This window comes from Burkholderia sp. MR1-5-21 (genome assembly GCF_053427715.1).
The window spans coordinates 1-56,164 of sequence record NZ_JBSAXD010000027.1 but is presented as its reverse complement, the minus strand read 5'-3'; the positions used below and the strand labels follow the sequence as shown (position 1 = coordinate 56,164).

Here is a 56,164-nt window from a genome sequence, read left to right as displayed (position 1 = left end):
GCGGCCGGCCAGCACCGTTCCCCATCCGCCCGACAGTCCCACGTACGCCTGGCGCCCGAACATCAGGCCCTGCGTGCTGCCGCGATTCTTCTGGCCGAGCGAGCCGGTATTCGGATCGAAGCCGTTCTCCAGCGTGAAGACCGCGCGCATCCCGCCGCCGAGATCCTCGCTGCCGCGCAATCCCCAGCGGCCCGCCTGTATGACGCTGCTCGACATGCCGTACAGGCTGTGTCCGCCGGCATTCGACGTCCAGCCGACGCCGTCGTCGACGATGCCGTACAGCGTCACCGCGCTCTGCGCATGAACAGCCCCTGCGAACACGGCGAGCATGCCTGCCGTCAACGGATGCATCTTCATAGGTTTGTACTCCTTGTCAATCGGTCGGTGAGAAAGCGGGGAGGGCACATCGAGGACATGCGGGCAGCGGCCGATACGACGGTCCGGCCTGCCCGCACGCGGTCGCCGGGACGCATCGTCCTCGCAGCGCGCACGGTCGATGGCCGGACCGGCGGATGCGCGCGAACGCGGCGGACATCGTGTCGCGCCGAGCAATTTACGACGTCGAATTTACGGGGGCAAATCAATCAAATACGGGTGCCCCGATCGACCGGACTGATTGGCGGCCGCGTCGCGCCGGTCAGCGGCGGAGAAGCGGGTCCGATCCGATTCATGCGATATGGCCGTGACCATGCACGCGATTCATGGGCGGCATTTTTGGCGGGAATTTGACCGTGCATCGCACCGCTCTTATCGTTGATCCGGCGTAGAGAACCGACTCGATCGCGGACCTGCCAGCCGGATGCCATATGAGCAGGATTACTGATTTTATTCCCCGGAACCCCATGAACTCACCAGCGCCCACCTCAGCGGTCACGCTCTCCGCCTCGCCCCGTTCGAGCGCGGTTCGGCGTGCGGTCACGACGGCCGTGCTCGGCCAGGTCCTCGAATGGTATGACTTCTTCCTGTACGGAACGGCTGCCGCACTGATCTTCGGCAAGCTGTTCTTTCCGGTCGGCAGCGATCCGCTGACCGGAACGATCGCCGCGTTCGGCGGATTCACGGTCGGGTTCATCGCGCGGCCGATCGGCGGGCTGATCTGCGGCCACATTGGCGACCGCTACGGCCGCAAGACGGTGATGATGCTGACGATGTTGACGATGGGCATCGCGACGGTCGGCATGGGGCTGCTGCCGACCTACCGGGAGATCGGGATCGCCGCGCCGGTCGCGCTCGTGCTGTTGCGGGTGCTGCAAGGTCTTGCCGCAGGCGGGGAATGGAGCGGCAGCATCCTGCTGATCCACGAGAACGCGCCCGCGTCGCGCCGTGGCGCACTGGCTGCGTGGAGCCCGTGCGGCGCCGCGTTCGGGTTCGTGCTGTCCACCGCGGCATTCTTGCTGGTTCAGCAGCTTGCGCCTGCCGATCTCGAAAGCTGGGGATGGCGCCTGCCGTTCCTCGCGAGCGTCGTGCTCGTCGCGCTCGGGCTGTGGATGCGTCGCTCCGTCGGCGAAAGCGCGGAATTCGCCGACGCGAAATCCGCGCACCGCGCGAGCGCCACGCCGATCGTCGACGTGCTGCGCGAGTGCCCGCGCCAGGTGCTGACCGTGTTCGGCCTGCGATTCGGCGAAGGCGCGGTGTCGTATCTGTTCTTTGCGTTCTCGCTCGCCTACGGCAAGTTCATCGGGCTCGATTCGACGTGGCTGCTGAGCGGACTCGTGATCTCGATGCTGCTGATGATCCCGGTGACGCTCTTCACGGGCCGCCTGACGGACCGGATCGGCCGCAAGCCGATGTACCTGATCGGCGCGCTCGCGGTCGTGCTGGTCGCTTACCCGTACTTCGCGATGCTGAACTCCCACCAGTTCCCGCAGGTCGTCGCCGCGCTGATCCTCGCCAACAGCGTGACGATCGGCATCCTCGAAGGCGCGCAGCCGGCGTTCATCAGCGAGCTGCTGCCGGTGCACCTGCGGTTCTCGGGGCTCGGCATCGGCCGCGAGATCTCGTCGGTGCTCGGCGGCGGGCTGTCGCCGATGATCGCGACCGCGCTGCTCGCGCACTACCGCAGCGCGACGCCGATCGTGATCTATCTCGTGATCCTCGGGGCGATCACGGTCGCCGCCACGTGCTTCGCGCCGGAAACCTACCCGAAGGCGCAGCGCGACCGCGATGTGGCCGCGTCGCGCTGACCTGACCGTTCGTTTCGCCTCCCACTCCAGAGACTCCTCACTTCAGGACATCATCATGCAGCTCGCTCAAGTCATCCATGAAACCCTGCCGGACGACGTGCCGGGCCGAACCTTCGGCAATGCCCCGCATGCCGCGGACGCGGCGCCGCTGCCGCTCGACGCGGTGATCGCCGAGGTCGAGCGCCGCCGCGACGAGTTCGACCGGCTGTCGCACGTGCCGCGCGACGTGATCGCGACGATGAAGCGCGCGGGCATCTTCCGCGCCGGCACGCCGCGCCGCTTCGGCGGCGACGCGTTGCCGCCGCACGTGTTTCTCGCCATGCTCGAACGGATCGCGATCGCCGACGGCTCCGCCGCGTGGGTGGCAGCATTCGGCTCGGCCAACACCTATCTCGCCGCGTTGCCGCTCGACACGCAGCGGCAGATCTACGCGCACGGCCCCGACCAGGTGTTCGCCGGCGGGCTCTATCCGCTGCAGTCCGCAAGCCCGGCGCCGGGCGGCTACCGCGTGTCCGGACGCTGGCGTTTCGCGAGCGGCTGCAAGGGCGCCGACTGGATCGGCGTGGGCATCGGCGGCGCGCCGGCCAACGGCGGCGCACCCGGCAAGCCGTTCACGGCCGTCTTTCCCGCCGCGGAAGTCGAGATCGTCGACAACTGGCAGGTGGTCGGCATGCAGGGAACCGGCAGTCACGACCTCGCGCTGCACGACAAGTTCGTCCCCGCCGAATGGACGTTCGTGCGCGGCGGCGAGCCGACCGTCGACGAACCGCTGTACCGCTATCCCGCCGTGTCGTACCAGGCGCAGGTGCATGCGGCCGTGAACGTCGGCCTCGCGCGCGCGGCGCTCGATCTGCTGACGGAGATGTCCGGCGTGACGAAGACGACGACCGGCGCGCCGCGGCTCGCCGATCGCGCGTATTACCGCGCGGGGCTCGCGAAGGCCGAGGCGAACTGGCGCAGCGCGCGCATGTTCTTCTACGACTCGGCCGAGACGGTGTGGACGTCGCTGCTCGCGGGCAATCCGGTGTCGGCTTCGCAGGCCAACCTGTTGCGACTGAGCGCGACGCATGCAGCGCAGGTGTGCGCGGAGGTCGTGATGCAGGCCTATCAGCTTGCCGGCACGGCTGCGATCTATCGGGAAAGCCGCCTGCAGCAGCTCGTGCGCGATTCGATCGTGGTCACGCAGCACGCGTTTCTCGGCGAAGCGACCTACGACAACGCCGGCGCCGTGTTCGCCGGCATCGCGCCGGTCACGCCGTATCCGTGACCCGCGTATCGCCACGTACCTTCGCAACTGGAGCCTTCGATGAACGACACGATCAATCAGGACGAGACCCGTCGTCACTTCCGGGAAGCGATGTCCCGCCTGCCCGCCGCGGTCAACGTCATCACGACGGACGGCGAGCACGGCCGCTGGGGCATCACGGCGAGCGCGGTCTGCTCGGTGACCGACACGCCGCCGACCATGCTGGTCTGCATCAATCGCAACAGCCGCGCGCACGACATCATGCGCGGCAACGGCCACGTCGCGATCAACCTGCTGCCGCCGGCGTGCCAGGACATCGCGCAAGCGTTCGCCGGCATGACGTCGGCGCCGGCGGGCGCGCGTTTCGACGGCGATCACTGGCGGCCCGGATACACCGGCGTGCCGGTGCTGGCGGAGGCTAACGTCAGCCTGGAAGGGGACATCGTCGACAGCAAGGTCGTCGGGTCGCACACGGTGATGTTCGTGAGGATCGACCATATCGCGCTCCGTTCGGAAGGCGACGGGCTGATCTATTTCGGCCGGGCCTTCCACCGGCTCGCGCATCCGCTGGCGGCGTGCGCGAATGCCACGGGCGCGATCGCGAGGTGACGCATGGAGGTGTGTCTGTTCCTGATCGCCGATCACGCGGGCGGCGAAGCGCTTCCGCCCGACGCGCACGAGGCCGGGGCCGCGTTGCGCGGGCTGCCGCAGTTGAAGCGGCTCGTCGCGCATCGCCCGGTCGCGCTACAGGCAGACCGGGCGGATCCCGCACCGCGTCCTCCCGCGCCGTCGTGCGTGCTGCAGTGCTACTTCGACGAACTCGCCGCGCTCGAAGCGATGCTCGTGCCCGATGGTCCGGCGCATGCGTTCGTCGCGCATTGCCGCGCGCACGGCCATCGCGTCGCGCAACAGGCGATGGCCGTGCGCCGGATTGCGGCGGATCATGGCCGCCGCGTGCGTGAAGCGGACGAGCGATGCACGTACCTGGTCAGCTACGACGGCCACGCGCACGACATGAACGCGTGGCTCGCGCATTATCTCGATCACCACCCGCCGCTCATGCTGCAACTGCCGGACATCCGCGAGATCGAGATCTACACGCGTGTCGACTATCGATCGGCGCTCGCGGTGCCGCGCGCCGACGCGATGCAGCGCAACAAGGTCGTATTCGATCACCCCGATGCGCTCGCGAACGCGCTGGCGTCCCCGGTGCGCCGGATGATGCGGCAGGATTTCGACGCGTTGCCGCCGTTCACGGGCGCGACACCGCATTTCCCGATGGCGAGCCGTGTTTATGAGATAACATCCATTCGATAGTGCGGCCGGCGCACTGACGACGAACGGGCGCGGGCCGCCGGCGATGGCGTGTCGCGATGCCGCCGCAACGCGCGGCGGCGCAGGGCGCCCGCCCGCGGTTCGCGAAGACCATGACGAAATCCAACCCGGTCGTCACCGACCTCAATCTGCTGCGGGTGTTCCTGGCGATCTCGGACCTGCGCAGCCTGACGGCTGCCGGCGAGCGGCTGGGGCTGACGCAGCCGGCCGTCAGTCATGCATTGCGGCGCCTGCGCAAGCTGTTCGACGATCCGCTGTTCGTTCGCACGCCGGGCGGCATGGCCCCGACCGATGCCGCGCGCCAGTTGCACGGCCCGCTGACCAAGGCGTTCAGCATCATCAACCTCGCCGTCCAGCAACTCGCGCATTTCGATCCGGCCACGGCGGAACGTGTGTTCCGGATCTCGATGTCCGACATGTCGGAGTTCTATTTCCTGCCGCCGCTGCTCGCGAAGCTGGCGGAAATCGCGCCGGGAATCCGGCTCGAAATCGCGAGCGCGGCGGTCGAGGCAGTCAGCGCGGCGATGCGCGGCGGCGAGATCGATCTCGCGCTCGGCTACGTGCCCGAGCTCGGCCCCGGCTGCGTGAGCCAGACCTTGTTCTCCGACGAGCATGTCTGCATGGTGCGTGCGGGGCATCCGCTGCGCAAGCGCGTGCCGACGCGGGAAGACCTGACCGCGCTGCGCTATGTGTACGCGAGCAGCAACGCGACCGGACACCGGATGGTCGAGAAATGGCTCGACGAGCTGCACTTCGAGCGTACCGTCGTGCTGCGGCTGCCGCACTTCATCGTCGCGCCGGAGATCGTGCAGCACACGGACCTCGCGATCATCTTTCCGCGCAGCATCGCCGAGCGCTTCAACCGCGGCCGCGCGTTCCGCATCTTCCCGCTGCCGTTCGCGTTGCCGCCGATCGAGATCCAGCTGCATTCGCATGTGCAGTTTTCGACGGATCCGGGCGTCGCATGGCTGCGCGGGCTCATCGTCGAGATGTTCCATCGGCCCGACGCGTGACCGTGGGCGCAAGCCAGGGATGCCCAGACGGTCTCCCTCTCGAAAATATTCGATCGGCCGATTTAAAATCGATGGCAGAATAAATCTGGCAAATACCGGAGGCTGCCATGACGTCGGTCGATCATCTCGATCTGAACCTGCTGCGCGTGTTCCAGGCGATCGTCGAGGAGCGCAGCCTGACCAAGGCCGGCGAGCGGCTCGCGCTGTCGCAGCCGGCCGTCAGCTATTCGCTCGGGCGGCTGCGCACGCTGTTCGACGATCCGCTGTTTATCCGCACGCGCGCCGGCATGCAGCCGACGCCGGTGGCGCTGGAACTGGCGGGCATCGTCGGCAAGGCGCTCGACATGGTGCGCGAGGCGCTGCGCTATGCGGAGCGCTTCGATCCGGCGGTCAGCACGCGCACGTTCCGGCTGTCGCTGTCGGACGCGGGCGAGATGGCGTACCTGCCGGCGATCTGCCAGGCGCTGCGCGAGCGCGCGCCGCGCGTGACGCTCAGCGTGCGTCCGATGCCTGTCGAGGAGATCGAGGAGGCGCTGCGCGCGAGCCGCCTCGATTTCGCGATCGGCAACCTGCCGGAGCTGATGCCGCGCACGCGTCACCGGCTGCTGTTCGAGGAAAGCTACGTGTGCATGACGGGCCGCCGCCGGGGGCTGCCGACGACGGACGCGCTGAGTCTCGAGCAGTTCCTGCGCGCGTCGCATGTCCAGGTGAAATCGGTCGAGCACAGCCACCACGCGCTCGACGATGCGCTGCGCGCGCAGGGTGTCGGCCGCAACATCGCGCTGGAAGTCCCGCACTTCGTCGCGTTGCCGGGCATCCTGACCGTCACCGACCTGTACGCGACGCTGCCGAAACGCCTCGCGCAGATCCTGAACCGCGACAACGCATTCCGCATCTATGAACTGCCGGTGCCGTTGCCGTCCGCGCCGGTGACGATGCACTGGCACGAGCACTTCCACGAGGACGAGGGCATCGCGTGGATGCGGGAACTGATGGCCGACATCGTGCAGCGCTTCGAGCAGATGTGACAGGCGTGCCGGCGCGGCGGTGCGTCACGCCGGGGGCATACGTCAGAGATCGAGCACGAGCACCGGCGAACGGGCACGCGACACGCAGCAGCAGATCACCGCGTTGCTCGCGCGTTCGGTCTTGCTCAGGCAGTGGTCGCGATGGTCGGGCTCGCCTTCGACGACCGGAATCATGCAGGTGCCGCACACGCCTTCGCCGCACGACGTGTCGATCTCGATGCCGATGCCCGCGAGCGCATCGACGATCGATACGTCGCAACCGACCTGGACCGATTGCCCGCTGCGCTGCAGGCGCACTTCGAATGTGCCGGCCGTCGCGTTGTCTTGCGGCTGCGGTTCGGCCGAGAAACGTTCGAGGTGGATCGCATCGTCCGGCAGGCGCGTGGCGGACGCTTCGACCACGCGATCCATGAATGGCGACGGGCCGCACGTATAGACGTGTGCGCCGTCGCCGAGCGTCGCGACGCAGCGTTCGAGCTCGGCCGCAAGCGCGTCCGGCTCGACCCCGTAATGGAATGTGACGTGCGGCGCGAACGGCGCGGCCGACAGCGGCGCGCGGAACGCCGCGTGCTCGCCGCTGCGCGCGAAGTAATGCAACTGGTAGCGCGCGCCGCTTTGCTCGAGCCGGTACGCCATCGACAGCAGCGGCGTAACGCCGATCCCCGCCGCGATCAGCACATGCTCGCGCGCGTCGCTCGCAAGCCTGAACAGGTTGCGCGGCGCGCCGATCCACAGCTCGGCGCCGACCTGCACGTCGTCGTGCAGCGAACGCGAGCCGCCGCGCGACGCCGCTTCCTTCTTGACCGCGAACAGATAGCTCGCGCGTTCTGCGGGGTCGCCGCACAGCGAGTATTGCCGCGTGATGCCGGACGGCGTGGTGACGTCGATGTGGGCGCCGGGCTCATACGTATCGAACGGCAGGCCGTCGACGCGCGAGACCCGGAAACAGCGGATGTCCTGCGCTTCATCGATCAGCGCATCGACCCGCACCTTGTGGCGGTTCGCTTCCATGAGAGATCCAGTCGTGAGTTCCGAAGGGGCTGCGGGCGCCGATGCGCGTTGGTGCAGCCTGAATTCGAGGATAGGGAGCGCGGTGTCATAAATCAAATCGATTAAAAAGCGATCGTGGAATCAGTCGCATAAATAATTGTCGGCGTATCCAGCTCCGACGGTCGGGTTGCCGTGTCGTGCGGTCTCGGCCGGCGCGCTGCTGCCATGCTCGCGGTCGACGATTGTTGGAATATCCCGCCGACGGCCGGATACGCATCGCGTCAGCTTGCCGCCGTACCGGAGGCTTCGACGACCGGTTCGCTTTGTCGCGCGCCCTCGACCGGCGCGCTGCCGCCATGCTCGCGATCGAGGCTCTTGCGGTACTGCCGGCATCCGGCGCCGAGCAGCAGCGCGGCAAGCACTGCCGCCGCCAGATTGACGATCGCCATCGAATGGCCGACCGCCGCGGGTGCGCCGAACACGCGGTCGGTGAACAGCGCGACCGTGGTCGTGCCGAGCCCGAGCCCGATCAGGTTCGAGACCAGCAGGAACAGCGCCGACACCTGTGCGCGCATCTGATTGGGCGCGAGCGCCTGCATGGCGGCAGCGGAAGTCGGCAACGGGAACGATGCGAAGAACATCGCGGCGACAAGCAGCGCGAGCGACGTCGGCAGGTGCTCGACCTGCGTGAACAGCGCGGCGGGAATCACGAGGCACGCCGCACCGATCGTACCGGCGCGCAGCGGCGCGTCGGCATGGCCGCGGCGCAGCAGCCAGTCGTTCAGCCAGCCGCCGCAGAAGACGCCCGCCGTGTTCGCGACGAGCAGCACGGTGCCGAGCGTGTAACCCGCTTCGACGGCCGTCATGCCGAAATGGCGGATATAGAACGCGGGCGTCCAGCTCAGCAGGCAGTACAGCGTCATTGCGTAGAACGAGAAGCCGAGGTAGTGGCACGCGAACGTGTTGCGGTGCTTCGCGACGAAGCGCAGCGCGTCGGCAATCGATACGCGCCGGACGCCGCCCGTGCGATCGTGCGCGAGCCCCTTGCGCTGCGGATCGCGGATCGTCGCGGCGAACAGCATCGCGATCAGCACGCCCGGCAGGCCGATGATCAGGAAGGTGACCTGCCACGCATGCACCTGGCCGACGAGCGGCAGCGTAAACGCGCTCGCATGCTTGAGCAGCGCGATCACGTAGCCGCCGACCAGGAACGCGACGCCGCCGCCGATGAACGAACCAAGTGAATAGACGGCGACCGCGCGGCCGAGCTTCTCTTTCGGAAAGTAGTCGGCGAGCATCGAGTACGCGGCGGGCGACAGCGCGGCCTCGCCGACGCCGACACCCATGCGCGCGGCGAACATGTGCAGGAAGTGCTGGCTGAGCCCGCACGCCGCGGTCGCGACACTCCAGAGCGCGATGCCGAGCGAGATGATGCGGGGGCGCGCGTAGCGATCGGCGAGGTAGGCGATCGGCATGCCCATCAGCGCATAGAACAGCGAGAACGCGAAGCCGTTCAACAGGCTGAACTGCGTATCGCTGAGATGCAGGTCGCGCTTGATCGGTTCGATCATCAGCACGAGCACCTGCCGGTCGACGAATGAAAAGACGTACGCGAGCATGCAGATCAGGACAACATACCACTCGTAGGCATAGCGCTTGCCGGCGGGACGGGCGGCAATGGGTGCGGACATGGCGATTCTCCGGGAACAGGCATTGGATGGGGCGATCGGCGATGCCGTCACGACGGCTCGAATGGCGGAGCAATCCGCCGTGCGCGATCGAGCAAAAGCGTAGTCAACCAATTTCTCGCGACATAGTCGGAGCAACGGCGCTGCGATATGGGTATTTGCCGACGCGGATAAAGGAAATACCTAACGGAAACGTTGTCGAAGCGCCGGGAAGATTGTCCCGTGGTCGACGGCACGGGTCGATTGATGTTCAGGATTGTTGAATTATTTCATCGACGCGTGCCGGCGGCCGCCCGGTCGTTACGTGACGTCGCCGAGCGAATCGGCGCCGACTGCCGTCCGCGTTTCGCGCATCACGCACAGTGTGACGACGGTGATCGCGCCGAGCGCGATGAGGAACAGCGAGACCGGCCACGACGCGTGATAGCGCGCGAGCAGTGCGGTCGCGATCAGCGGCGACATGCCGCCGGCAAAGATCGACGCGACTTCGTGGCCGAGCGCGACGCCCGAGTAGCGCACTTCGGTGCTGAACAGCTCGCCGACGAGTGCGGGGAGCGTGCCGATCATCGCGCCGTGGCTGATCGCGGTGCCGATCACGAGCGCGAGCCAGACGAACGCGGTCACGCGCGTGTCGAGCAGCCAGAAGAACGGGAACGCGCAGGCGATCAGGCTGAGCGCGCCGATCAGGTAGACCGGCTTGCGGCCGATCCGGTCGGACAGCCGGCCCCACGCGAGCATCGCGGCCATCTCCACGACCATCGCGATCATCACGCCGGTCAGCATCACGCTGTTGGAAATGCCGACGTACTTGCCGTAGACGAGCGAGAACGCGAGGAAGATGTAGGCGCCGCCGTTCTCGGCAACGCGCAGCCCCATCGCGAGCAGGATCTCCTTCGGATGCCGCCGGATGCATTCGACGATCGGCAGGTGCGCCGGCGCGCCGCGCTGGCCCGCCTGCTCGAAATCCCGGCTTTCCGGCAGGTTGCGGCGAATGTAGATGCCGATCGCGAAGATCGCCACGCTCGCCAGGAACGGCAGCCGCCAGCCCCACGCCTGGAACGCGTCGGCGGGCAGCGCCTGCACGGCGAGGAATGCGGCGGACGACAGCACGAAGCCGCCGCCGACGCCGAGCTGGCTCCACGCCGCGTAGTAGCCGCGCCGTTCGGGCGGCGCGTTTTCGCTGATCATCAGCACGCCGCCGCCCCATTCGCCGCCGGACGCGACGCCCTGCAGCAGCCGCAGCGCGACGAGCGCGGCCGGCGCCCAGACGCCGGCCTGCGCGTAGGTCGGCAACAGGCCGATCGCGAACGTCGACGCGCCCATGATCAGCAGGGTCCAGACGAGCGACGCCTTGCGGCCGTAGCGGTCGCCGACGTGGCCGAACACGATCCCGCCGAGCGGGCGCGCGACGAAGCCGAGCGCGAACGCCGCGAACGCGGCGAGGCTGCCCGCGAGCGGCGACGCGCCGGGCGGGAAGAACACATGTCCGAACACGAGCGCGGCGGCCGTGCCGTAGACGAAAAAGTCATACCATTCCATCGCATTGCCGGCGACGGAGGCGATGACGATCTTGCGGAGCTGCCGGTCGGCCAGCGGCTGCGCGGTGCTCGGGTATTGCACGGTGTCGGACGGGGTCATGGCGGACTCGGCTGGGGAGGGGGAGGCGTGCCGTCTCGATGAGGCATCGCCGGCGACCAGTGTTGTCGGGCCCCCAATCCCCGGTCAAATCCGCTGAAAAAGGCCAGTGCCATCATTCTCACAGATGATGGTCGCGGCCGCAGGCGGGCCGTCCGTCCATGCGGCCCGCCGGTTCACCCCCTTACCGCTCGATCTGCCGGTTCCACCGCGTATCCCACTGCGCACGCCGCGCGTTGATCGCGGTCCAGTCGACCACCGTCACCTTGCGCACCAGATCGTCGACATTGCCGAGGCTCTGCGCCATCGGCGCCGGCATCTTCGCGAGGCGGTTGGTCGGAATCTGCTTGCCCGCTTCGGCGGCCTTCGTCTGCGCGGGTGCGGACAGCAGGAACTGCGCGAGCTTCTGCGCGAGTTGCGGATCGGGATTGTTGGCGACGACGCACAGGTCGACGAGCAGCAGCACGGGTCCTTCCTTCGGGTTCGCATACGCGACCGGAATGCCCTTGTCCTGCAGGTCGCCCACCGCGGTCGGCGTCAGCGGGAACAGCGCGGCCTCGCCGGTCTGCACCATCTCGGAGATCTTCGCCGAGTTCGGAATGTACTCGACGACGTTCGGGCCGACCGTGCTCGCCCACTTGCTGAAGGCCGGCTCGACGTTCTGCTCGTTGCCGCCGAGCAGGCGGTTGATCGCGAGGAAGCCGTGCAGCCCGAACGTGCTGCTCGACGCGGACTGGAACACGACCTTGCCCTTGTATTTCGGATCCGCGAAATCCATCCACGACGTCGGCGGCGCCCAGCCTTTCTCGGTGAACAGCTTCTTGTTGTACGCGATACCCGTCATGCCGAGCTGCACACCGGCGCCGACGTCGTCCTTCATCCGCGCGAACGGGTACAGCTCCTTCAGCACCGGCGAATCGTCGAGCTTCTGGCATACGCCGAGGCTGACCGCGCGCGCCATCACGCCGTCGTCGAGGAACGCGACGTGGATCTGCGGCTTGTTGCGGTTCGCGAGCAGCTTCGCGAGCACGTCCGACGACGTGCCGGGCACGACGACCACCTTCACGTTGTTCGCCTTCTCGAAGTCGGGCAGCACCTGGCTCGTGTAGGCCTTTTCCATCGGCCCGCCGTTCATGCCGACGTAGATCGTCTTCGTTTGCGCGAACGCGGGCGCGCACGCGCCGGCGACGCAAAGCGCGGCAGCCGCCGTGATTGTTCCGAGCAGTTTCATCGTTGGGTCTCCACGTGAGGGTGAGGGTCAGACGGTGCGGCCTGAGATTCGAACCGGTCGACCGCGAACGCGTCGATCGGGGTGGCGGTCTCGCCGGCCGTGACGAGATCGGCGAGCACGTCGCCGACGCCCGGCGCGAGCAGGAAGCCGCCGCCGGAAAAGCCGAATGCATGCAACAGGCGCGGCGTCGTGCGGCTCGCGCCGATGATCGGATTGTGATCGGGCGTGCAGCCCTCGACGCCGCTCCACGTGCGGATCACGAGCGCGTCGCGCAGCGCGGGCAGCAGCGCGCACGCGTCGCGCATCACCGCGCGCGTGGTGTCGACCGACGGCTGGCCGAACTCGCCGTCGCCGTGCCCGCGTCCGCCGCCGATCACGCAGTTGCCGCGCGCGACCTGCCGCGCGTAGACGCCGCCGCCGTACACGCCGAGGTTGTGCGCAATGAACGGCGGCAGCGGCTCGGTCACCCACATGTTCGGGTAGATCGGGTGCATCGGCACCGCTTCGCCGAAACGCTCGGCGATCGTGTTCGCCCACGCGCCGGCCGAGTTGATCAGCCAGGCCGCGGCGTATTCGTTGCCTGCTGCGCGCAGCAGGAAGCGCGCGCCGTCGTGATGCACGTCGTCGACGCTCGTGTGCTCGAACACGTCCGCGCCTGCCGCGCGGGCCGCACGCGCGAACGCGGGCGACACGACACGCGGATTCGCGTGGCCGTCGGTCTCGCACAGCGAGCCGCCGAGCGCCGCGCGGCCGAGCCACGGATAGCGGCGGCGAAACGCGTCGCCGGCGATCATCCGAAGCGGCAGGCCGTACTCGCCGGCGAGCGTCGAGTACGTGTCGAGCGCGTCGAGATCGGCGTCGCTGCGCGCGACGCGCAGGTGGCCCGACAGCACGAACTCGCCGTCGGTGCCGATCAGCTCGGGCAGGCGGTCCCAGATGCGCCGCGCGCGCAGCGCGAGCGGCAGTTGCTCGGCGGAGCGTCCCTGGCAGCGCACGCCGCCGTAGTTCACGCCGCTGGCCTGCGCGCCGCAGTCACGCCGTTCGAACAGCGCGACCGACAGGCCGCGCTTCGCCAGCGCGAGCGCCGCCGACGCGCCGACCAGGCCGCCGCCGACGATCGCGACGTCGTAATGCCGGCGTTCACTCATCGCGCACCTCGTCTGGAATGGTTGCGACGTCGTCGCCCGCGAGTGCGGCCGCGATCGGGAACGGCTTGACGGGCGGCTGCGCGCGCAGGCGGCCGACGTCGGCGAGCGGCCGGCCGGTTTCGGCGGCGAGCACGAGCGCCGCCGCGTCGCCGCACATGCGGCCCTGGCAGCGGCCCATGCCGACGCGCGTCAGCGCCTTCAGCCGGTTCAGCTCGCGCGCTTCGCCGCCGCGGATGCAGCGGCGCAGCGTGCCCGCGTCGACTTCCTCGCAGCGGCACACGATCGTGTCGTCCGGGCACTGCGCCGCGTAGTGCGCGGGCGGCGCGAAGGCCGCTTCGAGGCCGGCGCGGAACGCGTCGATCCGCGCGAGCCGTTGCTCGAGCGTCCGTGCGTCGGGCTTGCCGGCGATCGACGCGCTCGCGGCGCCGGCATCGTCGAGCAGCGCGAGCGCGGCGCGCCGGCCGGACGCTTCGGCCGCATCGGCGCCTGCGATGCCTGCACCGTCGCCGGCGACATAGAAGCCGGGCACCGACGTGTGGCCTGCCGCGTCACGCTCCGGCAGCCACGCGCGATTGAGCGGATCGAAGCGGAACCGGCAGCCGGCGAGGTCGGCGAGCTGCGTTTCGGAGCGCAGGCCGAAGCCGAGGCCGAGCGCGTCGCAGTCGAGCCTGCGAGCCGGCGCGCGATGGCCCGCGCCGCGCCACGCGAGCCCCGTCACATGCTGCTCGCCGAGCACGCGTTCGAGCGTGACGCCCGTCTCGACCGGAATGCCGCGCGCACGCAGCCAGCCGACGTAGTAGAGCCCCTTCGCGAACGTCGACGGCGCGCGCAGCAGCGCCGGCGCGGCCGCCGCCTGCTGCTGCCACGGGCTCGTGTCGAGCACCGCAACGACCTGCGCGCCGGCCTTCGCGTATTGATACGCGACGAGATACAGCAGCGGGCCCGTGCCCGCGAACACGACGCGCTGGCCGATCGCGCAGCCCTGCGCCTTCAGCGCGACTTGCGCGCCGCCGAGCGTGTACACGCCCGCGAGCGTCCAGCCGGGCACCGGCAGCAGGCGGTCGGTTGCGCCGCTCGCGACGATCAGGTGCGAGTACGGCACCGTGACTTCGCGGCCGTCCTGCAACGTGTCGACGCGGCCGTTGCCGCATGCCCATGCGAGCGTGTTCGGCCGATAGTCGATGTGCGGCAGCAGCGCGGCCATCGTTTGGTGCACGGCATGCGCCTTGCCCGTTTCGAAGCCGTAGAGTACGGATTTGCTGCGCTCGAACGCGCCTTCGGCGGGCGGTTGCCGGTAGATCTGGCCGCCCCAGCGCGCGTTCTCGTCGATCACGACCGGGTGCAGCCCGGCGTCGACGAGCGCTTCCGCGGCGCGCACGCCGGCCGGACCCGCGCCGACGATCACCGGTTGCAGCGTGCGGGTCATCGCGCCTCCTTGTCCGGTTCGGCGGCTGAAACGCCCGCACCGGTGACGATCCGCATGCCGTCGGCAATGAGCGTCGAGCAGGCGCGCACGCGCGCGCCCGCTTCGGTGCGCACCCAGCAGTCCTGGCATGCGCCGATCAGGCAGAAGCCCGCGCGCGGCTGGCCGCTGAATTCGCTCGTGCGCACGCGTCGCTGCGTGACGAGGATCGCGGTGAGCACCGTGTCGCCGGCGAGCGCGTGCGCGGGGCGGCCGTCGAGCGTGAACGCGACCGGTGCCCGCCCGCGTTCGGCGACGCGCACGAACTGCGCGCCGTCGGCCGTGCGGTCTGCGGCGGCTGCGTGAGAGGAAGAAACGAAAGTCGCCATCAGTGTTGACCGATCAGGATGCGGTTGAGCCCATACACGCGATCGAGCAGCAGCATCGCGGCAGCGGTGATGAAGATGACGAGCGCGGAGACCGACGCCATCATCGGGTCGATCGATTCGGTTGCGTACATGTACATCCGCACCGGCAGCGTGACCGTCTGCGGCGACGTGATGAAGACCGACATCGTCAGCTCGTCGAAGCTGTTGATGAACGCGAGCAGCCAGCCGCCCGTGATGCCGGGCAGGATCATCGGCAGCGTGATGCGGCGGAACGTCGTCCACGGGTTGGCGCCGAGCGAGCACGCGGCCTGTTCGACGCTGCGGTCGAGCCCCGCGATCGACGCGAGCACGAGCCGCATCACGAACGGCGTGACGACGATCATGTGCGCGAGCACGAGCCACGTGAACGAGCCCGTTGCGCCGATCAGCGCGAAGAAGCGCAGCAGCGCGATGCCGAGCACGAGACCGGGGATCATCAGCGGCGACAGCAGCAGGCTGTTGACGAACGCGCGGCCGGGAAACGCGGAGCGGCCGATCGCGAGGCCGGCGGGCAGCGCGATCGCGAGCGACAGCGTCGCCGATGCGACCGCGAGCTTCACGCTGTTGAAGAACGCGGTGACGAAATCCGGATAGTCGAGGATCGCGCGGAACCAGCGCAGCGACAGGCCGTGCGTCGGCAGCGTCAGCGTTTCGTCGGGCGTGAACGCGACGAGCACGACGATCGCGAGCGGCGCGAGCACGAACACCATCATGAGCGTGTGGAATGCGAGGGCGAAGGGGCCGTTCTTTCTCATCGGGATGCGCCTCCGAGGCTGCGTGCGTAGCGGCGTTCGAGCACGCGGTAGTAGGTGAGCATCACGACGAGGTTCGTGACCAGCAGCAGCACCGCGATCGTCGCGCCGAGCGGCCAGTTCAGCGAGCCGAGGAATTCGTCGTAGACGGCCGTTGCGGCGACCTTCAGCCGGCGTCCGCCGAGCAGGCCCGGAATCGCGAACGCGCTCGCGGCGAGCCCGAACACCATCAGGCTGCCCGACAGGATGCCGGGCACGAGCTGCGGCAGCACGATGCGGCGCAGCGTCGTCGCGGGCGATGCGCCGAGCGACAGCGCCGCGTGTTCCGCCTGCGGATCGAGGCGCTGCAGCGCGGTCCAGACCGGAATCACCATGAACGGCAGCATCACGTGCACGAGCGCGACCACGATCGCGAACGTCGTGTATTCGAGCTTGTAGGGGCCGAGGCCGACGAGGCCGAGCGCCTGGTTCACGAGGCCGTTCGTGTTCAGCAGCATGCTCCAGCCGAACGCGCGGACGACGATCGACACGAGCAGCGGCGCGAGGATCGCGAGCAGGAACAGCGAGCGCCACGGATCGCGCATGCGCGCGAGCACGTATGCTTCCGGCGTGCCGACCACGACGCAGATCACGGTCGTCAGCGCGGCGATGCCGAACGTGCGCGCGAAGATCGTATGGAAGTACGACGAACCGAGCACCTCCGCGTAGTTGCCGAACTGGAACGCGGCGATCGGGCCGGTGGCGGGATCGAAACGGTAGAACGTGAGCACGAGCGTCATCGCGAGCGGCGCGAGCACGAGCGCGGCGAACAGCGCGAACGCGGGCGCGCACATCAGCCACATCGGCGCATGGGCGGACCACTTCGCGCGCGGCGATGGGCGCGATGGGTGCGACTGCTGCGACTGCTGCAATGAGGCGCGCGGCGTGGCGAGCGTGCGCGCGATGTCGGATGCGCCGGGCTGCACCGGGCCTGCCGCGATACCGTCAGGCGGAAGCGAGCGGGGGGATTGCGTCATTTACGCCTCCACACGCATCACGCGCACCGCGTCGCTGTGCCAGTCGACGCCGACCGGCGCGCCTTCCGCGAGCGGCTCCGCGCCTTCGTTCTGGCAGCACACGAGCACTTCGCCGAGCGCGCTGTCGACGCGGTACAGCCACTGGCTGCCGAGGAAGAAGCGGCTCGTGACGGTCGCCGCGAGGCGGCCCGCGCCGGGCGCGCACAGGCGCAGCTTCTCCGGGCGGATGCACAGCGACACGCGCTCGCCGATCCGCACGCCGCGCTCACTCGGCGGCAGGTGCGCGGTGCGGCCGGTTTCGGCGAGATCGTGGCCGAGGTCGATGCGGATCGCATCGCCGTCGTGCGCGACGACCGTGCCTTTCAGCAGGTTCGACTTGCCGATGAACTGCGACACGAAATGATTCTCGGGGCGCTCGTACGCGTGATACGGCGTATCGATCTGCGTGATGCGGCCCGCTTCCATCACGACGACGCGGTCGCTGATCGACAGCGCTTCGGACTGGTCGTGCGTGACCATGATCGTCGTCGTGCCGATCTTGCGCTGGATCGCGCGCAGCTCGAACTGCATGTCCTCGCGCAGCTTCGCGTCGAGGTTCGACATCGGTTCGTCGAGCAGCAGCACCGGCGGTTCGATCACGACCGCACGCGCGATCGCGACGCGCTGCCGCTGCCCGCCGGACAGCTCGCGCGGAAAGCGGTGCGCGAGCGTGTCGAGCCGCACGAGCGACAGGGCCGCGCGAATGCGGTCCGCGCGCTCGGCCTTGTCGACGCCGCGCATGTCGAGGCCGAAGCCGACGTTCTCCGCGACGCTCATGTGCGGGAACAGCGCATAGCTCTGGAACACGATGCCGAGCCCGCGGCGGTTCGGCTTCATCCGCGTGATGTCCTGGCCGTCGAGCGCGATGCGGCCGCGCGTGACGTCGACGAAGCCGGCGATCATCTGCAGCGTCGTGGTCTTGCCGCAGCCGGATGGCCCGAGCAGCGACACGAATTCGCCCTTTTCGACGGACAGGTTGACGTCCGTGACGGCGACCAGGTCGCCGAACGATTTCGTCAGATCCGTAAGCGTGAGAAACGACATGGTTGGCCTTCCGGTGGTGCGCACCGCCGGACGGGTGCGCCATTGACGCGGACTCTAGCCAGCCATATTCCGGACCGTCAATTTCAAATTCTGCTGATCGGGAGGAATCTCTGAAAAATTCCATTGGACGGAATGGATTGCATCGATGACGCGATTTCGTTCCGATGGGTGAAGGGCGGGGAAGCCCTGAAATGCACGCGTCAATCCCGTGCACACCCGGATGCACGGGGATTTTCGGCGGATCGACAATCGGGGTCATCGTATTCCGCTGAATGAAATCGCCGAGGAGATCCAGCATGCACGACACCCTGTCGCCCGGAACGCCGGCCGCCGGAACGCCGGCCGCCGTTGCGCCGCCCGAGGACGCGGCGGGCGCGCCCGCCGCCGGCATGCTGCAGCGCGCGTTCGCGATCCTGCGTGCGCTTGCAGGCATGCAGCAGGACGGCGTGCGCGTCACGCATCTCGCGAAGGCGGTCGGCCTCACGCAGGGCACCGCGCACCGCATCCTGCAGTCGCTGATCGCGGAAGGGATGGTCGAACAGGACGAGCAGTCGAAGCTGTACCGGCTGAGCGTCGACTTCTTCGCGCTCGCCGCGCAGGCCGGCAACCCGAGCAGCATGCGCACGCTGTGCCGGCCCGCGCTGCTGCGGCTGTGCGCGAGCCTCGGCGAGACGATCTTCCTGCTCGTGAAGAGCGGCTTCGATGCCGTGTGTCTCGACCTCTGCGAAGGACCGTTTCCGATCCGCTCGTTTACCGGCGACATCGGCGGGCGGGTCGCGCTCGGCGTCGGGCAGGGCAGCCTCGCGATCCTCGCGTTCCTGCCGGAAGCGGAACGCGAGGAGGTGATCCGCTTCAACGTGCCGCGCATCCGCGGCTACGGCGTGCTCGACGAGGTGTACCTGCGCACCGAGATCGAGCGCGTGCGGCAGCTCGGTTACGCGGGCCGCAACAGCGGCGTGCTCGACGGGATGGCGGGCGTCGCGGTGCCGATTCTCGACCGCACCGGATACCCGGTCGGCGCGCTGAGCGTCGGCACGCTCGCGTCGCGGCTCGGCGACGACCGGCTGCCGATGGTGGTCGAATTGCTGACGCGCCAGGCCGACGCGATCGGGCCGCGCACGAATCCGTTCGACGCCGCGCTGCGGCGGCCGATGCACGGGTTGACGGGACACGGGGAGAAGCCGGTCGTGTGACCGCCGGGGCGCATGTCGCGCACCGGCATGATCGAACAGACGCGCGCCGCTGCGCTGGCCGAAGATCGTTCAATCGTCAGCTTGCTTACGCAAGCCCTTCACGTCCATCTCCACCCGTGCGGCGCGGCCGCGCCGCACGCTTTCGTTTTTCTTGCGGGGTCGAACCGTCGTCCTTCTGATCCCCTGCCATTCGATTTTCAACTGATGTCCAGTTGAACATTTCATTTCTGAATGTGATTGCGGCTGGATACCATCCAGCGAATGTCTATACAACGCCGTCGACGCGAATGGACAGATCCATCAGAACATCAATGAGCAGGTTTGGAGACGAGATGACACGGATGTTGCGAAAGAAGGGTGGGAAGACGGGCGCCGCATGCCTGTGCGCCGGCATCGGCATGCTGCTCGCGGGCGCCGCGCACGCACAGTCGACCGTGACGCTGTACGGGATCGTCGATGCGGGCGTGACCTATACGAACAACCTGAAGGGCCATTCGGCGTGGCAGTTCACGGGCGGCAACGAATCAGGCCCGCGCTGGGGCTTGCTCGGCGCCGAGGATCTCGGCGGCGGGCTGAAGGCGAACTTCCGGCTCGAGAACGGCTTCAACGTCGCGAACGGCGCGCTCGGGCAGGGCGGCCGGATGTTCGGGCGATCGGCGTGGGTCGGCCTGAGCGGCGCGAACTGGGGCGCGGTGACGCTCGGCCGCCAGTACAACTCGACGCAGGACATCCTCGGCTCGCTGCAGATGAGCAGCTTCCTCGCGCAGTACTCGACGCATCCGTTCGACAACGACGACATCAACAACACGTTCCGCACCAACAACGCGGTCAAGTACGTGTCGCCGACGATCGCGGGCGTCCAGGCGAACCTGATGTACGGGTTCTCGAACTCGACCGGCTTCTCGAACGACAACAGCTGGAGCGCGGGCCTCACGTACACGAACGGGCCGCTCAACGCGGGCGCCGCGTATGCACGGATGAACCATCCCGCGAGCAGCGCAACGGGCGCCGTCGCTTCGGATAACTACTTTCCTGCGTCGGCATCGGTGTTCGGCGCGAGCCTCGCGAGCGCGATCCGCCAGGAAATCTGGGGCGCAGGCGGCAGCTACGCGATCGGGCCGGCGACGCTCGGCCTGCTGTACACGGGCTCGAACTTCGGGATGGCGACGGGCGGCACGCTGCGCTTCAGCAACTACGAAGGCAGCCTGCGCTACCAGGTGACGCCCGCGCTGATGGCCGCGGCCGGCTACACGTACACGCGGGTCGCGCGTGGCGACGAGAGCGGCCATTACCACCAGGTGTCGGCAGGCGTGCAGTACCTGCTGTCGAAGCGCACCGACGTGTACGTGAACGGCTTCTACCAGAAGGCGTCGTCGGCCGTCGGCCAGGCGTGGATCGACGGCACCGGCAACCCGTCGTCGACGACGTCGCAGGTCGCGGTCGTCGCCGGCATCCGTCACAAGTTCTGATTTGCGCGCGCGTCTTCCGGGAGGTCACATGAAACTCAAACTGGTGCTGGCGGCGCTGCCGTTTGCCGGGATGTATGCGGGCGGCTCGCTCGCCGAGTTGCAGCCACTGCTGTTCGGGCTGCCGTTCCTGCTCGTCTGGAACCTGATCTGGATGGCGGCGACGGCCGCGATCCTCGCGATCCTGTTCCGCCTCGACGAGCGCGACGCGGCCCGCGCCGGCCGCACGGGAGACGCGCGATGAATGCATCGATCTTCATCATCGCGGCGTTCGCGGTCTTCGCGCTCGCGATCGGGCTGATGGCGCGGCGCGGCCGCAAGCTGAGCCTCGAGCAGTGGGCCGTCGGCGGGCGCGGCTTCGGCTCGCTGCTCACGTTCCTGCTGATGGCCGGCGAGGCCTTCTCGACGTTCTCGTTCCTCGGCGCGAGCGGCTGGACCTACAGCAAGGGCGTGCCCGCGTTCTACATCCTGTCGTACGGCTGTCTCGCGTTCGTGATCGGCTACTGGATGCTGCCCGCGATCTGGCGCTACGCGACGGAGCGCGGGCTCGTGTCGTTCGCCGACTATTTCGCGTCGAAGTACGACAGCCGCGCGATCGGCGTGCTCGTATCCGTCGTCGCGGTGTTCGCGATGGTGTCGCTGCTGATGATCCAGTTGCGCGGGCTCGGCGTGATCGTGTCGGAGATGTCGTACGGGCTGATTCCGCAAGCGGCCGCGATCTGGATCGCCGCGACGCTGATGGCGGTCTACATGGTCGTGTCGGGCATCCACGGCTCGGCGAGCATCGCGATCTTCAAGGACGTGCTGATCCTCGGCATCGCGATCTTCCTCGGCCTCTACCTGCCGATCCACTACTTCGGCGGCCTCGGCGACATGTTCGCGAAGATCGACGCCGTGCATCCGGAACTGCTGAGGATGCCGGAGCATGGCTTCAACCTGAGCTGGTACAACTCGACGATCCTGCTGACGTCGCTCGGCTACTACCTGTATCCGCACGGCTTCACCGCGATCTATGTCGCGAAGGACGAGCGGGCGCTGCGCCGCAACGTGATACTGATGCCGCTCTACCAGGTGCTGATCGCGTTCCTGTTCCTCGTCGGCTTCGCGGCGGTGCTGACCGTGCACGGGCTCGAGGGCGCGCAGACCGATCTCGCGCTGCTGCGGCTCGTCAAGCAGACGTTCCCCGCGTGGTTCGTCGGCATCGTCGGCGGCACGGGCCTGTTGACCGCGCTCGTGCCGGGCTCGCTGATCATGCTGAATGCGTCGACGACGATTGCGCGCAACATCTACCGAGAAGGCTTCGCGCCGAACGCGACCGACCGCGAGGTGGCGCGCGTTGCGCGGATCGCGCTGCCGATCTTCACGCTCGTCGTCGTCTACTTCGTGCTGCGCGGCGGCGCGACCTTCGTCACGCTCGCGATCTTCTCGTCGAGCCTGCTCACGCAGCTCGTGCCGATGCTCGCGTCGAGCTTCCTGAAGCGGCCGTTCGGCACGCGCGAGGCGGCGTTCGCCGGGATCGTCGCGGGCGGCATCGTGATCGCACTCACCAACTACTACGGCGTGACGCTCGCGTCGCTGTTCCCGGGCGCACCCGGCACGCTGACTTCCATCAACCCCGGGCTCGTCGCGCTCGCCGTGAACGCGCTGGTGTTCATCGCGACCAGCGCCGTGCAGCGCAGGCTGCGGGCCCGTTTCGCAACGACGGTCGAATCCGCATGACAGCACATTCTTCTCCTCTCCTGATTTCCAACATACGGCTGCCGGACGGCCGCGCGACGGCCGTGTCGATCGACGGCGGCCGGATCGCGGCGCTCGGGCCCGGCCTGACGCCGGTGCCGGGCGCCGCGGTCGAGGACGGCCGCGGCGCGCTGCTGCTGCCCGGCTTCGTCGAAGGGCACACGCACATCGACAAGAGCAACTGGGGCCGCCCGTGGTACCGCAACGAGGTCGGCCCCGCGCTGGTCGACCGCATCAGCAACGAGCGCGAATGGCGCAAGACGTCGGGGCACGACCCGGGCGCGCAGTCGCTCGCGCTCGCGCGCGCGTTCGTCGCGGCGGGCACCACGCGGCTGCGGACCCACGTCGACGTCGACACGGACGGCGGCCTGCGCTATCTCGACGGCGTGCTCGGCACGCGGCAGGCGCTGGCCGACACGCTCGACGTGCAGATCGTCGCGTTTCCGCAGTCGGGGATGCTGATCCGGCCGGGCACGGTCGAGCTGCTGTCGCGCGCGCTCGACGCGGGCGCGGACGTGCTCGGCGCACTCGATCCCGCGCTGATCGACCGCGATCCCGCTGCGTCGCTGGATGCGACGTTCGCGCTCGCCGAACGCCACCGCAAGCCGATCGACATCCATCTGCACGAACCGGGCGAGATCGGCGCGTTTACGCTCAACCTGCTGCTCGACCGCGTCGCGGCGCTCGGGATGCAGGGGCAGGTCGTCGTCAGCCACGCGTTCTGCCTCGGCGCGTTGCCCGAGCGCGAACGCGACGCGTTGCTCGACCGGCTCGCGAGCCTGAATGTCGCGCTGCTGACGTCCGCGCCGCCGTCGCGTCCCGTGCCGCCGCTGAAGACCTGCCGCGACCGCGGCATCACGATCTTCGGCGGCAACGACGGGATTCGCGATACCTGGTCGCCGTACAACGTGCCCGACATGCTCGAGCGCGCGATGCTGATCGGCATGCGCTATGACCTGCGCCGCGATGACGATCTCGCGATCGCGCTCGATTGCGTGACGGATGCGGGCGCGCGCGGCTGCGGTTTCGCCGACTACGGGCTGCACGTCGGCGCGCGCGCCGATCTCGTGCTCGTCGACGCCGAGACGGTCGCGCACGCGATCGTCGCGCGGCCCGTGCGGCGGCTTGTCGTCGCGAACGGGCGCATCGTCGCGCGCGACGGTGCTTTCATCGGCGAATGAGCGCTCGCGGCGCCGGATTACATCGAACCAGAACAGGACATGACGCCATGACTACCGAGGACAATCGCGAAGCGATCGACGTGCTGATTGCGAACGGCTGCGTGATCACGCTCGATCCGCAGCGGCGCGTGATCGAGAGCGGCGCGGTCGCCATCAACGGCGAGCGCATCGTCGCCGTCGGCGACACCGATGCGCTGCAGGCGCGCTATCGCGCGGCGCGCACGATCGACGCGCACCGCAAGGCCGTGCTGCCGGGCTTCATCGACGCGCATGCGCACGCAGGCCACGCGATGCTGCGCACGATCGGCGGCGCGGACGGCGATGCGTGGTCGGCCGCGGCTGAAACGATCTACACGCGCGCGTCGGACGAGGCATTCTGGGAGGCCGAGTCGCATCTCGCGGCGCTCGAGCGCCTGAAGGCCGGCGTGACGACCGGCGTGTCGCTGCTCGGTGGCGGCAACTCGATCATGCGCGTCGACGATCCCGTCTACGCGCGGCGCCATTGCGACGCGGTCGTGCGCACCGGCACGCGCTCGATCGTCGCGGTCGGCCCGTCACGGCCGCCCGCGCCGCGCGCGTATACGCGTCACACGCCGGACGGCAGCGACACGCGCGAGATCGATTTCGACATGATGTACGACGTGTGCACGGAGATCGTCGACACGTGTCATGGCGACGCGGACGGGCGGATCCGGATCGCGCTCACGCTGCCCGTCTACGGGCCCGAGCACGATCCGGAGCTCGCGCAGTACGAGCGCGACTTCCGCGAGCAGGCCGCGCGCTACGGCGCGCTTGCACGCGAGCGCGGACTGGCGTTCACGCAGGATGGCCACCGGGCCGGCACGCTCGCGTTCGCGCATCGCGAACTCGGGCTGCTCGGCCGCACGTCGTTCATGTCGCATTGCATCGACCTGACCGACGATGACATCGCGGCCTGCGTGGAGACGGGCACCGCGATCGTGCACAACCCGAGCGCGATCATGTCGATCATCGGGCGCTGCCCGGTGCCCGAGCTGATCGATGCGGGCGTCACCGTGGCGATCGCGTCGGACGGCGCGGCGCCCGATCGCGGGTACGACATGTTCCGCCACATGTGGCAGTGCATGCACTACCATCGCCGGCACTTCCGCGATCCGGACGTGCTGCCGCACGGCAAGGTGCTGGAGATGGTGACGATCGACGCGGCGAAGGCGTTGTCGATCGACCATGAGGTCGGCTCGCTCGAGGCGGGCAAGCTCGCCGACATCATCCTGGTCGACCTGTTCCGGCCGCACATGATGCCGATGAACATGCCGGTCTATCGCGTGACCTGCTTCGCGAACGCGGCCGACGTGTGCATGACGATGGTCGGCGGCCGGATCCTGATGGAGGACCGGCGCGTGCTGTCGGTCGACGAGCACGCGGTGCTCGAACGCGTGACGGAAGTCGCGGAAGCGACGTTCGCGCGCAGCGGGCTGCGTCATCTGCTCGACGAGCCGGCGACGCTGTGGGGGCGCAGCCATTACTGAGCGTCAATGCGCGGCCGGCTCACACGCTCATTTCAGCGAGAATCTGTTCAGCGAGAAAATCGCAGGGCGGCCGGCCGGACCGGGCGCTGCGGGCAAGGACGACTTCGAGTTCATCCAGGGGCGGCAACCCTTCGTTCTGCGATAGCTGAACGAGGTGCCCCGGCACGCTGCATTTTGCGAGGGGGGCGATCGCGAGCCCTGCTTCCACCATGCTGATCAGGCACATCAGGCTCGGGCTTTCGTAGGACATCCGATATTTGATGTTTTCCCGCTGAAGTGCGCTGATGGCATTTGCACGCGCGGTGCTGCCGTGTGCAAAGACGGCGATCGGAAGCGGGCGTTCCTTCCACACCTTTCGTGCGGGCGATCCGGCCCACACCATGGGCTCGAACCGGATGAATTCGCTCGCGACACCCTTCGTTTTCGTGATGCAGGCCAGGTCCAGCGTGTTGTCCTTGAGCAATGGAACGAGCGCGCTGCTCGGCAGGCCGATGACCCGAATTTCGACACGCGGATGCGCAACCGCGAACTTTCCCAGCACCTGGGGCAGCAGCGACGCGGCGTAGTCATCGGGCACGCCGATGGTGACGCGGCCCTTCATCTCGGGGCGAACGACCGACGCCCAGGCTTCATCCCGCATCGCAAGCATGCGGCGGCCATAGTCCACGAGCGTCTTGCCGTCCGCGGTAATCGTGACGTGACGCGTGCTTCGCACGAACAGCGGCTTTCCGAGCGCCTCTTCAAGCGCCTTGACCTGCATGCTGACCGCCGACGACGACCGATGCACGGACTCCGCGCCTCGTACAAACGATCCCGTATCGGCAACCGCCACGAGCATCTCGAGTACGTCCAGATCGAGCTTCTTCATTTTGGTAAGAAAATCTGATTAATCATTTCAGTTTAATTCGTTTTACGCGTTTATGCAGCAAGCCGATACTATGATCGACGATCATCCGGGGAGCGCGACCATGCACGGAACGGCATCGATTTACGGATTTCTGGCAGTCGGCGGAATGCTTGCCGTGACGCCGGGCCCGAACATGGTCTACGTGATGTCGCGCTCGATTGCGCAAGGGCGTGCGGCCGGGCTTGTTTCGCTTGCGGGCGTCATGCTCGGCTACCTTTTCTACATGTTCGGCGCAGCGTTCGGCATCACGGCGCTTTTCTTGAGCGTGCCTTATGCAGGCAGCGTGTTGGGCGCGGGGGGCGCCGTGTATCTGTTCCATCTGGCGTGGCAGGCCGTGAAGCCTGGCGGCCGTTCTCCGCTCGAAGTTCGCGATCTGCACCGGGAGCAGCCACGCCGGCTCTTCGCGATGGGCGCCGCGACGAGTCTATTGAATCCGAAGCTTGCGATGATCTTTCTGTCTATCCTGCCGCAATTCATCAACGCCCAGGATGGCAGCGTTCTCAGGCAGTCGCTCGTGCTCGGTGCGTCGTTGATTGTCGCGTTCGCATCGATCAATGGCTTCGTGGCAGTCTGCTCCGGCGGCATGGCGACGTTCCTCGCCCGTCGCCCCGGACTTTTGCTGGCTCAGCGCTGGATGATGGGCGTGATGCTGTTTGTGCTGGGCGCACACATGGCCGCAGACGCGTTGAAGGCGGCAGGCATCTACTGAATTTTGGCCGGCGCATGCGCCGGCCTCTCCGTCAGTTGTAGATATCGAACGAGAAGTACTTCTTCGCGATGCGCTGATAAGTCCCATCCTGAATCATGCTGGCAAGTGCCTGATTGATCTGCAGGCGCAGCGCGTCGTCGTCCTTGCGCACGCCGATCGCGGAGCCGACGCCGAGCGTCTTCGGATCATGCAGCGGCGGGCCCGCGAATTCGAAGCCGGCGCCCTTCGCGGTCTTCAGGAAGCCGAGGTCGGCCTGCACCGACGACTGCAGCGACGCGTCGAGCCGGCCCGCCAGCAGGTCCTGGTAGACGAGATCCTGCGTCTGGTACGTGCGGACGACGACGCCCTTCGGCTCCCAGTACGTGCGCGCGTAGGTCTCCTGCGTCGAGCCCTGCTCGACGCCGACGCTCTTGCCCGTCAGCGACTCGGGCGTTGGCTGCAGGTTCGAGCCGCGCCGTGCGACGAGCCGCGGCGGCACGTTGTTGATCTTGTCCGTGAACGCGATCTGCGCGAGGCGCTTCTCGGTCACGCTCATCGACGACAGCACGCCGTCGAACTTGCGCGCCTTCAACGCGGGAATCATCCCGTCGAACGCGTTCTCGACCCACACGCAGCGGACCTTCATGCGTTCGCAGATCGCATTGCCGAGATCGATGTCGAAGCCGACGAGCTTGCCGTCGGGCGCGAGCGATTCGAACGGGGCGTAGCTGGGATCGACGCCGAAGCGCAGGACCGCCGGGTCCTTCGCGTGCGCGGCGGCGGCCGTCAGCGCAAGCGCGACAGCCATGACGAGCTTTTTCATTGATGTCTCCATGTCTCCGATTGATGTAATTGCATCGACAGCGGTTGCGTGGCCGGTCTGCATGACTGCCCGCGGCCGGCCGCGCCGCGGACAGGCGAACGGGTTCCGGCCGGATGCCGTCGCCGTCCGGGTTCGGTTCAGCGCGCGGCGCCGACGATGCGCGCCATGCTGCGCCGGTAGCTGGCAGGAGAGAGCGCGGCGTTCAGCGCGGCCATCGCGACGACCACGGCGACGTGCATCCACCACGCGATCGCGAAGCCGCCGCCCGCGTCGCGCAGCCAGCCGATCAACCAGGGGCTCGCCGCGACGATCAGGAAGCCGACGCCCTGCACGAACGCGGCGAGCGCGCCCGCGAGCCGCGCGTCGGGCACATGGTCGAGCGTCACGATCAAGCTCATCGAGAAGAAGCCGCCGAGGCCGAGGCCGACGCTCGCGACCCAGAACCACGGCGCGGACGTCGGAAGTGCGGCGAACCCGGCGAAACCGGCAGCCTGCAGCGCGAGCGTGAGCCACAGCACGTTGCGCCGGTCCGGCGAATGTTTCGCGAGCATCGGCATCGCGAGCGCGCCGGTTGCCTGGAACAGGGCCATCCATGCAAGCAGGTTGCCGCTCGCCTGCGGACTCATGCCGCCGCTGCGGTAGAACGCGGGCAGCCAGGCGACGAGGCTCGCATAGCCGCTGTTGCTGAGACCGAAGAACAGCGCGAGCTGCCATGCGCGCGCACTGCGTGCGAACGCGGCGACGGAGGCCGATGCCGTGGCGGCGCGCACCGCATCGCGCGGCGCCTTCGCGCGCCACAGCACGAGCGTGACGAGCGCGGGCACGGCCCACACCGCGAGCGCGAGATGCCAGCCGCCACGGGCGGCGAGCCACGGGCCCGCGATCGCGCCGAACGCGCCGCCGCCGACCAGCGCGGCCGAATAGAGGCCCATCGCGAGCGGCAGCCGGTCGACGAGCCAGCGCTTCGCGAGGCCCGGTACGAGCGCCTGGATCACCGCGACACCGGCGCCCGCGACCGCGGCGCTGGCGATCAGGCCCGCACTGCCGGCCGTCCACAGGCGCGACGTGCAGCCCGCGGCGATCAGCAGCAGCGCGGCACTCAGCGCGCGCTGCTCGCCGACGCGCCGTGCGAGTCCGACCCCGACGCCCGCGACCACGCCCATCAGCACGAACGGCAGCGTGGTCAGCAGCGCGGCGGCGCGAAAGCCGAGGCCCGTGTCGGCGCGCACGAGGTCGAGCACGGGGCCGAACGCGGTCAGGAACGGGCGCAGGTTGAGTCCGGCCAGCACCAGCAGCGCCAGTGCACCATAGGACACGGAAACCGCGTGCGGTCGGCGAACGGCTTGCGCGGTGCCGGGGTCAGTCATCGGGATGCTCCAGGGAGGGCGGGCCATTGGCCCGGTCATGCGATGGAGAAAGGGTAAAGGCGCGCCTCGCCAGTTGAAAATTAAATATTCGACTGGGCGTCAGTGGGGAATGCGATGAGTGTGGCGTGCTGTGGCGAGGGCGGATGGAAGCGGCCGCTGGCGCTGCGGGGCGTGCGCCAGGGCCAGCGACGTGAGTGTCAGGACGCGCTCTTCTGCTTGGTTCTCGTCGCGCGCGATTCGGTCTCAGCCGCGCATGCCCGCCACGTCGGCGCCCGGCGGCGTCGGCGCATGGTCGGCGATCAGGTGCTCGGCCTTGAGCGCGTCCCATAGCTCCGCCGGAATCGGCGCGGCCGCGAGACGCAGGTTCTCGTCGATGCGATCCGGCCGGCTCGCGCCGGGGATGGCCGCCGCGACGGCCGGGTGCGCGAGCGAAAACTGCAGCGCCACGGCCCGGATATCGACGCCGAAGCGCTCGCAGATCTGCCGGATGCGCGCGACGCGATCGAGCATCGCCTGCGGCGCCGGCTGATACTCGAAGTGGGTGCCGCCGGCCAGCACGCCGGAGTTGTACGGGCCGCCGACGATGATGCCGAGCCCGCGCTTGACGCTCGCCGGCATCAGCCGTTCGAGCGCGCCTGCGTGATCGAGCAGCGTGTAGCGTCCGGCAAGCAGGAAGCCATCGGGATCGCTGCGCTCGAGCGCGAGTTCGCACGGTTCGATGCGGTTCACGCCGAGGCCCCAGCCCCGGATCACCTTTTCGTCGCGCAGCCGCGTCAGCGCCTTCGCTGCGCCCGACATCGCGACATCGAAGACGTCGCGCCACTGCTCGCCGTGAAAGTCGACGGCCGGATCGTGAATCCACACGGTATCGAGGCGGTCGGTGCGCAGCCGCTCGAGGCTCGCTTCGATCGAACGCAGCGTGCCGTCCTCGGTGTAGTCGTAGACGATCTTGTTCGGCAGCCCGTGGCGGAACAGGCCGCCTTTCTCGCCGAGGTCGCGTTGCGACGCGTCCTCGTGTTCGTCGAGGATCAGCCGGCCGACTTTCGTGCCGAGTGAATACGCGTCGCGCGGGCGGCCCGCGAGCGCTTCGCCGAGCCGCAGTTCGGCAAGGCCGGCGCCGTACAGCGGTGCGGCGTCGAAATAGCGGATGCCGCTGTCCCATGCGGCGTCGACCGTGGCGAGCGCTTCGTCGTTCGGGATGTCCCGGTACATGTTGCCGAGCGGTGCAGTCCCGAAACCGATGCGGGAGGGGAGTGTGATTCTCATGGGATGTCTCGTAGGGAGAAAACGGCCGTGGTGATCGGCGGATCGCGACCGCGTTGATGTTGAGTTGCGTGGAGCCGACGTACGGCGGCTGGCCCGGCACGAACAGGATCGTTCAGGCGGCGGCCTCGGCCAGCGTCGGGTAGTCGGTCAGCCCTTGCGCGCCGCCGCCGAACAGCGTGTCGCGGTGGTGCGGCGCGAGCGGCGCGCCGATGCGCAGGCGCTCGGGCAGGTCGGGGTTCGCGACGAACGGCCGGCCGAACGCGATCAGGTCGGCCCAGCCCGCCGCGATCGCCTCGCGTGCGCGTTCGGCCGTGTACTGGCCTGCATAGATCAGCACGCCCGGAAAGGCGGCACGCAGCTTGTGCTTGAATTCGACGGGCATCAGCGGCGCGTCGTCCCAGTCGGCTTCGGCGATGTGCAGGTAGCCGACGCCGAGTTCGCCGATCAGCTTCGCGGCGGCGAGATACGTCGTTTCCGGATCGTTGTCGACGCAACCGTTAAGCGTGGTGAGCGGCGCGAGGCGGATGCCGACGCGCGATGCGTCGCCCGTGCCTTCGATCAGCGCCTGCGTGACTTCGCCGAGGAACCGCAGCCGGTTCTCGAGCGAGCCCCCATAGGCGTCGGTGCGCGTGTTCGCGTTCGAGTCGATGAACTGGTTCACGAGGTAGCCGTTCGCGCCGTGCAGCTCGACGCCGTCGAAGCCGGCTTCGATCGCATGACGGGCGGCGGTGCGGTACTGGCCGACGACGTCGCGAATCTCGTCGACGGTCAGCGCGCGCGGCGCGGACGCCTGCACGAAGCCCGGCGTGCTGCCGTCCTCGCCGGCGATGAACACCTTCACGCCTTCAGCCTGGATCGGCGACGACGACACCGGCTGCTCGCCGCCGAGCAGGCTCGTGTGGCTCAGCCGGCCGACGTGCCAGAGCTGCGCGACGATGCGGCCGCCCGCCGCGTGGACGGCGTCGGTCACCTTGCGCCATCCGCTGACCTGCGCCGGTGTGTGGATGCCGGGCGTCCATGCGTAGCCCTTGCCAAGCGGCGCGACATACGTGCCTTCGCTGACGATCAGGCCGGCGCCCGCGCGTTGCGCGTAGTACGCGGCCATCAATTCGTTGGCTTCGTCGCCGGGCCGGCTCGCGCGCGAACGCGTCATCGGCGGCATCACGATGCGGTTCGGCAGCGTCAGCGCGCCGAGTCGCAGCGGTTGAAACAGAGGGTCCTGGGTCATGATGTGAGTCCTGTCGGAGCCGCGGCACACCCGCCGCGGCAAGTCGAATCGAATGAGCTGCGGCGCGTTCAGTCCCACTTCGGCGCGAGGCCGGCGGGATCGACTTCGCGGCCGTTGCGCTCGAGCGCGGCGATCTGTGCCATGTCGTCGTCGGTCAGTTGCAGCGTCTGCGCGAGCAGGTTGCTCGCGAGGTTCTCGCGCTTCGTCGACGAAGGAATCACCGAGTAGCCGAGGCGCAGCGCCCACGCGAGCGCGACCTGCGCTGGCGTCGCCTGATGCCGTTGCGCGATCGCGCCGATCACGGGGTCGCCGAGCACCTTGCCGTACGCGAGCGTCATGTACGACGTGACGTGAATCCCTTCGCGCTGCAGAAAGTCGACGAGCTTGCGGTTCTGCAGATACGGGCTGAGCTCGATCTGGTTCGTCGCGATCGCGTCCTTGCCGACCGCGGCGATCGCCTGCTTCGTCAGTTCGATGTTGAAGTTCGAGATACCGATCTGGCGCGTCAGGCCTTTCGCTTTCGCGTCGGCGAGCGCGGTCATGAACGCTTCGATCGACACGCCGTTGCCCGGGGCCGGCCAGTGGATCAGCGTCAGGTCGACATGGTCGGTGCGAAGCTTCGCGAGGCTCTCTTCGAGGCTGGCCACCAGCCTTTCCGGTGCGTAGTTGTCGACCCAGATCTTCGTCGTGAGGAACAGGTCTTCGCGGCGTACGCCCGATGCGGCGATCGCTGCGCCGACTTCGGCTTCGTTGCCGTAGATCTGCGCGGTGTCGATCGCGCGGTAGCCGACTTCGAGGCCGTTGCGAACCGAATCGATGACAACCTGGCCTTGCAGGCGGAAAGTGCCGAGGCCGAATGCGGGAATCTTGCTCATGGTGTGCTCCTTGGAAGAGAGGAAACGGGTTGATCCGTCGGGTTTCGATGGAAATGGGGAAGCACGCCGCGCGTCAGTGTGTCGAGTGAGGGGACATGGCCGAGATCCGGTCAGCGCGCGCGCAGGCTGCCTTCGAGGCGATAGAAGTCGAGCGTCGGCGCGGTGAAGAACGAGCGCGACGTGCCGGCCGCGAAATCGTCGATATGGACGACGGTGGCGCGATCGGCCTCCTGCCACGAAATCGCGTAGGTTTCGCCGGCGACGTGCTGCCACGTGTAGGCGACTTCGCCCGTCGCGCCCGTGAACGCGCCTTCGGTGATTTCGTAGCGCATGTGGACACCGTCGTCGGCATACGCGTTGATGGCGGTGAGCCCGTCGTAGCGGACTTCGAAAGTCTTGCCGGCAAACGGCGGGCGTCGGGTCGGTGCGTTCATGATGATGATCTCCTGGGGAAAAGGCAGGGTGTTCAGTGAGCGAGTTCAACGGGTTCGGCGGGTTCGGCGGTGCGCGCGGGCAGGCCGTCGCGCGCGTCGAGCGAGCCGCTCAGCGCGGTCAGCGCGAACGCGCCGAGCGTGACGGCCGCCGCGATCCACGGCGTATGGCCGAGTCCGATGTGCGCGACGATCAGCCCGCCGAGCGACGAACCGCCTGCGACGCCGAGGTTGAACGCGGCGATGTTGAAGCCCGACGCGACATCGGTGGCGTCCGGCGCGAAATGGCGCGCCTGCTTGACGACGTAGACCTGCAGGCCCGGCACGTTGCCGAACGCGACCGCGCCCCATGCGAGCATCGTGGCGACCGCGAGCCATGCGACGTGGACCGTGAAGGTCAGCGCGAGCAGCACGACCGCGAGCAGCAGGAAGATCCGCTTGAGCGCCTTGACGGGGCCGACGCGGTCCGCGAGCCTGCCGCCCCAGACGTTGCCGTACGCGACCGACACGCCGTAGCCGACGAGCACGAGGCTGACCTGCGACGGCGTGAAGCCGGCGATCTGTTCGAGCAGCGGCGCCATGTAGGTGAACGCGATCAGCGAGCCGCCGTAGCCGACGGCCGTCATCGCGAAGACGAGCAGCAGACGCGGTTGCGCGAGCACGCGGAATTGCCGGGCGAGCGGCGCGGGCGGCGTTTGCGCGAGACCGCGCGGCACGAACGCGACGGCGCCGATGAACGCGACGAGCCCGAACAGCGCGACGATCAGGAACGTCGCACGCCAGCCGAAGTGCTGACCGATGAAGGTGCCGAGCGGAATGCCGGCGACGAACGCGACGGTCATGCCGCTGAACATCGTCGCGATCGCGCTCGCGGCCTTGTCCTTCGGCACGAGCGTCGTCGCGATAATCGAGCCGACCGAGAAGAACACGCCGTGCGCAAGCCCGGTGAGGATGCGGGCGACGATCAGCGATTCGTAGCCGGGCGCCTGCCACGCGACGAGGTTGCCGATCGTAAACAGCGCCATCAGCGCCGCGAGCAGCGTCTTGCGCGGCATGCGGCCCGTGAGCGCGGTGAGGAGCGGCGCGCCGACCGCGACGCTCAGCGCGTAGAGACTGACGAGCAGGCCCGCGGACGGCAGGCTGACGCCGAGATCCGACGCAATCGTCGGGATCAGGCCGACGATCACGAACTCGGTCGTCCCGATCGCAAACGCGCTGATGGTCAGCGCAAGCAGGGCAAGGGGCATGATGGACGTTCCTGGTTCCGGTGAGGATGCCCCGCACTGTGCCTGCTTTACTTTTGCGGAAAAACTGGTCTATAAACCAAATTGTTTTGATTTGAAATCAACAATGAAGATCACGCTAGATGAACTCCAGGCCTTCGCGACCGTGGTCGATACGGGGTCGATCACCGCGGCCGCGCAGCAGCTCGATCTCACCGTGTCGGCGACGAGCCGCACGCTCGCGCGGCTCGAGGAAAAGCTGAAGACCACGCTGCTGCGCCGGACCACGCGCCGCCTCGAACTGACCGAGGAAGGGCGCGCCTTTCTGCAAAACGCACGGGCGATCATCGATTCGGTCGAAAGCGCGGAGGAGCAGATGCTCGCGCGGCGCGAAAAGCCGTCCGGGCGGCTGCGGGTCGACGCCGCGTCGCCGTTCATGCTGCACGTGATCGTGCCGCTCGTGCGCGGCTATCGCGAGCGGTATCCGCAGGTGGCGCTGGAGCTGAACAGCAACGAGGGCATCATCGATTTGCTCGAGCGGCGCACCGATGTCGCGATCCGGATCGGCCGCCTGAAGGATTCGACGCTGCACAGCCGGCTGATCGGCAACAGCCGGGTGCGCATCCTCGCGAGCCCCGCGTATCTCGACGCGCACGGTCAGCCGCGCAAGGCCGACGAGCTTGGCAAGCATGCGCTGCTCGGCTTCAACCAGCCGGAATCGCTGAACGTGTGGCCGATTCTCGGCGCCGACGGCGAGCCGTACCGGATCGAGCCGGCCGTGTGCTCGTCGAGCGGAGAGACGCTGCGGCAACTGGCGCTCGACGGCGCCGGCATCGTCTGCCTGTCGGATTTCATGACCGCGCAGGATCGCGAAGCGGGGCGTCTCGTGCAGATCCTCGCGCGCCATACGCAGGACGTGCGGCAGCCGATTCAGGCCGTCTATTACCGGAACACGGCGATCTCGGCGCGGATCGCGTCGTTCGTCGACTACCTCGTCGAGGCGCTCGCCGGCAAGCTCCCCGCGCGGCAGGCGGCCGCGTGGACGGTTCAGTGAACGACGCGCGCGCCCCATCTTTCCGCTGCGGACGGAATTGTCACCGTGCAGGTCGTCCCGCGGCGAGAAACGTGCGGTCCGGAGGCGTGTCGACGCGAACGCGCGCCGGGGTGCGCTGCGCGAGCCGAATCCGCGTTCAATACGTCATGTGAATCAGCGGAAACGGCCGGCCTGCCGAGTCCGTTTCAGAGCGGCCGATATCCCGGAAGCCGTAGCGGCGATAGAACGCATGCGCGTGCGGGTTCTGCTCGTTGACGTCGACGCTCAGGTGCGCATGCCGCGCCCGGACATGATCGAGCAGTCGCGTGCCGACGCGCTGGCCGAACAGATCGGGATCGACGAACAGCATCTCGACCTGCGCGTCGTTCACGCCGATGAACCCGGCGATGCGGCTGTCTCCGGTTTCCGCGACCCAGACGGCGACGCTCGGCAGATAGAGGTCGCGAACCTGCGGGTACAGGTCGGCGATGTCACGTTCGCTGAGAAACGCGTGGGTCGCCTTGACGGCGCGGTGCCAGATGTCCAGCAGGGACGGGTTGTCTTCGGGCTTTCGTTCTCGGATGGTCATGGTTGTTGTTGTGAGCGCACGGCGGCGAAAGCGGACGATTTTATCGAGAATCCGGCGAGACATTGACCACCGCTATCGGGCGTTCTCTCTCTTTTCGATCAGCGTCCTGACGCGCTCCCGATCCTCCACGGCCACCGGTGTGAAGATCACGAGACACAGATCGGGCCGCCCGTTCACCGCGAACGCCGAATATTCGAGCGCGATCCGCCCGACGGCCGGATGGTGGATCTCCTTCGTTCCTTCGTCGTGCGCGCGCACGTCATGGTCGCGCCACATCGCGTCGAATTCGGGGCTCAGCCCGCGCAGCTCGTCGACGAACGCCTGGACGGCCTGCGTCGCGCCGCTGCGCGCGGCATCGGCGCGGAACGCGGCGACCGCGAAGCGCGCGACGCCTTCCCAGTGCGACTGCGCGTTGCGCACGCGCGAATCGAGAAAAATCAGCCGCAGGATGTTGCGCCGTTCCGGGGCCAGCGCGCCGTAGTCGGTCAGCGTCGATGCCGCCGCGCGGTTCCACGCGACGACGTCCCACGTGGCCGTCCGCACGATCGCGGGGCTCGTCTCGAGCGAATCGAGCACGTGCTGCAGCCGCGCCGTCACGCCGCCGGCCGCCTCGTAGCGAACCTCGGGCAGATGGCCGAGACCGAGCAGGAACAGATGCTCGCGTTCGACGCCGGTCAGCATCAGCGCACGGGCGATCCGGTCCAGCACGTCGGCCGACGGCGCGCCGCCGCGGCCCTGTTCGAGCCACGTGTACCACGCGGCGCTGACGTGCGCGCGCTGCGCCACTTCCTCGCGCCGCAGGCCGGGCGTGCGGCGCCGCGTCGTCGGCAGCCCGAGCGCCGCCGGGTCGAGCTTCTCGCGGCGATCGCGCAGGTAGGTGCCGAGCTGGTTGTCGTGTGCGTCCGCCATAGCCTGTTAGTCCGTTTACCGGTAAACCGTCACGACTTCACCGCGATCGGCCGTCGACAGATAGTAATCCTTCACCCATCACCGAAGGATTTCACCATGCGTGTCTTTGTCACTGGCGCGTCGGGGTTCGTCGGCTCCGCCGTCGTTGCCGAACTGATCGCCGCCGGGCACGACGTGCTCGGCCTCGCGCGCTCCGATGCCGCTGCGGCGTCCGTCGCCGCGACGGGCGCGACCGTCCATCGCGGCTCGCTCGAGGATCTCGACAGCCTGAAGCGCGGCGCCGCACAAGCCGACGGCGTGATCCACACCGGCTTCAACCATGACTTCTCCCGCTTCGCGGAAAACTGCGAACTGGACCGGCGCGCGATCGAAGCGCTCGGCGCGGCGCTCGAAGGGTCGGGACGTCCGCTCGTCGTGACGTCGGGCCTCGCGCTTGTCGCGCCCGGCCGGGCCGCAACCGAGGACGATCCGCCGGTGCCGGCGTCGCCGACGTACCCGCGCGCGTCCGAGGCGACCGCGGCGGCCTATGTCGCGCGCGGCGTGTGCGCATCGGTCGTGCGTCTTCCGCCATCCGTGCACGGCGACGGCGACCACGGCTTCGTGCCGCGCCTGATCGGCTTCGCGCGCGAGAAGGGCGTGTCGGCGTACGTCGGCGACGGGCTCAATCGCTGGCCCGCGGTGCACCGGCTCGACGCCGCGCGCGCGTACCGTCTTGCAGTCGAGCGCGGCGCGGCCGGCGCGCGGTATCACGCGGTGGCCGAGGAGGGGGTGTCGTTCAGGGAGATCGCGGCCGTCATCGGCCGGCGCCTGAACGTGCCGGTCGTCGCGAAGTCCGCTGAAGCGGCGGCCGAACACTTCGGCTGGTTCGCGATGTTCGCGGGCATGGATGCGCCGGCGTCGAGCGGACGCACCCGCGCGCTGCTCGATTGGGCGCCCGCGCAACCGGGGCTGATCGCCGACGTCGACCGGCCGCGCTATTTCGAGGCCTGAGCGGCGTCGGCGGGACGCGCATGTCAAACCGTCACGACGATCTTCCCGACCTGCGCGCCTGCCTCCATGTACCGGTGCGCGTCAGCGATGTCCTCGAACGCGAACGTGCGATCGATCGACGGCTTCAGCGTGCCGGCCGCGAGCCCGTCCGTGATGAAGCGCTTGGCCCGCTCGAGCCGCTGCGGATCGCCGCTGATCTCGAACAGCTCGTAGCCGCGCAGCGTCAGGTGCCGGGCGAGCAGATCCATCACGGGCACCACAATGTCGCGCGTATCGAGCGCGCCGTACTGGAAGAACGTGCCGTGCGGACGCAGCGCGCGCAGCTGGTGAGCCGCATCCGGCCCGCCGACCGGATCGAACGCGATGCGCGCGCCGGTTCCGCCGGTCAATCGCAACACCTCCCGCGTCAGGTCCTCCCCGCTGCCGACGATCACGTGCGCGGCGCCGGCGTCGATCAGCGCCTGACGCTTCGATTCGCTGCGGGTCAACGCGATCGGCACCGCGCCGATATGATTCGCGATCTGGATCGCGGCCTGCCCGACGCTGCTCGACGCCGCGCCGATCAGCACGGCGTCGCCGCGCTGCAGCCCGCCGAGCTCGATCAGCGCGCCGTAGGCCGTGACGAACATCATCCACGTGGCGGCGGCTTCCTCGAACGACAGGCCGTCAGGATGCCTGACGACCGCATGCGCGGGCACGTTGACCCGTTCGCCGTACATCCCGTAGTCGGCAAACGAAAAGGCCGGCACGACGCTCACCGCGTCGCCTTCGGCAAAGCCCGTCACGCCGGGCCCGACCGCCGCGACGACGCCCGCGGCCTCGTAGCCGAGCGTCGCGGGAAAGCGCGGCTCGATCGTGTAGCTGCCGGTCCGGTACATGACTTCCGCGCGATTGAGGCCGATGGCCTTCACGCGAATCTGGATTTCGTCGGCGCCCGGTGCGGGCACGTCGACATCGTCGATCTGCAGCACGTCGGGACCGCCGATGCGGTGAAAGCGAACGACACGGGACATGGATTTCTCCTTCGTTGAACGATGATCGGAACGCGTGGCGGCGCAACGAACGTCGCGGTGCGGGCGACGTGCTGCTGCTTGCCGAAATCGCATCGTGCGATCTCGCGTTTGACGAGGAGAACTGTAGGGCGCGGGCTGCGCGCGATAAACGCGCAACCGCATTACTGATTGTTATTCGACGAATAACAATGCGCAGGAGCAGGCGTCAGGCGGGATAGCGGCGTGCGAACAATTCGGTGAGCCAGTCGACGAACACGCGTACCTTGTCCGGCAGGTGCGTGCGGTTCGGGTACAGCACCGAGACGGGCTTCGGGACGGCCGCGATGCCGGGCAGGATCTCGATCAGCTGGCCCGAGTCGATATACGGTTGCAGCGCGGGCCGCAATGCCTGCACGATGCCGAGGCCGGCGAGCCCGCACGACAGCAGCGCTTCCGAGTTGTTGGTGAGGAGGCTGCTGGCCAGCTTCAGCGTGACGATTTCTCCGGCCGGGCGGAATGCCCACTCCATCACCTTGCGATTCGGTCCGGTGAAGAAGTTGACCGCCCGATGCGCGCGCAGATCGTCCAGCGTGCGCGGCAAGCCGTGACTGGAGACATAGGCGGGGGACGCGCACGTGACCATCGGGATCGTGCCCACGGTGCGCGCGACCATGCTCGAATCCTTCAGCGTGCCGACCCGCACGACGCAATCGATCCCCTCGCCGATCAGGTCCGCCGGCTGATCGCTCGCGCCGAGCACGACCTCGATCTGCGGATAGCGTTGCTGGAAATCCGCCAGCGCCGGGATCACGACCGTCTTCGCGAGCGCGACCGCGATGTCGAGGCGCAGCCGCCCCTTCGGCGCGGTGCGGTGCCGAGGGAACGACGCAAACGCGTCGTCGACGCTCGCGAGCAGTTGAACGCAACGCGTATAGAACGCCTCGCCTTCGGCGGTCGCGCTGACACGGCGCGTGCTGCGGTTCAGCAGCCGGGTGCCGAGTTCCTGCTCGAGTTGCTGCACGGCCTTCGTGACGGCCGGGCGGTGCAGCTGGAGTGCATCTGCGGCTTGCGTGAAGCTGCCGCGTTCGACGATCTGCGCATAGATCTGCATCGCTTGCAGACGGTCCATCGGCATTCCCTGATCTCGTGGCGAACGGCAATCTTCGCATAGCCGCCGATGCACGGCTTGCGCGGAAAGGACATGGGCATCATGCGCGTTCGCGCGGCACGCTGCGGGCGCAGCGGCGCGCCCGCGCGCTGCGCTCATGCAACCGGATGCAGATCCTGCAACAAGGTCGGCACCAGCTCCGATACCGTCGGGTGAATATGCATCGCGCGGCTGATCGTCGTGTACGGCGCATTGGCGGCCATCACGTCGAGCAGTTCGTGCACGACCTCGTCGCCGGTCACGCCGAGAATCGACGCGCCGAGGATCGCCTGGCTGTCCGCATCGACGATCACCTTCATGAAGCCCTGGCTCTCGCCTTTCTCCACAGCGCGGCCGACGCGCGTCATCGGGCGGGTGCCGACCAGCAGCCGGCGTCCCGATTGCATCGCTTCGGTTTGCGTCATCCCGACGCGGCCGAGCGGCGGGTCGATGTACATCGCATACGCGGTGATGCGGTCCGACACCTTGCGCGGATCGTTGTCGAGCAGGTTGGCCGCGACGATCTCGTAGTCGTTGTACGACGTATGCGTGAACGCGCCGCGGCCGTTGCAGTCGCCCATCGCCCAGATGCCGGGCACGCTCGTGCGCAACTGCTCGTCGACGGGGATGTAGCCGTGCGCGTCGGTCGCGATGCCGGCCCGGTCCAGCCCGAGATCGTCGGTGTTCGGCACGCGGCCGACCGCGAGCAGCAGGTGCGAGCCCGCGACCTCGCGCGCACCGGTCGTGCAATCGAGCCCGACGACCACGCGCCCGCCGTCGCGCCGCGCGCTCAGGCAGTTCGCGTCGAGCTGCACGTCGATGCCTTCGTTCTCGAGGATTTCCCGCACGGCCTGCGACACGTCCTCGTCCTCGCGGCGGATCAGGCGCGGGCCTTTCTCGACGACCGTCACGCGCGACCCGAAGCGCCGGTACATCTGGCCGAACTCGAGCCCGACGTAGCTGCCGCCGACGACGATCAGGTGCTCCGGCAGGAAGTCGACGTCCATCATCGTCGAGTTGGTCAGGAAGGACACCTGGTCGAGGCCCGGCATCGGCGGCACCAGCGCGCGGCCGCCGACGTTGATGAAGATCCGTTCCGCTTCGAGCACCGTATCGCCGACGCGGACCGTGCGCGCGCTGTCGAAACGCGCGTGGCCCTGGAACACCGTTGCATGCTCGAGACCGCGCATCCACTGTTCGACGCCGCGGTTCGAGCGCCCGGAGATCTCGTCCTTGCGCGCCTTCACGCGCTTCATGTCGACCGTCACCGGCCCGCCGACCGAGACGCCGTATTCGGCGGCCCGTCGCGCGAGATGCGCGGCATAGGCGCTCGCGATCAGCGTCTTGGTCGGGATGCAGCCGGTGTTCACGCAGGTGCCGCCGAACCGGCCCCGCTCGATCACGGCGACCTTCATGCCCGCGCCGGACAGCCGTGCCGCGAGCGGCGGGCCGGCTTGCCCGGTGCCGATGATGATCGCGTCGAATCGTTGGGTCATCGCGTCCATGCCATCTCCTTCGCTGCAGGTGCGTCGTGGACAACGCGTTACGCAAGCGGCGTGCCCGCCAGTCTGCCGGGCTGCAAGTGCGGTACGCCGACTGCCTATGGTAGACCTGTCGGCCTGCGATCACGACCGGTTCGTGCGCGGCACGTGTGCGCGCATTCCCGGGGTGTCAGTTCTTGCGCCGCCACTGGCTGAACGGAACCGGCTTGCGCGGGTCCGCGCGGGTCGCGTCAACCTCGTCGGGCCGGTCGTCGAGCGGAAACGACGCGGTGAAGATGTCGCTCGAGAACAGCCATTCGCGCGTGCGCGGGTCGTAGCGGAACGTGACGAAGTCGGTCCAGTGCTGACCGCACGCGACGAAATGCTGCACGGTGAAATAGTGTCCCTTCACCGCGAACCCGTCTTCGCCGGCTTCGTCCGGATCGAACGGGTCGCATTGCCCGCCTTCGTTCGCCTGCAGCACGACATGGTCGTTGCGCGCGGCGAGCCGGTATGTGCCGTCGGCCTGCTGTTCGAAGATCAGCAGTGGCCGCGGCGAAGGATCGCTCATTGTGTCGACCGCGCGATGGAGCACGACGAGGTAGCTGTGACGGCCTTGGTCGAGATCGGGACCGGCGACTGCCGCCAGCGTCCGATAGCCGGCCGGCAGTTGCGCCTGCACGGACTTGGGCAGGTCGGCCGCCTGGGCGGCGACGGATAGCGAGGCGACGGCGGATAGTGAGGCGGCGGCGAGCAGGCGGCGCATGGTTACAGGTCTCGCCCGAGAAATTCCGTTCCCTCCACCGGATTGACCGTGACCGGCGGCGCGGACGTGAACCCCAGCGACGCATAGAGGCGGCGCGCGGCGACGAACTCCGGCAGCACGTCGAGGCAGATGCGCGCATAGCCGGCCGCTTTCGCTTCGCGCAGCAGGCGCTCGACGAGCTGGCGGCCGAGCTGCGTGCCGCGCGCGGCGGGGCGCACGTAGACCCGCTTCATCTCGCAGGTCGCCGCATCCACTTCGCGGAAGGCCGCGCAGCCGACGACGTGCGCGCCGTCCCACGCGAGCAGCAGAATCCCGCGCGGCGCCGCATATTTGCCGGGCAGCGCGGCGATTTCGGTTTCGTAGTCCTGGAACTCGAGGCTCACGGTGGCGCTCGCGATGTACTCGCGAAAGATGGCTTCGACGACGGACGCGTCGTCGGGATAGCGGGCAGCGCGGATGTCGATCATGGCGCGTTCGGGATTAATGGGGCGGGGTTTGGCGAGACGCGGCCAGCATATCAGTTCGTGCGGTGGGGTTCCACGTGCCATGCCCGGCGCTGCTGGGCGATCGTTCGACACGGACACGGACACGGACACGGACACGGACACGGGCGAGGGCGAGGGCGAGGGCGAGGCCAAGCCAAGCCAAGCCAAGCCAAGCCAAGCCAAGCGGCCTGCTGCTGCCCACCGCTGCCACCGCTGCCACCGCTGCCACCGCGTCCGGCCGCTTTCGGTCCGGCGGGAAGCGTGCCAGAATCGCCGTTCCGGATCGTTCAGGCATGACGCGTTGGCTCCGGCGGAACGGGGCCGTTATATGGAGGAAATTCCGATGACTGCTTCCGCTGCCGTATTCGGCATCCTGGTCGCGCTGTGGCTGGGCGCGATGATTCCCGGGCCGAGCTTCGTGCTCGTCGCACGCAATTCGATCGGCCTGTCGCGCCGCGACGGTCTCGCGACCGCGCTCGGCATGGGTGCAGGCGGGATCTTCTTCGGCGGCATCGCGCTGGCCGGCCTCTATACGCTGCTGCAGGCGGTCGAGTGGCTGTACGTCGGCCTCAAGGTCGCGGGCGGCGCGTACCTGATCTACATGGCGTCGAAGATCTGGCGCGGCGCGGCCCACCCGATCGCGATGGACGATCCGCAGGCCGCCCATGCGGGCAGCGCGCGCAAGTCGTTCTGGACGGGCCTCACGACCCAGCTCAGCAACCCGAAGACGGCCATCTGGTACGGCAGCATCTTCGCGGCGCTGCTGCCGCAGCATCCGCCGCTGTGGTGCTATCTGGCACTGCCGCCGCTCGTGTTCGGCGTCGAGTTCGGCTGGTACACGATCGTCGCGCTGTGCTTCTCCAGCCGCCGGCCGCGCGAGCTGTACCTGCGCGCGAAGAAGTGGGTCGACCGGATCGCGGCTGGTGCGATCGCCGCGCTCGGCGTGCGGCTGATTCTCACCGCGCCGAAAGCGGGGATCTGACCTGCCGGGCGTCAAGGGCAGGAACGCGGGCACGGCTTACGGCCACGGCCCACGGCCCACGGCCCACGGCCTGCCGGTCGTCGCGCGTGCGGCGGCCGTTGACCTCGAAGCCGGATATCCGGCGGCGCCCGCCGGACTGCCGTTTACGCCGATCGCGCAGCCGACGCCGCCCGCTTCGGCCGCACCCCCCGATCTTCTCCGGCCGCCCCCGATTTCGCTGCCGGCCTTGTGCGGCGGGCGTTCGCGCCGCCGCTACCCGTTCCCCGGCCCGCCCGCCGACCGCAAACTGGCGGTCCACCGCTCGCCGACGTGTAAACTGCTGCCTTTTTGACGGTAGCAGTCATGGTGCAAGCTCCCCCGCGCATGGCATTGAGCGGTCCGACGCTCGTTCGCCTGCTCGCGCGCCTGGCGGACGCCGACGTGCCCGAATCCCGGCAGACGCTCGCGGACCGGTTAAGCCAGTGGCTCGGCTGGACGGACGCGATCACGCTGTCGTCGGCGCTGAACGCGAGCCCGCCCGCCGTCGCCGGCAGCGCGCGCGCGTCCGGCGGCGACGCGGAGCGCGAGTGTGCACGCGTGCGCCACGAACTCGCGCAGGCAATCACCGGCGGCAGCCGGCCCGCCGCCGGCCGGCGCACGGGCGCGCTGCCGGCGCCGCCGGCCGCCGACACGGCCGATTTCGCGGATTTCCGTCAACGCTACCTGTCCCGGCAGCAGGAAATGGAAAACGCAATCGGCCAGTTGCGCGGCCGTCTGCGCGTCGCGCTCGCCGCGCGCACGCCCGGCATGGCGCGGCTCGCGACGCTCGACGCGATCATGGAGCGGGTGCTCGGCGCGCGCGAGCGCAGCCTGCTGGCGACCGTGCCGGCGCTGCTTGGCGCGCATTTCGAGCGACTGCGCGGCGCGGAACGGCAGGCGCTCGCCGACGCCGAGGCATCGGAAGGCGCGGAAGGAAGCGCGGCAGGTACCCCGGCAGGCACCGCGGCAGGCACCACGCCTGTCGCCCCCGGCGCCTGGCTGGACGTATTCCGCGCGGATATGCGCAGCGTCCTGCTCGCCGAACTGGAAATCCGGTTTCAACCGGTGGAAGGGCTGCTCGCAGCGCTTCGCACCAGCTAATCAACACGTTATGTCCAGAATTCGTTTTGATCTCGTTGTATTCGTGGCCGGTCTGATCGCGGTGTGCTGGATCGGCGCCGGCTATGTCGTGTCGAATCCGCTGGCGTCGGCCGTCACGCTGCTGATCGGCGCCTGCTATCTCGCCGGCGCGTTCGAACTGTGGCGCTACCGGCAGGCCACCGCGACGCTCTCGCGCGCCGTGGCCGGCCTGTCGGAGCCGCCGCCGAAGCTCGACGCGTGGCTCGACACGCTGCACCCGGGCCTGCGCAGCGCGGTGCGCGCGCGCATCGAAGGCGCACGCGTGGCGCTGCCGGGGCCGGCGCTCACGCCGTACCTGGTCGGCCTGCTCGTGCTGCTCGGCATGCTCGGCACGCTGCTCGGGATGGTCGTGACGCTGAAGGGCACCGGCGCGGCGCTGGAAAGCGCGACCGACCTCGACGCGATCCGCGCGTCGCTGATCGCGCCGGTCAAGGGGCTCGGGTTCGCGTTCGGCACGTCGATCGCCGGCGTCGCGACGTCCGCGATGCTCGGCCTGCTGTCCGCGCTGGTCCGCCGCGAGCGGATCGACGCCGTGCAGCAGCTCGACGCGAAGATCGCGACGACGCTGCGCGTCCATTCGTCCGCGCATCAGCGCGACGAATCGTTCCGGCTCCTGCAGCAGCAGGCCGACGTGATGCCGGCGCTGGTCGACCGGCTGCAGACGATGATGACGACGCTCGAGCAGCGCAGCGTCGCGCTGCACGCGCAGCAGCTCGACAACCAGCAGGCGTTCTTCGACCGGACCGAGCAGGCATATGCACGGCTCGCGTCGAGCGTCGGGCAGTCGCTGCAGGACAGCGCCGCCGAGAGCGCGCGGGTGGCCGGCGCCGCGCTGCAGCCGGTCATGGAAGCGACGATGGCGGGGCTCGAGCGCGAAATGGCCGTGATGCGCGACACCGTCACGCACGCGGTCGAGCGGCAGCTGGACGGCCTGTCGAACGGCTTCGAGGCGACCACGGCCAACGTGACGGGCATCTGGAACCGCGCGCTGGCCGATCATCAGCGCACGAACGAGGCGGCCGCCGAGCATCTGCGTGGCGCGCTCGGGCAGTTCACCGACACGTTCGCGCAGCGTTCGACCGCGCTGGTGGACGGCGTCGCGACGCGTCTCGAAGCAACCGAGCAGCGCATGTCGGACGCATGGAACCACGCGCTGTCGCGGCAGGAGCAGGTCGGCGAGACGCTGGCCGGTCACAACGCACGCGCGCTGGAGGCGGCCGCGGCGACGTTCGAGCAGCATTCGGCGTCGCTGCTGCGCACGGTGGGCGACTCGCATGCGGGGCTGCAGACGGACCTGGCGTCGCGCGACGAAGCGCGGCTGGCGGCGTGGACCGCGTCGCTCGCGGCAATGTCGGCCGCACTGCGCGACGAGTGGGCGCAGACGAGCGCAAGCAACACGAGCCGTCAGCAAGCGATCTGCGATGCGCTCGCGCAAACCACGCGCGACATCACGGCTCAAGCCGCGACGTTCGAACAGCATTCGGCATCGCTGCTGCGCACGATGAGCGACTCGCATACGGGGCTGCAAACCGAACTGGCATCGCGCGACGAAGCGCGGCTGGCGGCATGGACCGCATCGCTCGCGGCGATGTCCGCGGCATTGCGCGACGAGTGGGCACAGACGAGCGCAAGCAATACGACTCGCCAGCAAGAGATCTGCGACGCGCTCGCGCAAACCACGCGCGACATCACCGCGCAAGCCGCGACGTTCGAACAGCATTCGGCATCGCTGCTGCACACGATGTGCGAATCGCACACGAATCTGCAGACGGAACTGGCGTCGCGCGACGAGCAGCGCCTGTCGGCATGGACCGATTCGCTCGCGTCGATCGCGGCCAAGCTGAGCGACGAATGGGAGCAGGCGAGCACGCATGCCGCGACGCGCCAGCAGGACATCTGCGACGCGATCGAGCAAACCACGCGCGACCTCACCGCACAGGCCGCGACATTCGAACAGCATTCGGCCGCGCTGCTGAACACGATCGGCGACTCGCACGCGAACCTGCAGACGGAACTGGCGTCGCGCGACGAACAGCGTCTGTCGGCATGGACGGACGCGCTCGCGTCGATGGCGGCCGCGCTTCGCGACGAATGGGCGCAGACGAGCGCGCACGCGGCGACGCGCCAGCAGGACATCTGCGACACGCTCGCGCGCGCCGCGAACGACATCACCGCGCAGGCGCAGGCGCACGCGAGCGACACGATCAACGAAATCTCGCGCCTCGTGCAGGCCGCATCGGAGGCGCCGAAGGCCGCGGCCGAAGTCGTCGCCGAACTGCGCCAGCGCCTGTCGGACAGCATGGTCCGCGACACCGCGATGCTCGACGAGCGCAGCCGCCTGCTGGCGACGCTCGAAACGCTGCTCGACGCGGTCAACCACGCATCGACCGAACAGCGCAGCGCGGTCGACGCGCTGGTCGGCACGTCGGCCGACCTGCTGGAGCGCGTCGGTGCGCGCTTCAACGACACGGTCGATGGGCAAACCCGCAAGCTCGACACCGTTGCTGCGCAGGTGACGGCGGGCGCGGTCGAGGTCGCGAGCCTCGGCGATGCGTTCGGGATGGCCGTGCATGCGTTCGGCGAGTCGAACGACAAGCTGCTGTCCCACCTGCAGCGGATCGAAGCCGCGCTCGAGAAATCCCTCGTGCGCAGCGACGAGCAGCTCGAGTACTACGTCGCGCAGGCGCGCGAAGTGATCGACCTGAGCATGATGTCGCAGAAGCAGATCGTCGAGGACCTGCAGCATCTCGCCGGCCGGCGAGCGTCGGTCGGAGCGTAACGCATGCACGACGAAATCGACGGCGGCGCGGAATCGGCCGCGCCGGTCTGGCCCGCGTTTGCCGACCTGATGTCGGTGCTGCTCGGCGCGTTCGTGCTGATCCTCGTCGGCGTGATCGGCATGCAGCTTCAGGTGACGTCGAAGCTCGAGGAAGCGATCAAGCAGCGCCAGCAGGAAGCGCAGCAGCGCAAGCTGCTCGAGCAGGCGCTCGCGGGTCCGCTCGCGGCTGGCCGCGTGACGCTCGTGAACGGGCGCATCGGCATCAGCGGCAACGTGCTGTTCGCGCTGAACTCCGACCAGCTCCAGCCGGAAGGCCAGGCGCTGCTGAAGACGCTGGCGGGCCCGCTGGCCGCATACCTGAAGACGCGCGACGAGATCCTGATGATCAGCGGCTTCTCCGACGACCAGCAGGTGCGGGCCGGCAACCGCCTGTTCGCGGACAACTGGGAACTGTCGGCCAAGCGCGCGCTGACGGTCACGCGCGCGCTGATCGACGCGGGCGTGCCCGCATCGTCGGTGTTCGCGGCCGCGTTCGGCTCGCAGCAGCCGGTCAGCGCAAACAAGGACGAAGCCGGGCGCGCGAAGAACCGCCGCGTCGAGATCGCGCCGGTGCCGCGCCAGTCCGCATCGAATGGTGGCCACCGTGTGCAGTGACGCGACGGCGCCGCGTGCGACGCTCGACGCATGGCGCGAGCGTGGCGAGCATCGGCTGGACCCTGTGCGCTTTCATCTGATGGACGCACTGGAGCGGCGCGCGGCCGGCCATGACGGCGACGCGCGCCGCCTGCTCGACGCGCGGCTCGCGACGCTGCTGGCCGGCTATGCCGATGACGTCGCACGTGCGTCGTCGAATGCCGGTGATACCGGCGATACCTGCAATACCGGCGAATCGAGCGATTCCGCGGCCGATTCCCCGTCCGATCCGGCGCCGGGCAAACCGGCGCGCGGCGCGTTGGCGGGGCTCGTCGATCGCGTCGCGCGCGATGCGCAGGCGGACCGGGCCGGCATCGATCCGGCCATGATCGAGTATTTCCGCGCGACGTGGTCGAAGGTCCGTACCGAGAAGCAATACCGGCAGGCGCTCGATCAGGTGCCGCGCAATGCGGGCCCGCTCAATTCGAACAGCCTCGTGCACCGGTCGCTGTCGCTGATGCGCGACCTGTCACCGGGGTATCTGCAGCAATTCCTGTCGTATGTCGACGCGCTGTCGTGGCTCGAAGACATCACCGGCGGCGGCGCGCAGCCGGAGAAGGAAGCGCCGCGCGCGAAGGGCGTGAAGAAGGCGGCGCGGGGGAAGGCGCGGTAGTGCCTTATGCGTGCGACGGACAACCGTCGCGCGTTCTTCCCGCGCGCCGCGATCGCGTCCAGCCGGCACGCGCACGCGCACGGACTGGTGGCAGTACAGCCGCCGCCGCGCGTCAGACGTCCGAACGCTTCAACCGCATCGACACCGAGAACCGCTCGGCGGGGTGCACGCTCACCGATACCTCGAACGCGGTGCCCGTCGAATCGATGTAACGCCGCACGATCTCGAGCGCGGCGGTGCCCGCTTCCGCCTGAAGCCGTTCCGCCATCTCCGCCGACAGGTTCACCGCCTGCACGTTCTGCTGGATTTCCGCGACACAGCGGCCGTAGCGCGCCTCGATCAGCGCGCTGATCAGCGTATCGGGCTCGTTGCGGGCCGTCTCGGCCACTTCGGCATAGGCCGGATCGATATAGACGTCGGTCCAGCCGACGGGCTCGTGCGTCCGGTCGCGCGCGACGCGCAGGCTCGAAATGCGCAGCCACTGCGTGCCCGCGTCGCAGTCGAGCAGCTTGCCGAGCTTGGCCGTCACCGCGACCGCCTCGACCGCCTGCACGACGCGCAAATGGTCGGTGCCGAACTGCACGAGATCGTCCACCGACGCGAGCGACGGCCGGAAATCGTTGGTCGGGTGCGTCGACTCGACCCGCGTCCCCGCGTTCTTGCGGCGCGATACCAATCCCAACTGTTGAAGCTCATGCAGCGCCGCGCGGATCGTATGCCGGCTGGTGTTGTACCGGTCGCGCAATTCGAGTTCGGTCGGCAGGTACGAGCCGACCGGGAAGCGGCCGGCCGCGATCCCTTCGGTCAGCTCGCGCGCGATCTCGGCGAAATGGGGTCTGTTCATTGTCGATGGAAAACGGTGCCGCCCGCGGCGTGGCTGCCGCGGTTCAGGGTAAATCATAGCTTGAACAATATGTCCGGACATAATACTTTAAATATGTCCGGACATATTCGATGCCGTCGAGGCTTCGCGGGTCCGGTTCTTCCGTTCATTCCTGTGTTTCCCGAGGTCGCCCAAGTGAGCCGCAACATGCCTGTTTCCAGTACCGTCGTCGATTCCATCCTGTTCCGTGACGCGTTCGGCACCGCGAAGATGCGCGCGCTGTTTTCGGACCACGCGCTGGTGCAGCGCTACATCGACGTCGAAGTCGCGCTCGCGAAAGCCGAGGCGCGCGTCGGCGTGATTCCCGCCGACGCCGCCGACGTGATCGCGCGCGAATCGTCGATCGAGCGCATCGATTTCGACCACATGCGCGACGAGACCGACATCGTCGGCTACCCGATCCTGCCGCTCGTGCACCAGCTCGTCGCGATGTGCGGCGACGCGGGCCGCTACGTGCACTGGGGCGCGACGACGCAGGACATCATGGATACGGCCGTCGCGCTGCAGGTGCGCGACGCGCTCGATTCGATCGACGGCGACATTCGCGAGCTGCGCGGCATCCTGGCCGGCCTCGCGCTGAAGCATCGCGATACGGCGATGGCGGGGCGCACGCACCTGCAGCAGGCATTGCCGGTCACGTTCGGCTACAAGGCCGCGATCTGGCTCGGGATGTTCGATCGGCACCAGCAGCGGCTCGCGGAGCTGCGTTCGCGGGTGGCGGTGGTGGAATTCGCGGGCGCGGCCGGCACGCTCGCGTCGCTCGGCGACAAGGGCTTCGACGTCCAGCGTGCGCTGGCCGACGAGCTCGGGCTCGGCGTGCCCGCGACGACCTGGCACGTCGCGCGCGACGGCTTCGCCGAAGCGGTGAACCTGCTCGCGCTGATCACGGGTTCGCTCGGCAAGATCGCGATCGACATCATGATCATGGCGTCGAACGAATTCGCCGAAGTGTACGAGCCGTTCGTCAAGGGGCGGGGCGCGAGCAGCACGATGCCGCAAAAGCGCAATCCGATCTCCAGCGAACTGATGCTCGCGGCCGCGAAGGCCGTGCGCCAGCACGCGGGCCTGATGGTCGACGCGATGATCCAGGACTTCGAACGCGCGACGGGCCCGTGGCATGCGGAGTGGATCGCGATTCCCGAGAGCTTCATTCTGAGCTCGGGCGCGCTGCACCAGGCGAAATTCGCGCTCGGCGGGCTGATCGTCGACGCGGACCGCATGAAGCACAACCTCGGCATCAGCAAGGGGCTGATCGTCGCCGAGGCCGCGATGATGCAGATCGCGCCATTCACCGGCCGCCAGCAGGCGCACGACCTCGTGTACGACGCGTGCCGCGCCGTGAACGAAGCCGGCGGCACGCTCGCCGACGCGCTCGCGGCGCTGCCCGAGGTCACGCGCCATTTCGATCGCGCCGCGATCGACCGCATGACGGACCCCGCGAACTATCTGGGCCTCGCGCCGCAGATGGTCGACCGGGCCATCGAACTGTCGCGCGCGATCTGAGCGGACGGCGTGGAGGAGACACCCATCATGAACACCCCGAACCCAGCAGGCGGCCATGTCGCCGCTCCGCTTCCGAAGCGGCCGTGGTACCGGAAGCTCGGCATGCAGGTCCTGGCTTCTCTCGTGCTCGGCATCGCCGTCGGGCTCGTGTTTCCGAAGTTCGGCGCGCAGCTCAAGATACTCGGCGACGTGTTTCTCGCGCTGATCAAGGCCGGCGTCGCGCCGTTGGTATTCCTGACGATCGTGCACGGCATCGCGTCGGCGGGCGACGTGAAGAGCGCGGGCCGGGTCGGCTGGCGCTCGATCGTCTACTTCGAAATCGTGTCGACGGTCGCGCTCGCGATCGGCCTGCTGGCCGGCAACCTGCTCGGCACCGGCAAGGGGATGACCGCCGTGTCGGCGGGCGCGATGCCGATCGCCGCGGCGAAGGTGGCGCCGCAGGGGTTCCATGAATTCGTGATGCATCTCGTGCCGGACAACTTCATCGGCGCATTCGCGAAGGGCGAGCTGCTGCAGGTGGTCGTGCTCGCAGTGATGATCGGCATCGGCATCCTCGCGATTCCGGAAGGGCGGCGCGCACGGATCAACGACGGGCTCGACCAGATCTCGGAGGTGCTGTTCTCGTTCATCAACCTCGTGATGAAGCTCGCGCCGCTCGGCACGTTCGGTGCCGTCGCCTTCGCGGTCGGCAGCAACGGCACCGCCGTGCTGGTCGCGCTCGCGCAGCTCGTGCTGAGCTTCTATGCGGTCATCGTGCTGTTCATCGTTGTCGTGATGGGGCTCATCGCGAAGCTCGCGGGCTTCAGCATGCTGCGCTTCATGCGCTATATCAAGGATGAAATCCTGATCGTGCTCGGCACCGCGTCGTCCGAAAGCGCGTTGCCGCGGCTGCTGATCAAGCTCGAACGGCTCGGCTGCGCGAAGCAGACGGTCGGGCTCGTGCTGCCGACGGGCTATGCGTTCAATCTCGACGGCACGTCGATCTTCATGTCGATGGGCGTGATGTTCATCGCGCACGCGTACAACGTGCCGCTCACGCTCGAACACCAGCTCGGCATCCTGCTGCTGATGCTGCTGACGTCGAAGGGCGCGGCCACCGTGTCCGGCGGATCGTTCGTCGTGTTCGCCGCGACCGTGACATCGACGGGCGTGCTGCCGGTCGAAGGGCTCGCGGTGATCTTCGGCGTCTACCGCTTCATGTCGATGGCGATCGCAACGTGCAACACGATCGGCAACAGCCTCGCCACCGTGGTCGTCGCGAAGTGGTCGGGCACGTTCGACACCGAGCGCGCGCAGCGCCACCTGTATCCGGAGCGCTATCCGGACATCGCGCGCGCGGACGAGCAGCTCGATGACGGCAACCTGCTGCCGGAAGACATGAACGACGCGAATGCGCATCCGCATGGCATTCCGCTGAAGCGGGCGGGCGTGTCGCGCTGAGCGGAACGTTCAGGTCGGGTCGCCGGCCGGCGCGACGGCAGCGGCGGCGTCGAGCAGCGCCGCGTTGTACGAGCGGGACCGGAGGCTGCCGCAGAGCGCAACGATGTCGACGCGCGGGCGGGTGTTGCGTGGGGATTCGGTCGGCATGGACGGAGAGCCTGGGGCAATGACGCGTGTTGATGCGCAGCGCGCGGTTGCGGGATTATCGCATTGCATTGGCGAAATCCGGGTCGGATGGCATCGTCAGATAGCACCCCGTTGCGCCGTCGGCTTCACCGGCTTGCCGCCACCTCTCTGCCTGACCGAACGATAACCGCGTCGCGATTCGCCGCTGTCCGGCGGCCCCGTGCCATCTACGGAATAACCCTGTCGACAGCGCCGCGATAAGAAAATTAGATGGACATCCGTGCCAGATTCGGCACATTCCCCGCAGGCCCGAAACCTACAATCCAACCTGTCCGATTCGAAAGACGTGGTGGATTCAAATGACTGACAAGGCAATGCTGGTGGTAAGCGCGCACAGCGCGGATTTCGTGTGGCGCGCGGGCGGTGCGATCGCGCTGCACAAGAAAAACGGATACCGGGTCAAGGTGGTCTGCCTGTCGTTCGGCGAGCGGGGTGAATCTGCGAAGCTGTGGCGCAAGGGCGAGATGACGCTCGACCGCGTGAAGGCGGCACGGCGTGACGAAGCGCTGCGCGCGGCGGAAATCCTCGGCGCCGAAGTCGAATTCTTCGATCTCGGCGATTACCCGCTGCGCGTCGACGACGACGCGCTGCTGCGTCTCGTCGACGTGTATCGCGATGTCCAGCCCGCATTCGTGCTGAGCCATTCGCAGAAGGACCCGTACAACTTCGACCACCCGCTCGCGATGCACGTGACGCAGGAAGCGCGGATCATCGCGCAGGCCGAGGGTCACAATCCCGGGCAGAAAATCGTCGGCGCGCCGCCCGTCTACGCGTTCGAGCCGCACCAGACCGAGCAGTGCGACTGGGTGCCGAACACGTTCCTCGACATCACCGACGTGTGGGACATCAAGCGCCAGGCAATCGAATGCATGGCCGGGCAGGAGCACCTGTGGGAGTACTACACGCGCGTCGCGCTGCAGCGCGGCGTGCAGGCGAAGCGCAACATCGGCATCACCGCCGCGCGTGACATCAAATACGCGGAAGGCTACATGCGCCTGACGCCGGCCGTCACCGGGGACCTGTCATGAAGCGCGGCATCGTCGTTACCGATATCGCGCGTCCGGACGCGCGCCATGTCGCGGTGCTGCAGCAGGCCGGCGTCGCGACCGTCCACGAAGCGCAGAGCCGGCTCGGCCTGCTCGCCGCTTACCTGCGGCCGATATACGCGGGCGCGGCGATCGCCGGCCCGGCCGTCACGGTGCTCGTGCCGCCGTCAGACAACTGGATGCTGCACGTCGCGGTCGAGCAATGCCGCGACGGCGACGTGCTGGTCGTCGCGCCGACGTCGCCGTGCGACGACGGCTACTTCGGCGAGCTGCTCGCGACGTCGCTGGCGGCGCGTGGCGTGCGCGGGCTCGTGATCGATGCCGGCTGCCGTGACGTGCGCGCGCTGCAGCACATGCAGTTCCCCGTCTGGTCGAAAGCCGTGTCCGCGCAGGGCACGGTGAAGGAAACGCTCGGCTCGGTGAACGTGCCGGTCGTCTGCGCGCAGCAGATCGTGCATCCGGGCGATGTCGTGGTGGCGGACGACGACGGTGTCGTCGTCGTGCCGTTCGCCGATGTCGAACGCGTGGCCGAGGCCGCGCAGGCGCGGATCGAGAAGGAAGTGCGCACGCGCGCGGTGCTTGCGACCGGCAAGCTCGGCCTCGACCATTACGGAATGCGCGAGCGCCTCGCGGAGAAGGGGCTGCGCTACGTCGCGTCGCTGCAGGCTCGTTGAGGAGGCGGAGCGTGGCTACGAGTCTCGTCCAGACCCGCATTCCGTGCATGCTGATCCGCGGCGGCACGTCGAAGGGCGCGTTCTTTCTCGCGTCGGACCTGCCTGCGGAACCGGCCGTGCGCGATCGCGTGCTGCTCGCCGCGATGGGCTCGCCGGACCCGCGCCAGATCGACGGCATCGGCGGCGCCGATCCGCTGACGAGCAAGGTCGCGATCGTGTCGCGCGCGACCCGGCCCGACGCCGACGTCGATTACCTGTTCGTGCAGGTGGTCGTCGACGAAGCGCGCGTCGACGTCGGGCAAAACTGCGGGAACATCCTTGCCGGCGTCGGGCCGTTTGCGATCGAGCGCGGCCTTGTCAGCGCGCAGGACGGCGTCACGCAGGTCGCGATCCACATGGTGAACACGGGCCAGATCGCGGTGGCGACCGTCTCGACGCCGGGCGGACGCGTGACCTACGAAGGCGACGCGCGCATCGACGGCGTGCCGGGCACGGCCGCCGCGATCCCGCTCGCGTTCCGCGATACCGCGGGCTCGACGTGCGGCACGCTGCTGCCGACCGGCCGTGCGCGCGACACGGTGCTGGGCGTCGACGTCACGTGCATCGACAACGGGATGCCGCTCGTGCTGATCCGCGCGCAGGATCTCGGCCGCACGGGCTACGAGACGCGCGGCGAACTCGATGCGGATGACGAACTGAAAGCGCGCATCGAGGCGATCCGGCTCGCGGTTGGGCCGATGATGAATCTCGGCGATGTTGCCGCGCGCACGGTGCCGAAGATGTGTCTGGTGGCGCCGCCGCAGGCCGGCGGCGCGATCAGCACGCGCAGTTTCATTCCGCACCGCTGCCACGCGTCGATCGGCGTGCTCGGCGCGGTCAGCGTCGCGACGGCCGCCGTGCTGCCCGGCACGGTGTGCGACGGCCTGACGGCGGGCGCGGCGGACGGTGCGTGGCGGCGCGTGTCGGTCGAGCATCCGACCGGCGAGTTCACGGTCGAGCTGACGCTGACAGGCGAACCCGAGCGGCCGGAAGTCGCGAGCGCGGCGTTGCTGCGCACCGCGCGCTGGCTGTTCGACGGGCAGGTTGCCGTGCCGCATGCGGTGTGGGACGGCGAGGGCGGCCGGCGCTGAAGCGGCCGGCGTGCGGCGCAACGACGTTACTCTACTACTTCCGTGAGCGGCGCTTTTCGCCATTGCGTGCTCCGTTGCAGCCGGCACTTCATGCTTGCGTGAACGTCCAGCAACATATTTTGACTATTTCCTGATTGTCGGGATGCGGTGCGTCACCCGAACGATTTGCATCTGAAACGGGAATGATATGGAATCTGTATCAGTAAATTCCTGTCAATTGTGATCAGAAGGCGAGGGATTTATTAGAAGTCACGGGTTGCGATCAGATAAGTACTAGAAATCACGCTCCCCTGAATCTTTGACGTCTGGCATTTGGTGACGGTTGCCTTATGGTTCCCTGACGATTGCGTTGCTATTGTTCATCGGTCCAAGAAAGACACCCATGAAGGACGATGAACAAAGAGACCTACCGTCTGGTGTACTCCAGATTCCGGGGAATGGTGGTGGCCGTTGAAGAGACGGCGGCTGCCACGGGGAAATCCGCTTCAGGCGAGAGCCGTGCCGGCCGTCGCGCGTCGGGCGGAACGGGTTTGCTGATCGTTGCCGCGTCGCTGGCGGCCGCGCCGACAATCGCACCGGCGCAGATCGTGCCGACACCCGGCACCAGTACGCAA

Annotated in this window: 54 protein-coding genes and 1 pseudogene (1 of these 55 cut by a window edge); 26 read left to right on the top strand and 29 right to left on the bottom strand. The window is 68.3% G+C overall.

Annotated features, from left to right (window positions below; translation table 11 throughout):
- On the bottom strand, positions 1-357 hold the 5' portion of the coding sequence (locus ACV229_RS29965) for a porin (RefSeq protein ID WP_448086701.1). 846 nt of this gene lie to the left of the window's left edge; the window shows 357 of its 1,203 coding nt (coding positions 1-357); the start codon lies at positions 355-357; its stop codon lies beyond the left edge, outside the window.
- A gap of 485 nt (positions 358-842) precedes the next feature.
- Here ACV229_RS29965 and ACV229_RS29960 point away from each other — a divergent pair, with 485 nt between their 5' ends.
- From ACV229_RS29960 to ACV229_RS29935, 6 genes are all read left to right on the top strand, one after another.
- On the top strand, positions 843-2,183 hold the full coding sequence (locus ACV229_RS29960; RefSeq protein WP_448086700.1) for an MFS transporter: 1,341 nt from the start codon (positions 843-845) through the stop codon (positions 2,181-2,183).
- A gap of 55 nt (positions 2,184-2,238) precedes the next feature.
- Complete coding sequence (locus ACV229_RS29955; RefSeq protein WP_448086699.1) at positions 2,239-3,450, top strand: acyl-CoA dehydrogenase family protein; 1,212 nt, start codon at positions 2,239-2,241, stop codon at positions 3,448-3,450.
- Between the two features lie 39 nt (positions 3,451-3,489).
- Entirely contained in the window at positions 3,490-4,038 is a 549-nt protein-coding gene (locus ACV229_RS29950) for a flavin reductase (RefSeq protein ID WP_448086698.1), read from the top strand.
- Positions 4,039-4,041: 3 nt separating this feature from the next.
- A complete protein-coding gene (locus tag ACV229_RS29945; protein WP_448086697.1) occupies positions 4,042-4,746 on the top strand; it encodes an ethyl tert-butyl ether degradation protein EthD in 705 nt (234 codons plus the stop codon).
- Positions 4,747-4,856: 110 nt separating this feature from the next.
- Entirely contained in the window at positions 4,857-5,777 is a 921-nt protein-coding gene (locus ACV229_RS29940) for a LysR family transcriptional regulator (RefSeq protein WP_448086696.1), read from the top strand.
- Between the two features lie 107 nt (positions 5,778-5,884).
- Positions 5,885-6,805 carry a LysR family transcriptional regulator gene (locus ACV229_RS29935; protein WP_448086695.1) on the top strand — a complete coding sequence of 307 codons (921 nt, stop codon included), beginning with the start codon at positions 5,885-5,887 and terminating at the stop codon, positions 6,803-6,805.
- Positions 6,806-6,847: 42 nt separating this feature from the next.
- Here ACV229_RS29935 and ACV229_RS29930 read toward each other — a convergent pair whose 3' ends face one another.
- The 10 genes from ACV229_RS29930 to ACV229_RS29885 form a co-directional block, all read right to left on the bottom strand.
- The gene (locus ACV229_RS29930) at positions 6,848-7,816 is read right to left on the bottom strand and encodes a PDR/VanB family oxidoreductase (protein WP_448086694.1); all 969 of its coding nucleotides are present in this window, start codon (positions 7,814-7,816) and stop codon (positions 6,848-6,850) included.
- A 260-nt stretch (positions 7,817-8,076) separates the two neighbouring features.
- Entirely contained in the window at positions 8,077-9,486 is a 1,410-nt protein-coding gene (locus ACV229_RS29925) for a spinster family MFS transporter (RefSeq protein WP_448086693.1), read from the bottom strand.
- 297 nt (positions 9,487-9,783) lie between these two features.
- A complete protein-coding gene (locus ACV229_RS29920; protein WP_448086692.1) occupies positions 9,784-11,121 on the bottom strand; it encodes an MFS transporter in 1,338 nt (445 codons plus the stop codon).
- Between the two features lie 181 nt (positions 11,122-11,302).
- Positions 11,303-12,349 carry an ABC transporter substrate-binding protein gene (locus ACV229_RS29915; protein WP_448086691.1) on the bottom strand — a complete coding sequence of 349 codons (1,047 nt, stop codon included), beginning with the start codon at positions 12,347-12,349 and terminating at the stop codon, positions 11,303-11,305.
- Positions 12,346-13,497 carry an NAD(P)/FAD-dependent oxidoreductase gene (locus tag ACV229_RS29910; RefSeq protein ID WP_448086690.1) on the bottom strand — a complete coding sequence of 384 codons (1,152 nt, stop codon included), beginning with the start codon at positions 13,495-13,497 and terminating at the stop codon, positions 12,346-12,348. The genes ACV229_RS29915 and ACV229_RS29910 overlap by 4 nt, the downstream gene beginning before the upstream one ends.
- Entirely contained in the window at positions 13,490-14,923 is a 1,434-nt protein-coding gene (locus tag ACV229_RS29905; protein ID WP_448086689.1) for an FAD-dependent oxidoreductase, read from the bottom strand. Before ACV229_RS29905 ends, ACV229_RS29910 begins: the two co-directional genes overlap by 8 nt.
- Positions 14,920-15,288 carry a (2Fe-2S)-binding protein gene (locus tag ACV229_RS29900; protein ID WP_448086688.1) on the bottom strand — a complete coding sequence of 123 codons (369 nt, stop codon included), beginning with the start codon at positions 15,286-15,288 and terminating at the stop codon, positions 14,920-14,922. The genes ACV229_RS29905 and ACV229_RS29900 overlap by 4 nt, the downstream gene beginning before the upstream one ends.
- The gene (locus tag ACV229_RS29895) at positions 15,288-16,082 is read right to left on the bottom strand and encodes an ABC transporter permease (protein WP_448086687.1); all 795 of its coding nucleotides are present in this window, start codon (positions 16,080-16,082) and stop codon (positions 15,288-15,290) included. The genes ACV229_RS29900 and ACV229_RS29895 overlap by 1 nt, the downstream gene beginning before the upstream one ends.
- Positions 16,079-17,095: an ABC transporter permease gene (locus ACV229_RS29890; protein WP_448086686.1), complete on the bottom strand. Its 1,017-nt coding sequence runs from the start codon at positions 17,093-17,095 to the stop codon at positions 16,079-16,081. The genes ACV229_RS29895 and ACV229_RS29890 overlap by 4 nt, the downstream gene beginning before the upstream one ends.
- Complete coding sequence (locus ACV229_RS29885) at positions 17,096-18,178, bottom strand: ABC transporter ATP-binding protein (protein ID WP_448086685.1); 1,083 nt, start codon at positions 18,176-18,178, stop codon at positions 17,096-17,098.
- A 296-nt stretch (positions 18,179-18,474) separates the two neighbouring features.
- Between ACV229_RS29885 and ACV229_RS29880 the strand changes: the two genes are divergently transcribed.
- Entirely contained in the window at positions 18,475-19,371 is an 897-nt protein-coding gene (locus ACV229_RS29880) for an IclR family transcriptional regulator (protein ID WP_448086684.1), read from the top strand.
- 69 nt (positions 19,372-19,440) lie between these two features.
- On the opposite strand, the gene ACV229_RS29875 is transcribed toward ACV229_RS29880, so the two are convergent.
- The gene (locus ACV229_RS29875) at positions 19,441-19,572 is read right to left on the bottom strand and encodes a hypothetical protein (protein WP_448086683.1); all 132 of its coding nucleotides are present in this window, start codon (positions 19,570-19,572) and stop codon (positions 19,441-19,443) included.
- A 140-nt stretch (positions 19,573-19,712) separates the two neighbouring features.
- Here ACV229_RS29875 and ACV229_RS29870 point away from each other — a divergent pair, with 140 nt between their 5' ends.
- From ACV229_RS29870 to ACV229_RS29850, 5 genes are read left to right on the top strand one after another with little or no spacing between them, the layout of a single operon-like run.
- Positions 19,713-20,840 carry a porin gene (locus ACV229_RS29870; protein WP_448086682.1) on the top strand — a complete coding sequence of 376 codons (1,128 nt, stop codon included), beginning with the start codon at positions 19,713-19,715 and terminating at the stop codon, positions 20,838-20,840.
- Positions 20,841-20,868: 28 nt separating this feature from the next.
- Positions 20,869-21,081: a DUF3311 domain-containing protein gene (locus tag ACV229_RS29865; RefSeq protein ID WP_448086681.1), complete on the top strand. Its 213-nt coding sequence runs from the start codon at positions 20,869-20,871 to the stop codon at positions 21,079-21,081.
- The gene (locus ACV229_RS29860) at positions 21,078-22,556 is read left to right on the top strand and encodes a sodium:solute symporter family protein (RefSeq protein ID WP_448086680.1); all 1,479 of its coding nucleotides are present in this window, start codon (positions 21,078-21,080) and stop codon (positions 22,554-22,556) included. The genes ACV229_RS29865 and ACV229_RS29860 overlap by 4 nt, the downstream gene beginning before the upstream one ends.
- Positions 22,553-23,755 (top strand): amidohydrolase family protein, encoded by a 1,203-nt coding sequence (locus tag ACV229_RS29855; RefSeq protein ID WP_448086679.1) that lies wholly within the window; start codon positions 22,553-22,555, stop codon positions 23,753-23,755. The genes ACV229_RS29860 and ACV229_RS29855 overlap by 4 nt, the downstream gene beginning before the upstream one ends.
- Positions 23,756-23,802: 47 nt before the next feature.
- Entirely contained in the window at positions 23,803-25,263 is a 1,461-nt protein-coding gene (locus ACV229_RS29850) for an amidohydrolase family protein (RefSeq protein ID WP_448086678.1), read from the top strand.
- A 19-nt stretch (positions 25,264-25,282) separates the two neighbouring features.
- On the opposite strand, the gene ACV229_RS29845 is transcribed toward ACV229_RS29850, so the two are convergent.
- Entirely contained in the window at positions 25,283-26,131 is an 849-nt protein-coding gene (locus ACV229_RS29845) for a LysR substrate-binding domain-containing protein (RefSeq protein ID WP_448086677.1), read from the bottom strand.
- A gap of 100 nt (positions 26,132-26,231) precedes the next feature.
- On the opposite strand from ACV229_RS29845, the gene ACV229_RS29840 reads away from it, so the two are divergent.
- The gene (locus tag ACV229_RS29840; protein ID WP_448086757.1) at positions 26,232-26,879 is read left to right on the top strand and encodes a LysE family translocator; all 648 of its coding nucleotides are present in this window, start codon (positions 26,232-26,234) and stop codon (positions 26,877-26,879) included.
- Positions 26,880-26,910: 31 nt separating this feature from the next.
- Here ACV229_RS29840 and ACV229_RS29835 read toward each other — a convergent pair whose 3' ends face one another.
- The 7 genes from ACV229_RS29835 to ACV229_RS29805 all read right to left on the bottom strand — a co-directional run bounded on the left by ACV229_RS29835 (position 26,911) and on the right by ACV229_RS29805 (position 34,095).
- Positions 26,911-27,681 carry an ABC transporter substrate-binding protein gene (locus ACV229_RS29835; protein WP_448086676.1) on the bottom strand — a complete coding sequence of 257 codons (771 nt, stop codon included), beginning with the start codon at positions 27,679-27,681 and terminating at the stop codon, positions 26,911-26,913.
- Positions 27,682-27,818: 137 nt separating this feature from the next.
- The gene (locus ACV229_RS29830; protein ID WP_448086675.1) at positions 27,819-29,048 is read right to left on the bottom strand and encodes a cyanate transporter; all 1,230 of its coding nucleotides are present in this window, start codon (positions 29,046-29,048) and stop codon (positions 27,819-27,821) included.
- Between the two features lie 243 nt (positions 29,049-29,291).
- A complete protein-coding gene (locus ACV229_RS29825; RefSeq protein WP_448086674.1) occupies positions 29,292-30,314 on the bottom strand; it encodes an aldo/keto reductase in 1,023 nt (340 codons plus the stop codon).
- Positions 30,315-30,426: 112 nt separating this feature from the next.
- Positions 30,427-31,542, bottom strand: a complete 1,116-nt coding sequence (locus ACV229_RS29820) for an alkene reductase (protein ID WP_448086673.1) — start codon at positions 31,540-31,542, stop codon at positions 30,427-30,429.
- Between the two features lie 68 nt (positions 31,543-31,610).
- Positions 31,611-32,417 carry a 2,5-didehydrogluconate reductase DkgB gene (dkgB, locus tag ACV229_RS29815; protein WP_448086672.1) on the bottom strand — a complete coding sequence of 269 codons (807 nt, stop codon included), beginning with the start codon at positions 32,415-32,417 and terminating at the stop codon, positions 31,611-31,613.
- 110 nt (positions 32,418-32,527) lie between these two features.
- On the bottom strand, positions 32,528-32,851 hold the full coding sequence (locus tag ACV229_RS29810; RefSeq protein ID WP_448086671.1) for a MoaF-related domain-containing protein: 324 nt from the start codon (positions 32,849-32,851) through the stop codon (positions 32,528-32,530).
- Positions 32,852-32,883: 32 nt separating this feature from the next.
- Positions 32,884-34,095 (bottom strand): MFS transporter, encoded by a 1,212-nt coding sequence (locus ACV229_RS29805; RefSeq protein WP_448086670.1) that lies wholly within the window; start codon positions 34,093-34,095, stop codon positions 32,884-32,886.
- A gap of 103 nt (positions 34,096-34,198) precedes the next feature.
- On the opposite strand from ACV229_RS29805, the gene ACV229_RS29800 reads away from it, so the two are divergent.
- Positions 34,199-35,125 carry a LysR substrate-binding domain-containing protein gene (locus ACV229_RS29800; RefSeq protein WP_448086669.1) on the top strand — a complete coding sequence of 309 codons (927 nt, stop codon included), beginning with the start codon at positions 34,199-34,201 and terminating at the stop codon, positions 35,123-35,125.
- 136 nt (positions 35,126-35,261) lie between these two features.
- Here the strand turns inward: ACV229_RS29800 and ACV229_RS29795 are convergent, their stop codons facing one another.
- Both ACV229_RS29795 and ACV229_RS29790 read right to left on the bottom strand, forming a co-directional pair.
- Complete coding sequence (locus ACV229_RS29795; RefSeq protein ID WP_448086668.1) at positions 35,262-35,693, bottom strand: acetyltransferase; 432 nt, start codon at positions 35,691-35,693, stop codon at positions 35,262-35,264.
- 72 nt (positions 35,694-35,765) lie between these two features.
- A complete protein-coding gene (locus tag ACV229_RS29790) occupies positions 35,766-36,602 on the bottom strand; it encodes a helix-turn-helix transcriptional regulator (protein ID WP_448086667.1) in 837 nt (278 codons plus the stop codon).
- A gap of 96 nt (positions 36,603-36,698) precedes the next feature.
- Between ACV229_RS29790 and ACV229_RS29785 the strand changes: the two genes are divergently transcribed.
- Positions 36,699-37,592 carry an SDR family oxidoreductase gene (locus ACV229_RS29785; protein ID WP_448086666.1) on the top strand — a complete coding sequence of 298 codons (894 nt, stop codon included), beginning with the start codon at positions 36,699-36,701 and terminating at the stop codon, positions 37,590-37,592.
- A 23-nt stretch (positions 37,593-37,615) separates the two neighbouring features.
- On the opposite strand, the gene ACV229_RS29780 is transcribed toward ACV229_RS29785, so the two are convergent.
- The 5 genes from ACV229_RS29780 to ACV229_RS29760 form a co-directional block, all read right to left on the bottom strand.
- Entirely contained in the window at positions 37,616-38,605 is a 990-nt protein-coding gene (locus tag ACV229_RS29780; RefSeq protein ID WP_448086665.1) for a zinc-dependent alcohol dehydrogenase family protein, read from the bottom strand.
- 205 nt (positions 38,606-38,810) lie between these two features.
- Positions 38,811-39,713: a LysR substrate-binding domain-containing protein gene (locus ACV229_RS29775; RefSeq protein WP_448086664.1), complete on the bottom strand. Its 903-nt coding sequence runs from the start codon at positions 39,711-39,713 to the stop codon at positions 38,811-38,813.
- Between the two features lie 134 nt (positions 39,714-39,847).
- The gene (locus ACV229_RS29770; RefSeq protein WP_448086756.1) at positions 39,848-41,227 is read right to left on the bottom strand and encodes an FAD-containing oxidoreductase; all 1,380 of its coding nucleotides are present in this window, start codon (positions 41,225-41,227) and stop codon (positions 39,848-39,850) included.
- Positions 41,228-41,402: 175 nt separating this feature from the next.
- Positions 41,403-41,978: a hypothetical protein gene (locus ACV229_RS29765; protein ID WP_448086663.1), complete on the bottom strand. Its 576-nt coding sequence runs from the start codon at positions 41,976-41,978 to the stop codon at positions 41,403-41,405.
- 2 nt (positions 41,979-41,980) lie between these two features.
- A complete protein-coding gene (locus ACV229_RS29760) occupies positions 41,981-42,445 on the bottom strand; it encodes an N-acetyltransferase family protein (protein ID WP_448086662.1) in 465 nt (154 codons plus the stop codon).
- Between the two features lie 361 nt (positions 42,446-42,806).
- Here ACV229_RS29760 and ACV229_RS29755 point away from each other — a divergent pair, with 361 nt between their 5' ends.
- The 5 genes from ACV229_RS29755 (at position 42,807) to ACV229_RS29735 (ending at position 48,688) form a co-directional block, all read left to right on the top strand.
- Positions 42,807-43,445 carry a LysE family translocator gene (locus ACV229_RS29755; protein ID WP_448086661.1) on the top strand — a complete coding sequence of 213 codons (639 nt, stop codon included), beginning with the start codon at positions 42,807-42,809 and terminating at the stop codon, positions 43,443-43,445.
- Between the two features lie 342 nt (positions 43,446-43,787).
- On the top strand, positions 43,788-44,564 hold the full coding sequence (locus ACV229_RS29750) for a DUF3348 domain-containing protein (protein ID WP_448086660.1): 777 nt from the start codon (positions 43,788-43,790) through the stop codon (positions 44,562-44,564).
- Positions 44,565-44,574: 10 nt separating this feature from the next.
- Positions 44,575-47,382: a DUF802 domain-containing protein gene (locus ACV229_RS29745; RefSeq protein WP_448086659.1), complete on the top strand. Its 2,808-nt coding sequence runs from the start codon at positions 44,575-44,577 to the stop codon at positions 47,380-47,382.
- 3 nt (positions 47,383-47,385) lie between these two features.
- Positions 47,386-48,036, top strand: coding sequence for an OmpA family protein (locus tag ACV229_RS29740; RefSeq protein WP_448086658.1), 651 nt, complete (start codon positions 47,386-47,388; stop codon positions 48,034-48,036).
- Positions 48,026-48,688, top strand: a complete 663-nt coding sequence (locus ACV229_RS29735; RefSeq protein WP_448086657.1) for a DUF2894 domain-containing protein — start codon at positions 48,026-48,028, stop codon at positions 48,686-48,688. Before ACV229_RS29740 ends, ACV229_RS29735 begins: the two co-directional genes overlap by 11 nt.
- 112 nt (positions 48,689-48,800) lie before the next feature.
- Here ACV229_RS29735 and ACV229_RS29730 read toward each other — a convergent pair whose 3' ends face one another.
- Entirely contained in the window at positions 48,801-49,532 is a 732-nt protein-coding gene (locus ACV229_RS29730; protein WP_448086656.1) for a GntR family transcriptional regulator, read from the bottom strand.
- Between the two features lie 186 nt (positions 49,533-49,718).
- Here ACV229_RS29730 and ACV229_RS29725 point away from each other — a divergent pair, with 186 nt between their 5' ends.
- Together ACV229_RS29725 and ACV229_RS29720 are read left to right on the top strand one after the other, a co-directional pair.
- Entirely contained in the window at positions 49,719-51,074 is a 1,356-nt protein-coding gene (locus tag ACV229_RS29725; RefSeq protein WP_448086655.1) for a class-II fumarase/aspartase family protein, read from the top strand.
- 27 nt (positions 51,075-51,101) lie between these two features.
- Positions 51,102-52,514 (top strand): cation:dicarboxylate symporter family transporter, encoded by a 1,413-nt coding sequence (locus tag ACV229_RS29720; protein ID WP_448086654.1) that lies wholly within the window; start codon positions 51,102-51,104, stop codon positions 52,512-52,514.
- Positions 52,515-52,535: 21 nt separating this feature from the next.
- Here ACV229_RS29720 and ACV229_RS29715 read toward each other — a convergent pair.
- Positions 52,536-52,661 (bottom strand): annotated as a pseudogene (locus ACV229_RS29715) (FMN reductase); the annotation flags it as partial.
- Positions 52,662-52,999: 338 nt separating this feature from the next.
- Between ACV229_RS29715 and ACV229_RS29710 the strand changes: the two are divergent.
- From ACV229_RS29710 to ACV229_RS29695, 4 genes are all read left to right on the top strand, one after another.
- A complete protein-coding gene (locus ACV229_RS29710) occupies positions 53,000-53,728 on the top strand; it encodes a PIG-L deacetylase family protein (RefSeq protein WP_448086653.1) in 729 nt (242 codons plus the stop codon).
- Entirely contained in the window at positions 53,725-54,420 is a 696-nt protein-coding gene (locus ACV229_RS29705) for a 4-carboxy-4-hydroxy-2-oxoadipate aldolase/oxaloacetate decarboxylase (RefSeq protein WP_448086652.1), read from the top strand. The genes ACV229_RS29710 and ACV229_RS29705 overlap by 4 nt, the downstream gene beginning before the upstream one ends.
- Positions 54,421-54,431: 11 nt before the next feature.
- A complete protein-coding gene (locus tag ACV229_RS29700) occupies positions 54,432-55,550 on the top strand; it encodes a 4-oxalomesaconate tautomerase (protein WP_448086651.1) in 1,119 nt (372 codons plus the stop codon).
- 392 nt (positions 55,551-55,942) lie between these two features.
- The coding region (locus tag ACV229_RS29695; protein ID WP_448086650.1) for an ESPR domain-containing protein at positions 55,943-56,164 on the top strand (222 nt) is incomplete at its 3' end.

Bases quoted from the DNA above. Each gene is read 5' to 3' on its own strand.
- ACV229_RS29865 (WP_448086681.1), top strand. From the start codon at position 20,869: ATGAAACTCAAACTGGTGCTGGCGGCGCTGCCGTTTGCCGGGATGTAT.
- ACV229_RS29870 (WP_448086682.1), top strand. From the start codon at position 19,713: ATGTTGCGAAAGAAGGGTGGGAAGACGGGCGCCGCATGCCTGTGCGCC.
- ACV229_RS29945 (WP_448086697.1), top strand. From the start codon at position 4,042: ATGGAGGTGTGTCTGTTCCTGATCGCCGATCACGCGGGCGGCGAAGCG.
- ACV229_RS29825 (WP_448086674.1), bottom strand. From the start codon at position 30,314: ATGAGAATCACACTCCCCTCCCGCATCGGTTTCGGGACTGCACCGCTC.
- ACV229_RS29860 (WP_448086680.1), top strand. From the start codon at position 21,078: ATGAATGCATCGATCTTCATCATCGCGGCGTTCGCGGTCTTCGCGCTC.
- ACV229_RS29855 (WP_448086679.1), top strand. From the start codon at position 22,553: ATGACAGCACATTCTTCTCCTCTCCTGATTTCCAACATACGGCTGCCG.
- ACV229_RS29720 (WP_448086654.1), top strand. From the start codon at position 51,102: ATGAACACCCCGAACCCAGCAGGCGGCCATGTCGCCGCTCCGCTTCCG.
- ACV229_RS29890 (WP_448086686.1), bottom strand. From the start codon at position 17,095: ATGACGCAATCCCCCCGCTCGCTTCCGCCTGACGGTATCGCGGCAGGC.
- ACV229_RS29960 (WP_448086700.1), top strand. From the start codon at position 843: ATGAACTCACCAGCGCCCACCTCAGCGGTCACGCTCTCCGCCTCGCCC.
- ACV229_RS29840 (WP_448086757.1), top strand. From the start codon at position 26,232: ATGCACGGAACGGCATCGATTTACGGATTTCTGGCAGTCGGCGGAATG.
- ACV229_RS29765 (WP_448086663.1), bottom strand. From the start codon at position 41,978: ATGCGCCGCCTGCTCGCCGCCGCCTCACTATCCGCCGTCGCCTCGCTA.
- ACV229_RS29760 (WP_448086662.1), bottom strand. From the start codon at position 42,445: ATGATCGACATCCGCGCTGCCCGCTATCCCGACGACGCGTCCGTCGTC.
- ACV229_RS29775 (WP_448086664.1), bottom strand. From the start codon at position 39,713: ATGGACCGTCTGCAAGCGATGCAGATCTATGCGCAGATCGTCGAACGC.
- ACV229_RS29850 (WP_448086678.1), top strand. From the start codon at position 23,803: ATGACTACCGAGGACAATCGCGAAGCGATCGACGTGCTGATTGCGAAC.
- ACV229_RS29705 (WP_448086652.1), top strand. From the start codon at position 53,725: ATGAAGCGCGGCATCGTCGTTACCGATATCGCGCGTCCGGACGCGCGC.
- ACV229_RS29900 (WP_448086688.1), bottom strand. From the start codon at position 15,288: ATGGCGACTTTCGTTTCTTCCTCTCACGCAGCCGCCGCAGACCGCACG.
- ACV229_RS29950 (WP_448086698.1), top strand. From the start codon at position 3,490: ATGAACGACACGATCAATCAGGACGAGACCCGTCGTCACTTCCGGGAA.
- ACV229_RS29795 (WP_448086668.1), bottom strand. From the start codon at position 35,693: ATGACCATCCGAGAACGAAAGCCCGAAGACAACCCGTCCCTGCTGGAC.
- ACV229_RS29885 (WP_448086685.1), bottom strand. From the start codon at position 18,178: ATGTCGTTTCTCACGCTTACGGATCTGACGAAATCGTTCGGCGACCTG.
- ACV229_RS29740 (WP_448086658.1), top strand. From the start codon at position 47,386: ATGCACGACGAAATCGACGGCGGCGCGGAATCGGCCGCGCCGGTCTGG.
- ACV229_RS29755 (WP_448086661.1), top strand. From the start codon at position 42,807: ATGACTGCTTCCGCTGCCGTATTCGGCATCCTGGTCGCGCTGTGGCTG.
- ACV229_RS29880 (WP_448086684.1), top strand. From the start codon at position 18,475: ATGCACGACACCCTGTCGCCCGGAACGCCGGCCGCCGGAACGCCGGCC.
- ACV229_RS29895 (WP_448086687.1), bottom strand. From the start codon at position 16,082: ATGAGAAAGAACGGCCCCTTCGCCCTCGCATTCCACACGCTCATGATG.
- ACV229_RS29770 (WP_448086756.1), bottom strand. From the start codon at position 41,227: ATGACCCAACGATTCGACGCGATCATCATCGGCACCGGGCAAGCCGGC.
- ACV229_RS29800 (WP_448086669.1), top strand. From the start codon at position 34,199: ATGAAGATCACGCTAGATGAACTCCAGGCCTTCGCGACCGTGGTCGAT.
- ACV229_RS29915 (WP_448086691.1), bottom strand. From the start codon at position 12,349: ATGAAACTGCTCGGAACAATCACGGCGGCTGCCGCGCTTTGCGTCGCC.
- ACV229_RS29910 (WP_448086690.1), bottom strand. From the start codon at position 13,497: ATGAGTGAACGCCGGCATTACGACGTCGCGATCGTCGGCGGCGGCCTG.
- ACV229_RS29725 (WP_448086655.1), top strand. From the start codon at position 49,719: ATGCCTGTTTCCAGTACCGTCGTCGATTCCATCCTGTTCCGTGACGCG.
- ACV229_RS29785 (WP_448086666.1), top strand. From the start codon at position 36,699: ATGCGTGTCTTTGTCACTGGCGCGTCGGGGTTCGTCGGCTCCGCCGTC.
- ACV229_RS29920 (WP_448086692.1), bottom strand. From the start codon at position 11,121: ATGACCCCGTCCGACACCGTGCAATACCCGAGCACCGCGCAGCCGCTG.
- ACV229_RS29940 (WP_448086696.1), top strand. From the start codon at position 4,857: ATGACGAAATCCAACCCGGTCGTCACCGACCTCAATCTGCTGCGGGTG.
- ACV229_RS29955 (WP_448086699.1), top strand. From the start codon at position 2,239: ATGCAGCTCGCTCAAGTCATCCATGAAACCCTGCCGGACGACGTGCCG.
- ACV229_RS29780 (WP_448086665.1), bottom strand. From the start codon at position 38,605: ATGTCCCGTGTCGTTCGCTTTCACCGCATCGGCGGTCCCGACGTGCTG.
- ACV229_RS29835 (WP_448086676.1), bottom strand. From the start codon at position 27,681: ATGAAAAAGCTCGTCATGGCTGTCGCGCTTGCGCTGACGGCCGCCGCC.
- ACV229_RS29750 (WP_448086660.1), top strand. From the start codon at position 43,788: ATGGTGCAAGCTCCCCCGCGCATGGCATTGAGCGGTCCGACGCTCGTT.
- ACV229_RS29745 (WP_448086659.1), top strand. From the start codon at position 44,575: ATGTCCAGAATTCGTTTTGATCTCGTTGTATTCGTGGCCGGTCTGATC.
- ACV229_RS29930 (WP_448086694.1), bottom strand. From the start codon at position 7,816: ATGGAAGCGAACCGCCACAAGGTGCGGGTCGATGCGCTGATCGATGAA.
- ACV229_RS29905 (WP_448086689.1), bottom strand. From the start codon at position 14,923: ATGACCCGCACGCTGCAACCGGTGATCGTCGGCGCGGGTCCGGCCGGC.
- dkgB (WP_448086672.1), bottom strand. From the start codon at position 32,417: ATGAGCAAGATTCCCGCATTCGGCCTCGGCACTTTCCGCCTGCAAGGC.
- ACV229_RS29790 (WP_448086667.1), bottom strand. From the start codon at position 36,602: ATGGCGGACGCACACGACAACCAGCTCGGCACCTACCTGCGCGATCGC.
- ACV229_RS29845 (WP_448086677.1), bottom strand. From the start codon at position 26,131: ATGAAGAAGCTCGATCTGGACGTACTCGAGATGCTCGTGGCGGTTGCC.
- ACV229_RS29710 (WP_448086653.1), top strand. From the start codon at position 53,000: ATGACTGACAAGGCAATGCTGGTGGTAAGCGCGCACAGCGCGGATTTC.
- ACV229_RS29810 (WP_448086671.1), bottom strand. From the start codon at position 32,851: ATGAACGCACCGACCCGACGCCCGCCGTTTGCCGGCAAGACTTTCGAA.
- ACV229_RS29830 (WP_448086675.1), bottom strand. From the start codon at position 29,048: ATGACTGACCCCGGCACCGCGCAAGCCGTTCGCCGACCGCACGCGGTT.
- ACV229_RS29805 (WP_448086670.1), bottom strand. From the start codon at position 34,095: ATGCCCCTTGCCCTGCTTGCGCTGACCATCAGCGCGTTTGCGATCGGG.
- ACV229_RS29730 (WP_448086656.1), bottom strand. From the start codon at position 49,532: ATGAACAGACCCCATTTCGCCGAGATCGCGCGCGAGCTGACCGAAGGG.
- ACV229_RS29820 (WP_448086673.1), bottom strand. From the start codon at position 31,542: ATGACCCAGGACCCTCTGTTTCAACCGCTGCGACTCGGCGCGCTGACG.
- ACV229_RS29935 (WP_448086695.1), top strand. From the start codon at position 5,885: ATGACGTCGGTCGATCATCTCGATCTGAACCTGCTGCGCGTGTTCCAG.
- ACV229_RS29925 (WP_448086693.1), bottom strand. From the start codon at position 9,486: ATGTCCGCACCCATTGCCGCCCGTCCCGCCGGCAAGCGCTATGCCTAC.